This is a genomic window from Desulfitibacter alkalitolerans DSM 16504, assembly GCF_000620305.1.
In the GTDB taxonomy this organism is placed as follows: domain Bacteria; phylum Bacillota; class DSM-16504; order Desulfitibacterales; family Desulfitibacteraceae; genus Desulfitibacter; species Desulfitibacter alkalitolerans.
Genome location: NZ_JHVU01000026.1, coordinates 1 through 57,671 on the forward strand (window position 1 = coordinate 1; position 57,671 = coordinate 57,671).

Annotated in this window: 49 protein-coding genes and 1 pseudogene (1 of these 50 running past the window's edge); 9 read left to right on the forward strand and 41 right to left on the reverse strand. The window is 37.4% G+C overall.

All coding sequences use genetic code 11. The features are described from left to right. From K364_RS0103680 to K364_RS0103755, 16 genes and pseudogenes are all read right to left on the reverse strand, one after another. A pseudogene (locus K364_RS0103680) lies at positions 1-761 on the reverse strand (tyrosine-type recombinase/integrase); the annotation flags it as partial. Between the two features lie 89 nt (positions 762-850). After that, complete coding sequence (locus K364_RS0103685) at positions 851-1,081, reverse strand: DUF6133 family protein (protein ID WP_028306881.1); 231 nt, start codon at positions 1,079-1,081, stop codon at positions 851-853. A gap of 130 nt (positions 1,082-1,211) precedes the next feature. Then, positions 1,212-1,421: a DUF6133 family protein gene (locus K364_RS0103690; RefSeq protein ID WP_242841650.1), complete on the reverse strand. Its 210-nt coding sequence runs from the start codon at positions 1,419-1,421 to the stop codon at positions 1,212-1,214. 80 nt (positions 1,422-1,501) lie between these two features. After that, complete coding sequence (locus K364_RS0103695) at positions 1,502-1,795, reverse strand: Mbov_0395 family pilin-like conjugal transfer protein (protein WP_156946396.1); 294 nt, start codon at positions 1,793-1,795, stop codon at positions 1,502-1,504. Positions 1,796-1,898: 103 nt separating this feature from the next. Continuing rightward, positions 1,899-3,947 (reverse strand): VirD4-like conjugal transfer protein, CD1115 family, encoded by a 2,049-nt coding sequence (locus K364_RS22780; protein ID WP_051533791.1) that lies wholly within the window; start codon positions 3,945-3,947, stop codon positions 1,899-1,901. Between the two features lie 14 nt (positions 3,948-3,961). Continuing rightward, on the reverse strand, positions 3,962-7,378 hold the full coding sequence (locus tag K364_RS0103705) for an S-layer homology domain-containing protein (protein WP_028306884.1): 3,417 nt from the start codon (positions 7,376-7,378) through the stop codon (positions 3,962-3,964). A 52-nt stretch (positions 7,379-7,430) separates the two neighbouring features. Beyond that, positions 7,431-7,601 carry a hypothetical protein gene (locus K364_RS26565; RefSeq protein ID WP_156946393.1) on the reverse strand — a complete coding sequence of 57 codons (171 nt, stop codon included), beginning with the start codon at positions 7,599-7,601 and terminating at the stop codon, positions 7,431-7,433. Between the two features lie 23 nt (positions 7,602-7,624). Further along, positions 7,625-8,578, reverse strand: coding sequence for a relaxase/mobilization nuclease domain-containing protein (locus K364_RS0103715; protein WP_028306885.1), 954 nt, complete (start codon positions 8,576-8,578; stop codon positions 7,625-7,627). After that, positions 8,527-8,871, reverse strand: a complete 345-nt coding sequence (locus tag K364_RS0103720; protein ID WP_242841647.1) for a MobC family plasmid mobilization relaxosome protein — start codon at positions 8,869-8,871, stop codon at positions 8,527-8,529. The genes K364_RS0103715 and K364_RS0103720 overlap by 52 nt, the downstream gene beginning before the upstream one ends. An 8-nt stretch (positions 8,872-8,879) precedes the next feature. Further along, positions 8,880-9,194: a hypothetical protein gene (locus K364_RS25405; protein WP_028306887.1), complete on the reverse strand. Its 315-nt coding sequence runs from the start codon at positions 9,192-9,194 to the stop codon at positions 8,880-8,882. A 67-nt stretch (positions 9,195-9,261) separates the two neighbouring features. Next, positions 9,262-10,245, reverse strand: coding sequence for a DUF3991 and toprim domain-containing protein (locus K364_RS0103730; protein WP_028306888.1), 984 nt, complete (start codon positions 10,243-10,245; stop codon positions 9,262-9,264). Between the two features lie 25 nt (positions 10,246-10,270). Beyond that, on the reverse strand, positions 10,271-11,005 hold the full coding sequence (locus K364_RS0103735) for a JAB domain-containing protein (RefSeq protein ID WP_028306889.1): 735 nt from the start codon (positions 11,003-11,005) through the stop codon (positions 10,271-10,273). After that, the gene (locus K364_RS0103740; protein ID WP_028306890.1) at positions 11,005-11,259 is read right to left on the reverse strand and encodes a hypothetical protein; all 255 of its coding nucleotides are present in this window, start codon (positions 11,257-11,259) and stop codon (positions 11,005-11,007) included. Before K364_RS0103740 ends, K364_RS0103735 begins: the two co-directional genes overlap by 1 nt. 72 nt (positions 11,260-11,331) lie before the next feature. Then, a complete protein-coding gene (locus tag K364_RS0103745) occupies positions 11,332-17,379 on the reverse strand; it encodes a DEAD/DEAH box helicase family protein (RefSeq protein ID WP_028306891.1) in 6,048 nt (2,015 codons plus the stop codon). Beyond that, positions 17,354-18,376 carry a ParB N-terminal domain-containing protein gene (locus K364_RS0103750; protein ID WP_028306892.1) on the reverse strand — a complete coding sequence of 341 codons (1,023 nt, stop codon included), beginning with the start codon at positions 18,374-18,376 and terminating at the stop codon, positions 17,354-17,356. The genes K364_RS0103745 and K364_RS0103750 overlap by 26 nt, the downstream gene beginning before the upstream one ends. Further along, positions 18,373-19,161, reverse strand: a complete 789-nt coding sequence (locus K364_RS0103755) for a ParA family protein (RefSeq protein ID WP_028306893.1) — start codon at positions 19,159-19,161, stop codon at positions 18,373-18,375. Before K364_RS0103755 ends, K364_RS0103750 begins: the two co-directional genes overlap by 4 nt. 158 nt (positions 19,162-19,319) lie before the next feature. Between K364_RS0103755 and K364_RS0103760 the strand changes: the two genes are divergently transcribed. Further along, positions 19,320-19,535, forward strand: a complete 216-nt coding sequence (locus K364_RS0103760; RefSeq protein ID WP_028306894.1) for a helix-turn-helix transcriptional regulator — start codon at positions 19,320-19,322, stop codon at positions 19,533-19,535. 550 nt (positions 19,536-20,085) lie between these two features. Here K364_RS0103760 and K364_RS0103765 read toward each other — a convergent pair. Continuing rightward, positions 20,086-20,667, reverse strand: coding sequence for a hypothetical protein (locus K364_RS0103765; RefSeq protein ID WP_028306895.1), 582 nt, complete (start codon positions 20,665-20,667; stop codon positions 20,086-20,088). 658 nt (positions 20,668-21,325) lie between these two features. Continuing rightward, the gene (locus tag K364_RS0103770) at positions 21,326-22,087 is read right to left on the reverse strand and encodes a hypothetical protein (RefSeq protein WP_242841648.1); all 762 of its coding nucleotides are present in this window, start codon (positions 22,085-22,087) and stop codon (positions 21,326-21,328) included. A 325-nt stretch (positions 22,088-22,412) separates the two neighbouring features. Here K364_RS0103770 and K364_RS0103775 point away from each other — a divergent pair, with 325 nt between their 5' ends. Continuing rightward, positions 22,413-23,459: an IS30 family transposase gene (locus K364_RS0103775; protein WP_028306897.1), complete on the forward strand. Its 1,047-nt coding sequence runs from the start codon at positions 22,413-22,415 to the stop codon at positions 23,457-23,459. 210 nt (positions 23,460-23,669) lie between these two features. Here the strand turns inward: K364_RS0103775 and istB are convergent, their stop codons facing one another. The 5 genes from istB to K364_RS0103805 form a co-directional block, all read right to left on the reverse strand. Then, positions 23,670-24,440, reverse strand: coding sequence for an IS21-like element helper ATPase IstB (gene istB / locus K364_RS0103780; protein WP_028306898.1), 771 nt, complete (start codon positions 24,438-24,440; stop codon positions 23,670-23,672). Then, the gene (istA, locus tag K364_RS0103785) at positions 24,415-25,707 is read right to left on the reverse strand and encodes an IS21 family transposase (RefSeq protein WP_051533792.1); all 1,293 of its coding nucleotides are present in this window, start codon (positions 25,705-25,707) and stop codon (positions 24,415-24,417) included. Before istA ends, istB begins: the two co-directional genes overlap by 26 nt. A gap of 315 nt (positions 25,708-26,022) precedes the next feature. After that, on the reverse strand, positions 26,023-27,369 hold the full coding sequence (gene rlmD, locus K364_RS0103795) for a 23S rRNA (uracil(1939)-C(5))-methyltransferase RlmD (protein WP_035267871.1): 1,347 nt from the start codon (positions 27,367-27,369) through the stop codon (positions 26,023-26,025). A 133-nt stretch (positions 27,370-27,502) separates the two neighbouring features. Further along, on the reverse strand, positions 27,503-28,744 hold the full coding sequence (gene ltrA, locus K364_RS0103800) for a group II intron reverse transcriptase/maturase (protein WP_028306901.1): 1,242 nt from the start codon (positions 28,742-28,744) through the stop codon (positions 27,503-27,505). 265 nt (positions 28,745-29,009) lie between these two features. Next, positions 29,010-29,213 (reverse strand): hypothetical protein, encoded by a 204-nt coding sequence (locus tag K364_RS0103805; RefSeq protein WP_156946394.1) that lies wholly within the window; start codon positions 29,211-29,213, stop codon positions 29,010-29,012. 184 nt (positions 29,214-29,397) lie between these two features. Here K364_RS0103805 and K364_RS0103810 point away from each other — a divergent pair, with 184 nt between their 5' ends. After that, complete coding sequence (locus K364_RS0103810; protein WP_028306903.1) at positions 29,398-30,033, forward strand: hypothetical protein; 636 nt, start codon at positions 29,398-29,400, stop codon at positions 30,031-30,033. 11 nt (positions 30,034-30,044) lie between these two features. After that, on the forward strand, positions 30,045-31,151 hold the full coding sequence (locus tag K364_RS0103815; protein WP_028306904.1) for a hypothetical protein: 1,107 nt from the start codon (positions 30,045-30,047) through the stop codon (positions 31,149-31,151). Here the strand turns inward: K364_RS0103815 and K364_RS0103820 are convergent. Further along, positions 31,138-31,845, reverse strand: a complete 708-nt coding sequence (locus tag K364_RS0103820; RefSeq protein WP_028306905.1) for a CPBP family intramembrane glutamic endopeptidase — start codon at positions 31,843-31,845, stop codon at positions 31,138-31,140. The genes K364_RS0103815 and K364_RS0103820 overlap by 14 nt on opposite strands. Before the next feature lie 293 nt (positions 31,846-32,138). On the opposite strand from K364_RS0103820, the gene K364_RS0103825 reads away from it, so the two are divergent. Together K364_RS0103825 and K364_RS0103830 are read left to right on the forward strand one after the other, a co-directional pair. Continuing rightward, the gene (locus K364_RS0103825) at positions 32,139-32,846 is read left to right on the forward strand and encodes a DUF4912 domain-containing protein (RefSeq protein WP_028306906.1); all 708 of its coding nucleotides are present in this window, start codon (positions 32,139-32,141) and stop codon (positions 32,844-32,846) included. A gap of 1 nt (position 32,847) precedes the next feature. Then, positions 32,848-34,431, forward strand: a complete 1,584-nt coding sequence (locus tag K364_RS0103830) for a glycoside hydrolase family 57 protein (RefSeq protein ID WP_028306907.1) — start codon at positions 32,848-32,850, stop codon at positions 34,429-34,431. Positions 34,432-34,542: 111 nt separating this feature from the next. On the opposite strand, the gene K364_RS0103835 is transcribed toward K364_RS0103830, so the two are convergent. The 7 genes from K364_RS0103835 to gatC form a co-directional block, all read right to left on the reverse strand. Continuing rightward, on the reverse strand, positions 34,543-37,014 hold the full coding sequence (locus K364_RS0103835; protein ID WP_028306908.1) for a sugar phosphate nucleotidyltransferase: 2,472 nt from the start codon (positions 37,012-37,014) through the stop codon (positions 34,543-34,545). Between the two features lie 12 nt (positions 37,015-37,026). After that, the gene (locus tag K364_RS22790) at positions 37,027-38,316 is read right to left on the reverse strand and encodes a glycosyltransferase family 4 protein (RefSeq protein WP_084295475.1); all 1,290 of its coding nucleotides are present in this window, start codon (positions 38,314-38,316) and stop codon (positions 37,027-37,029) included. Positions 38,317-38,443: 127 nt separating this feature from the next. Beyond that, positions 38,444-38,812, reverse strand: coding sequence for a carbohydrate-binding protein (locus tag K364_RS0103845; RefSeq protein WP_028306909.1), 369 nt, complete (start codon positions 38,810-38,812; stop codon positions 38,444-38,446). Positions 38,813-38,939: 127 nt separating this feature from the next. Then, on the reverse strand, positions 38,940-40,388 hold the full coding sequence (gene gatB, locus K364_RS0103850; RefSeq protein WP_028306910.1) for an Asp-tRNA(Asn)/Glu-tRNA(Gln) amidotransferase subunit GatB: 1,449 nt from the start codon (positions 40,386-40,388) through the stop codon (positions 38,940-38,942). Between the two features lie 103 nt (positions 40,389-40,491). Then, a complete protein-coding gene (gene gatB, locus K364_RS0103855; protein WP_028306911.1) occupies positions 40,492-41,934 on the reverse strand; it encodes an Asp-tRNA(Asn)/Glu-tRNA(Gln) amidotransferase subunit GatB in 1,443 nt (480 codons plus the stop codon). A gap of 19 nt (positions 41,935-41,953) precedes the next feature. Then, the gene (gene gatA / locus K364_RS0103860) at positions 41,954-43,411 is read right to left on the reverse strand and encodes an Asp-tRNA(Asn)/Glu-tRNA(Gln) amidotransferase subunit GatA (RefSeq protein WP_028306912.1); all 1,458 of its coding nucleotides are present in this window, start codon (positions 43,409-43,411) and stop codon (positions 41,954-41,956) included. 14 nt (positions 43,412-43,425) lie between these two features. Next, positions 43,426-43,710: an Asp-tRNA(Asn)/Glu-tRNA(Gln) amidotransferase subunit GatC gene (gene gatC / locus K364_RS0103865; protein WP_028306913.1), complete on the reverse strand. Its 285-nt coding sequence runs from the start codon at positions 43,708-43,710 to the stop codon at positions 43,426-43,428. A 336-nt stretch (positions 43,711-44,046) separates the two neighbouring features. Here gatC and K364_RS0103870 point away from each other — a divergent pair, with 336 nt between their 5' ends. From K364_RS0103870 to K364_RS0103880, 3 genes are all read left to right on the forward strand, one after another. Beyond that, positions 44,047-44,730: a rhomboid family intramembrane serine protease gene (locus K364_RS0103870; RefSeq protein WP_028306914.1), complete on the forward strand. Its 684-nt coding sequence runs from the start codon at positions 44,047-44,049 to the stop codon at positions 44,728-44,730. Positions 44,731-44,921: 191 nt separating this feature from the next. Further along, positions 44,922-45,644, forward strand: a complete 723-nt coding sequence (locus K364_RS0103875; protein ID WP_035267875.1) for an AzlC family ABC transporter permease — start codon at positions 44,922-44,924, stop codon at positions 45,642-45,644. Beyond that, complete coding sequence (locus tag K364_RS0103880) at positions 45,644-45,946, forward strand: AzlD domain-containing protein (protein WP_035267878.1); 303 nt, start codon at positions 45,644-45,646, stop codon at positions 45,944-45,946. Before K364_RS0103875 ends, K364_RS0103880 begins: the two co-directional genes overlap by 1 nt. Here K364_RS0103880 and ligA read toward each other — a convergent pair. The 10 genes from ligA to K364_RS0103935 form a co-directional block, all read right to left on the reverse strand. Continuing rightward, a complete protein-coding gene (gene ligA / locus K364_RS0103885) occupies positions 45,914-47,953 on the reverse strand; it encodes an NAD-dependent DNA ligase LigA (RefSeq protein ID WP_028306917.1) in 2,040 nt (679 codons plus the stop codon). The two genes, K364_RS0103880 and ligA, sit on opposite strands and share 33 nt — an antisense overlap. Positions 47,954-48,003: 50 nt before the next feature. Next, positions 48,004-50,163, reverse strand: a complete 2,160-nt coding sequence (gene pcrA / locus K364_RS0103890; protein WP_028306918.1) for a DNA helicase PcrA — start codon at positions 50,161-50,163, stop codon at positions 48,004-48,006. Positions 50,164-50,278: 115 nt separating this feature from the next. Continuing rightward, positions 50,279-51,013 (reverse strand): YwaF family protein, encoded by a 735-nt coding sequence (locus K364_RS0103895; RefSeq protein WP_028306919.1) that lies wholly within the window; start codon positions 51,011-51,013, stop codon positions 50,279-50,281. A 185-nt stretch (positions 51,014-51,198) separates the two neighbouring features. After that, on the reverse strand, positions 51,199-51,384 hold the full coding sequence (locus K364_RS0103900) for a hypothetical protein (protein WP_028306920.1): 186 nt from the start codon (positions 51,382-51,384) through the stop codon (positions 51,199-51,201). 24 nt (positions 51,385-51,408) lie between these two features. Next, the gene (locus K364_RS0103905) at positions 51,409-51,597 is read right to left on the reverse strand and encodes a hypothetical protein (protein ID WP_028306921.1); all 189 of its coding nucleotides are present in this window, start codon (positions 51,595-51,597) and stop codon (positions 51,409-51,411) included. 143 nt (positions 51,598-51,740) lie between these two features. Beyond that, positions 51,741-53,048 (reverse strand): SLC13 family permease, encoded by a 1,308-nt coding sequence (locus tag K364_RS22795; RefSeq protein ID WP_051533793.1) that lies wholly within the window; start codon positions 53,046-53,048, stop codon positions 51,741-51,743. A gap of 351 nt (positions 53,049-53,399) precedes the next feature. Then, positions 53,400-54,605: an FAD-dependent oxidoreductase gene (locus K364_RS0103915; RefSeq protein ID WP_035267881.1), complete on the reverse strand. Its 1,206-nt coding sequence runs from the start codon at positions 54,603-54,605 to the stop codon at positions 53,400-53,402. A gap of 13 nt (positions 54,606-54,618) precedes the next feature. After that, positions 54,619-54,939 (reverse strand): thioredoxin family protein, encoded by a 321-nt coding sequence (locus K364_RS0103920; protein WP_028306923.1) that lies wholly within the window; start codon positions 54,937-54,939, stop codon positions 54,619-54,621. 137 nt (positions 54,940-55,076) lie between these two features. Next, positions 55,077-56,960: an aryl-sulfate sulfotransferase gene (locus tag K364_RS0103925; RefSeq protein ID WP_028306924.1), complete on the reverse strand. Its 1,884-nt coding sequence runs from the start codon at positions 56,958-56,960 to the stop codon at positions 55,077-55,079. 350 nt (positions 56,961-57,310) lie between these two features. Then, positions 57,311-57,671: the 3' portion of a Crp/Fnr family transcriptional regulator gene (locus K364_RS0103935; RefSeq protein ID WP_169734735.1), read on the reverse strand. 383 nt of this gene lie beyond the right edge of the window; 361 of the gene's 744 nt are visible here — the last part of the coding sequence; its start codon lies beyond the right edge, outside the window; its stop codon occupies positions 57,311-57,313.

Below are 57,671 nucleotides of genomic sequence, written 5' to 3' on the forward strand. Positions count from 1 at the left end.
TCTGCGGGCAGCACAACCACTCTAAGGGGATTGTCCCGGCCTGACCGGGCGCTTTGTTTCCCCTTGGAACGTGAGGGCCGGATGGTTTGTTCCACCGGATCATAGTGCTGGAGCCGCATACTCAGCACTTCATCGATCCGGAAGCCCTCCAGCGTAATGCGGAATACCGCCTCATCCCGCAGCGTTTCAAAATGGCTGCACAGCGCATCCTTTTCCGCCTCCGAATACCACTTGATATATTCCCGGCGGGACTTTTGCCGCGGCAGGCTGCTGTCAAGAATATACTGGTAGTCGCAGGAATAAATTTGGCCATACAGGAAGGATTTCCGCGCCCTGTATGTATCTGTTTTGGTTTGAAACGTGATGTTGGTTTCGTAATTGTTGGCAAGCCATTTGTACATCTCGGTAATGGCTGTCAGGTACCTGCCGGCTGTGGCGCAGACAACCTCCGTTTCAAGGAATTTCAGCTTGAGTTCCTCAAGACCTCCATAAAGCAGATAGTGAATAAAGCTTTTCACATGCCTGTTGGTGGCGGTATCGTACTCCACGCCGATACTATGGAGATAATTCAGGTACACCACCAGCTTTTTGGCGTACTCTTTTCCGGTATTGGCATTTTGAAGGCTCCTGCTCTCGATCCATTGATTGATCTCAAACAGAGGAATCTGATAGTCGGTAATCATATGCCTGTAAACCATTCCGCCGGACTGTGTTTCAAAGGCAAAGCGCACAAGCTTGAACCTTTTCTTATCATTTTTCATGACATGACCCCTTTCTGACCAGGCGGATTATTTTTTGCCTGCTCAGAAAAAGTATAGCATGCCCTGTGTTTCACAAGAAAAGGATGCTCTTAACCGCCATAGTTGAACATGTCTTGAATACGGTCGCGTAATTCCGGCATAATCATTTCGCCAAAGAGAGCATAAAGCCCGGCGAGGAGCAAAGCGCCGATGACAACAGCAATTAAAATTTTAATTGCCGTATCCACAAAGCCTTCGCCGCGTTTATCCATTAATATCCGCCTTGTTCTTACTGCCATCTCAAAGGATTTGCCCTTGATAGAGTTGATAAAGTTTTTCATGGATGATCTTCCTTTCATATTTGAATTTTGGTTTGGTTTGCATATGATGAGAGGGAGAGGGAGGAAACCTTATTGAGAAAAGTTTTCCTCCCCCCAAACTCCCCCTCCTTCCAAAAGGAAAGGGGACTGTTTAAGCGTAGCACTTTCTATCGTGTTTATACCGTGAAGAAAACAAAATAGTGTCCTGAAAGAGCATATAAAGTCCAGCGAGAAGCAAAGCACCAATAACTACACTGATAAGAATCTTAACTGCGGTATCAATAAAACCTTCGCCTTTGTTTGATTCAATAGCATTTTTTGCTCTCCCAGCTATTTCCCATGTTTTAAGCTGTGCTTTCATCATTAAGTTTTTCATTGTCTGTACCTCCATTAATTTGATTTTTAAATAAAAAAGACTGCAAATCGGCAGCTTGCAATCTTTTAAGTATAGTAACCAATGATTAAGTTAAGTGTTGCTGAAGCAAGGACTGCTCCAATACATGAAACAATGGCAACAACGATTCTGTTGTTCCACTTCTTCTGATCCATCTCATCAGCTGCTGATCTACGAATAAAGAAATAGATAATAAAAAGAGCTGACACAATTGGTGCCAGGATCATCAGCCAAATGGTTACATCATTGATCAGTGCTTCTGTCCCCTTTGCAAGCTGACTGTTTTTAATATCAGTAGCATAGGCATTGGTTGAAAACATTATAGATGTACCAAAGGTCATCAAAAATATTATTACCTTTTCCTTAACCTTACTCAGATGAACCTTTGTCTTCTTCAAGGTTATCTCCTCCTGTCTGTTCATAGATAAGGTTTTTTCGAAAACCTTATCCCATGTTATAAACTGATGGTCTTTGAATGGATTGGTCTTCACAGATTGCTGCATAATAGGTCCAAATATTCCAAAGATCCATCTCGCTAATTTTGGCAGTTCTTTTTTGCCTTATATTTTCCCTTGCCTCTCGGACTTTCCGGTTATGTTCTTTATCACCTAGTCCGTAGATTCTGTTAAAAGTCCATTCCGATAAATCCGGGGCATACATCATTACTGGATTGTTCCTTGATGTTATAAGGGAAAATGGGCGTGAAATAAGCCTTACTTCATCGACTGTCAGTAAGGCTCTAGCTGTCAAATTAATACTATGTGAACTGGATGGTGTGGTAAACCTTGCATGTGATGCACTTAGGGTATAAGTACTTACTGTGTAATTCCCAAGCTTTTTACTGATCTCATCTAAAGTTTCAAGATCATCAGCTTGAAGATAAATCCAGTTCTCACAGTTACCTTTAATCGTTTTTGAAGTCTCCTTTCCATATTTTTCATCCAGTTGAGCAAAGGATTGGAGATATAGATTAAATCTTATGCCTCGCCCCCCTCCTACAGTCAGCTTTGTTGCAAAGTCAGGAATTTTTGTAAAGTTTCCAAATTCATCACATATAAAATTCACTCGATTAAGTAGTCTCCCACCTCTTTCATCCGCTGCTTTGACCAGCAATTCATAATGCTGTGAAACTAGTAAACTGGCCAGGCTATAGTAAGTTGTTTTTTCATCTGGAAGAGTGATAAAAACAGCCATTTTCTTTTTCCCGATATCCGTCACATCATAATCACTGGCATTGGTCATTGAATTAATCAGCGGATTAGTAAATAGCCTAAGCGTCGTCAGTGCTGCCGTATAAAAACTCCCTCTTGTTTTGCTAGGTGCAACTTCTGAAATAGCTAGGAGAGCCCTTGCCGGATGTGAAGGGCTCAGTTTTTTTACATATTCTAAAATAGGCATTTTACCATTAATAGTTCGACACATTTCTCCAATAAAATAATAGACATTGGTCATATTTTGATATTTTTTATTAGCTTTTTCTTTATTATCATAGACCACTGACATAATGGAACTGGCAATTATACTGGCTTCTCCATCTCGCCAGATCCTTTCTCCATTCGGCTCTCCCACCAAGTGAGATGTTAAATCCCATGTTGCTTCTACAGCCTTTGAAATATCATCTGCATCCACTGCATCAATAACCGGCTGAAGAAAATTATACCGCTGGCTTTTCAAAGGATTTTTAAAGTCGATACACACTACCTCGAAACCCATTCTTTCAAGAAAAGGATAGGTATATTGGTAAAGCTCTCCCTTTGGATCAGTTAATACCATACTCTCTCCAGCTAATGCTAAAGTACCGATAGATTGAAGTACGACAGTCCTTGATTTACCACTTCTTGTAGCACCAATGCAAAGGGTGTGAACATCATCACCTTCAAAGTAGATTTTTTCATTACCCCTTTCTTTCTTTAGTCCTAGTACGACACCACCCTTCGACATATAGGCTTTTTCCTGGGCATTATTTTCTTTGGTTTCATTGGTAGTTTTTGAATCTGCTTTGGACTTAAGTGTTTTTGAAAAAGTTTCTTTTTTCTCATAAGCTCTATCTATACCTCCATTCTTTAAATCCTCATCCCCACTTTTAATGAGATTTTTGATAAGTGAATGATTTTTCTTTAATACATAAGTATTAAAGGCTCTGTCTTTCTCTTTATCAGTAAGCCACTCAGCCGAGCCAAATTGCTTTTGACCGGCTGGCACTGGTGTTGAGATGTTCGGTGTGATTGCTCTCAGGTTGCTCTGATATGGCTTACTGTTCATAGCAATCAAATAAATCGAAGCAAGCGCGACAAACCCTTCGAAGCATAAAAAAAGTGCCAGATGCTGTTGATCTGACACAATGCTTTTCATGCTCTCAGTAAATGGCACAAATTTAATTATCGTCATTTTTTTCAGTAAAAGATAATGTAAATTTGCAGAGAGAACTATATTTATTATTGTTCCTGCTACCAAGGTTATTAAAGAAAGCAATAGACTGATTTTACTATTCAATAAAATCACCTGTCCTATTCAAAATGATATTTAACGGTATAGGTGATATTAGATTTATTATACATGCAAGTATGGTTTGTATAGTAATAGAACTCTAATTTTGAGTACTTCCCTGCTGGGAGCGTTTTAGTCATGTATATTCCGTTTTTTGTTGTTCCATAATCAATCTGATCCCATTGGTTAGTTTGAATATTATATCCTTTAACTCTACCGTAATCGCTGCCGCTGTGACCAGAAACAGGTGGAACATTGAAAGTGTACTCCGTAATGGTTGCTCCTTCTAATCCATTTTCAATAATTGTTGAATTTGGTCCAGTTAATGTCATACCTCCACCATTTTCTGCATCTGCAACGAAGAATACAATGGCAGTCCAAGAAGATGTAGCACCTGCTTCATCGACTGCTTTTACTTTCACCACATTTTTTCCTAATGGATAAGTGGATATTTCTGAAGGTCTTCCTTCCCAAACATAGGTAAACATATCACCGTCAGGGTCACTTGATTGAGCAGTTATTTTTACCTGAGTACCTGGTGAAACACTATTTGTATCTGGAGTTCTTGTAATCACTGGCGTTGACGGCGGATTATTGACAACGTTAAACTGTATACTGCTCCTAACTGAATATGCTCCGTATTGATCCACAGCTCTCACTTCAACTGTATGTATTCCCGGCAAATAATAATTATCTGCTGCCTTACCATTAAACTCATAGGTAATAGCATCCCCATCAGGATCTACGGAATGTACATTTATAGTAACTAGAAATTTCCCATTTTTAATCTGCCTTGTGACATCAGCACTGATAGTTGGTTTTTCTGGAGCTCTATTAAGTATTTCGATGGAAGAAGTATTTACAAATGTTCTTCCTGTCGGGTCAGTAAGATGTACTTCTAATTCATAATGACCGGTGCTGCTAAAACTGATTTCACTTCCATTTTTAAAATCTCCAATAACATATGAAGCCGGCTCAACATATTGTCCCTCTTTTTTAAGTTTCAAGAGCTGACTCATGTTTTCAATTTCACCTGAAACAATGGTAACAGGAATTTTATCGCCTATATGGGCATTAACAGGAAGATCAATTTCAAATGTCGGCAATGGATAGGTTTTAAGGGAATCATCAAAGGTAAATATTCTACCTAAATCATTACTTGCTGATGCCAGTAGCTTAAACTCACCTTTATCTAGAAATCTAACTAATCCACCATCATTTGTAAGCGTTCCTTCAACATATTCAGAAAGCTGGACTGGCTTGCCATCCTTCTCCAAATTCCACGTTATATTTGAATCTTCAAGTTCCTCTGTTGTTATATGAACTTCGATAGAAGTGTCAGTGTGTGCATACTCCGGTAATTCAAAGCTTATAGACATGACTGGATATACTTTGATGTTATCTCTATACTCAAATGTTCTTCCCAGCTCATCTACTGTTTTAGCAATTAAAGTATACTCGCCTTTATCAAGAAATCTAATTGTGCCACCTGAATTTGAAAGGTTACCTTCAAGAGAACTATTGATATTTACTTGCTGCCCATCTTTCTCAAGAATCCACTCAATATTCAAGTTTCCAAGCTCTTTATGATTTACTGTGACTTCACATTCTTCATCTGTATGCGTTGCTGCCGGAAGATCAACTGCAATTCCTACCACTGGATAGACCTTAATACTGTCGCTATATTCAAAAACTCTTCCTAACTCATCAATCACCGTAGCCTTTAAAATATAATCGCCTTTCTCTTTAAATATAACTGCTCCACCATTGTTATCTAAGCTTCCGTCAATATAGTCTGACAGCGAAACCTGTTGCCCATCTTTTACGACTGACCATTGAATATCTAATCTGCCAAGTTCTTTCGCATTCACAGGCACTGTTACTGTTTCATCTGAATGAGCAGTTGATGGTAAATCAAAACTTGTTTCAACCACAGGAAATACTTTAATTGAATCTTGCTTTTTAAATACTCTTCCAGTTTCATCGGTAACATTAGCAGCTAGAACATATTCGCCTTTGTCAATAAATCGAATCCTACCACCATCATTAGTCAATGAACTTTCGATATAATCATTAAAGTTTACTGGTTCTCCTTCTTTTTCAAGAGTCCATTCAATGTTTAGACTTCCTAAGCCAGTTTCATTAACCGTTAGTTCTAATGAATCATCAGTATATGCTGTTCCAGGAATGTCGAATTCCGTCGATATTAAATGGTAAATCTTAATACTGTCTTTATGTTCAAATATTCTTCCTACTTCGTCTGATACACTGGCGATTAGAGTGTAATCTCCTTTTTCAAGGAACCTGATAACACCGCCCTCATTATTCAAACTTCCCTCGATATATTCCTCTAAAGCTACGCTTTGCCCATTCTTCTCAAGGGTCCATTGGATTAATGAATCACCTACTTCGATTGTACTCACGTCAACATGAACTTCAGTATCTATATATGCAATCTTTAATAGACCGAACTGAATATCCATGACTGGATAAACATCTATTGTTTGTGAATAAGCTGACTCTTGATTTCTCGCATTTCTAGCACTAACAACCAGTGAGTATATTCCTTTGTCTTTAAATTGAATTTGTCCAGCATCTCCTTCTGTCATAAGATCTGCATATTGATTCAAATCAACAGGACTCATAACATCATCTTCATTAGATTTTTCCAAAGACCAAGACAAACTTTTAGCGTTTCTTGCTGTCCAATCAAACTCAACCGTCTTATCGGTATGAGTATACTCCGGTAGTTTAAAATCAATCACCGCTTTGGGGGAAGAGGAAGAAGAGTTTTCTTTTTTTATTATATTGACTGCATCATCTCTTTTACTAAGCATTTTGACTGTTTCCGCCCGTGTCGCTGGATTATCAGGTCTGAATGTACCATCTTCATAGCCAGCAATGATTTCATATCTCTTTGCTAATAGCACGTACCCTTTATCCCCATCTTTGATTATATTGTCATCTTTAAATCCAGTACTGCTTTTTAAATTCTTTGCGACAAGGTCTTTTTCAAGGGATCTGATAATCATTTTAGCAATTTCTAATCTTGTTATTGCACCATTGACATCGTATCCGTTTTGATACTCAGATAAATCAATAATCCCATTATCAACGAGTGCTTCTAGAGAGTCTTTAGCCCAGGAGCTTTCGAATTCATTCATAATGATTCTATCTTTGTTATCAGTTGAATTTTTTAGTTTTAGTAACCGAAACATTAAACTTGCAAATTCTGCCCTAGATATATTTCTTTCCGGCTTAAATGTTCCATCCGGATATCCTTTAATAATTTCCTTTGCCGTAAAATCTCTGATATGATCCTCAGCCCAGTGTCCTTTTATATCTGGAAAGTCAAGTTTTATGTTCTGGGCAGCGAATACCTGAGTGCTTAAAGCTACTATAAGTAATATTGCTATGGTCATCCTCATTAATTTCATTAATCATTCATTCCTTTCATTTTTAATATTTTGGTAAAATAAAAAAAGCACTTCAAGTGCCAACAGCATTACGTTCAGTTTTATCTTTTACACAGTCTTTGATCATGCAATAAATCTTGTAATCTACATTTCCGTTTTCATCTCTTCCTTTTTCAAAATAGTGAAGAAGGTAAAGACAACTTAAACATTTAATATTGCTGCTTTTAAATGTCATTCCTGACATATATCCTCCCTCCTCACTAATGGTTAAATTTCAGCTTCATTTTCTTTGTCCCAATCAAGACCTTCTCCTTTCTGCTTTTCAATCAGTTTTTCCTTAAGTGCTTGTCCTTCTAGAGAAGTTAATGGGTATTCGGGTGATTTTGCATCCTGTTTTTCAGAAAGCAGCATGAGTGATGTTAAAAGAAGCTCCATCCTCTCTCTAAGGACCTTTTCATCCTGATATTTTTTGTTCATTTCAAAAGTCCTGAGTAAGTTCTCTTTTGAAAATTGTTCAGGCGGGTAAAGCTTTCTATTCCTGCATTTTTTACCCTCTGGCGTGATGAAGGTAATGTACTTTCGTTCGTCTGTCCAATTGACATCGTAACCAAGCTTTTGCATATTCTCTACGAACATTTCCTTGCCGGTAGAATGTTTCATGCAAGCCTTTACCGACAGATAAAGTTCATATTTCCAACTTCGTCCCTTTGCCCCGCTTCGGTACTCTCCTCTATTCTTGTACTTGCCTTTTTTGCCGTCTACAACAAGTAAACCATGAGCTCTGCATATCTCATCTGAATAATCCTTCATTATTTGCAATTGCTCCCTACTTTGTTTCCATTTCAGACCTGTTTCCGCATTAACAGTGTTGATGATAAAGTGGGTGTGAAGATGTTCTTTATCCGTATGTGTGGCATAAACCACTTGAAAGCCTTTAAACATCTCATGCTCCAGTAATTTTCCTGCAATTTCATTTATCATTTCAGGTGTCGCCTTCTCATATGGAGCAAAAGACTGAACGAAATGTATAAACTGCCTTCCGGTTTCTTTTTGAAAGTGTCTTTTGGTTAGGACAAATTCATGGTAGGCATTTTCTGGATCACAGTTGCTACCAGCAATTAAATATGGCTCAGTCTTCTTAAGATTTAAAATATATGATAAAGCTCTCTTCATCCCCTGGTACGTTTTGTTTTCTGCGTTAATGAAGTCAATGACTGCCATATTTCTGTCACCACCTTTTTAACTGGCAAAATATCCGGGCAGGTTATTTTACCTTGATGACAGAGCATAGCAATCTGATTGAGATTTACCCCTACCTTTGAAAGCTGGTGAGTAAATTTTTTTAGGTCTTCAAAAACAGCAATATCCTTTTCGAGAGCTGAAAAGGATAAATAACGACTGAGATTCATATTGGCTTTCTTGGCTTTTTTTATGATGATTTCATATTCTTCCGGTGTGACTCTGCATTTGATAATTTTTGTTTTATTAGCTATACCACCACCTCCCATAACCATATAATGAATTATTCCATTTCAAGTTCTTCTTCATCTTCTAGCCCATGCTGCCATTTGACCATAGCTTCAAAGGAATCAAATTCCTCAGTCCAGGCATCACCAGAAGAATTATCAATCCCTACATAGATACCTTTATCAATTAGATAAAACTTACCCAGAGGTTTTCTGGTGTCAATAATTTGACTGGCTTCTTTTGAAGTTATTTTTTTAATATCATCCATTGCTTCACCGTCCTTTCTTACTTTTGATAATTTAAAGGGGCATGGGGATTTCCCCATTTTCAAGGGTGCAGGTTCACCTGCCAAGTGCACTTTGTGCCACAAAGTGGAAGCTTGCCCTCCACCAAGCCTACGGCTTCGGTTTTGGTTTTTGGGTTATTGAAACAGAAATTCAAAACATTTCAATAGCAGCTTCATCTTCTCCATACTCATCAGCTTGTGTTTCTCCTACATGTAAAGCTTTTGATTCTTCAAGCAAGGATATCAGGTCCTCATTAAAATCTTTTCCTTTAGGTAGATGCCGCAGGATTTTATACTTATCCCTGTGCTTATCCCGTATCTGCTGACATGAAAAATGCCCTGCTTCGTCATTATCGAGGCAGAGCATTATATTTGATATATTCAGGTGTTCCTGTAGATAATAGTCAAGTGGTTTTATTGCAACACCACCAAGGGAAATACAAGGGTTATTAAAGTCTTTGACTTTATACTTTTTCAGCAATGTTAAGTAGCTCATGAGGTCAATGGGGCTTTCAAAAACGCAAAGGGTATCGCCGTCTCCTTCTACGCAAAAGGGATATGCTTTATCGGAATTTTTGACATCACATCTGAATGATTTTCCTGTTGTATTGGTGCTTCTGATACTGGCATATTTTGCTTCTCCTTTTTTATCATAGCCTACAAATACGCAGCTTTTATATTTGTTCTCATACACCTTCCCTTTTTTTACAAGGTCATATACAATTTCTTTCTCAATACCCCTTGTCTTTATGAGGTAGGCAAATATGTGCTTGTACGTCTTATTTTTCTCAGGAAGTATAAATTCTCCTTTTATCGGCTCATCTTCCGGCATTTTAGCAGCTACATAAGGCAAAGCATCAGGAGCAATTCCTATAAGTTGTTTGATTGCTTCCACCCACGTTTTACCTTCCATCTCCATGACAAATTGGATTGTTCCCCCGCCTTTACCCTGGGAAAACCAGTTCCACTTATGCCCGTCAGAATGAACATATAATCCCCCATACCCCTCAATTTTATATGCTTTTGCTGATACCTGTTTGATTGGATATCCGGCATCTCTGGCATAACTAATAATGTTGACACTATTGGCTTGTTCTATCTGTTCATCGGTAAACCTTAATGTTTCTCTTCCCATCACCTCACCACCTTTTTATTTACAGCTATAATTCCCATTCTTCATCTTCCACTTCGGACTGAGGGTCAAATTGCATTTCTTCTGACTTTTCTTCCACCGTTGATTTCCCATCTAGTAAAATTGGTTCATAATTGGCTCTATCCTTGCAGCTGTTAGGAATATATCCTCGCTCTGCCATTGAAGTATAGGATGCACCGGCTACAATAATATGATCCAGTATACTAATATCAAGGGGATGAAAAATATCAACCAGCCTTTGAGTTAATGCTTTATCCTCCACTGATGGATTAAGTCCCCCACCTGGATGGTTATGTGCTAGAACCATGGATTTACAATCAGAGGCGATAGCCGCTTTTAATATTTCCCTTGGAAAAACCGGCGCCTGCCCGACTGTGCCTTCGGAAATTGTTTTTGTTTCAATAATACTGTTACTGCTGTCCAAAAAAGCAATTATAAATCTCTCCTTATCTTTCATTCCGCTTAAAAGGGATGAAAAATACTGTCCTGAATGAGATGATGAAGTAAGTTTAATTTTATTCTCATTTTCATGCATTTTCAGCAGGTTATATGAAGAAATAAATTCATTAAGAAGCCCTATCTTTTCAAGCTGTTTCTCATTTGGCTCCATAACCTGTGGATGCTCTAAAATATTAAAGGGATTGTTTTCCTTTGCATACTGTTGAATCTTTTTAAGTGGTAATCCGGTCAACTTTGTAAGTCCCTTTAAAAAATTGGAGGTGTAACGCAGATCCTTGCTCATTACGCATCGCCTCCCTCTCCATCAAGATCCAGATCAGCTATATCTCCATCAAAAGCTTCAATAACTGCTCTTAAATCCTGAAGTTTACTTAGAACATCAACCGGTAAATCAAAGGATTCCAAATTGAGAAAAAAGGTTTTAATACCCACGCTTTGCATATAAGTGCTGACTTTTCTCTCAGTTTCAGTATCCAAATCAAGGAGCCACGTCATTACTTCTACTGTTTTTTGATATTCCATAGCTTTTTGATTCATTTGCCATTCCACCTTTCATCCAAAAATTAAAGAGCTCCTCTTTAGAAGCTCCATTGATAACACAAATTGGAATTAAACTGCTATTTCTTCCTCTTCTATTTCCATAACTTCTGCATCAATTTCCTCGTCGCTTGCTTCTCCCATACTATTTTCATCTACTATAATTTCACCTTTATCCTTGTCCATATCAAGCAGGGCATTTAATTCAAATTGCCTTGCAAGCTTGGCATTTAGTACATCTTCATATTCAAAGGGTTTTTCGTATTGGACTTGGGATTGCTCCATGTTTCTTTGGTATTCTTCAATCTTGTTTTCTAGCTTTGTCATGGAGGATTCGAGATTATTCAGGGCATTTTCAATTCTTATCATGTTCCCATGGGGACTGTCTCCAAGCTCTATGGAATACCTGCTGTTGCCATGAATAATAATGTCAAACTTATTAAAAAAGGCATATCGCTTTAAAAGTAGGTCAAAGCCTCTGTAGATGCCAATGTGCTGCTCCTTTTCTTTATCTGCCCTGGAGCAAAGAAGCGTAAGCATTGTGCCAGCTTTTTCCCTTTCATCAAAGAGTTTGCCGTTAATTATAATTTTAAAATCCTCTGTTTTGTTCATATCCCTTCTTTCAATATCCTTGATAATACATTCAAGCTTTTCTTCTGTTTCTTTAATCAACCTTGGATACCGGAAAGTAAAATTATCCTGCATTTTATAGCGTTGATTGTTATATTCGGACTTTAGCATCTTTAATCTGCTTACTTCATTGTCAATATCCATTTTTTCCTTAATCAACGGATTACCTGTTGCAAGTGCCTTAACCTCGGCAAAGGACAGGACAGTTTCATCAATATCCTCACAATTTCTTGCAATAGATTTTGAAGTCATAACCTGGGATATAAAACGCTGCTTCTGTTCAACAATCTGCCATAAATACGGATCAAAGGTATTCTTGGTAACATACCTGTAGATATTAACTTCGGCATTCATGTTGCCCTGCCGGAGTATCCTTCCTTCTCGCTGCTCGATATCGCTTGGACGGTATGGGCAGTCCAAGTGATGAAGTGCTACCAGCCTGTCTTGGATATTGGTTCCTGTACCCATTTTAGGCGTACTTCCTATAATAACCCTTTTTGTTCCTGCTCTTAAATCTGAAAACATCTGCTCTCTTTGTGCTTCATTACTCACATCATGGATAAAACATATTTCATCTGCCGGAACACCTTTTTTAATGAGCTCTTCTTTAACGTAGTCATAAATAGAAAAACGCCCATCTGTATTAGGCGTTCCTACATCACAAAACACAATCTGAGTTCCTTTTGTCCCTTCAGTGCTGATGTAATTTTCATAAATATTTTCTATACACTTATTCACTTTAGAGTCAGGATCATTTGGTGCATTAATATTAATTAACCTGGGGTCAGTACCCAGCAGTCTTGCTTCATTGGTAATTTTGAGCATATTATCTACACTTGGGTCTACCATGCCGTTTCGTATCCTTTCGGCACGTTCTACATAGCTTGCCATTTCCATCCTTGTAAACTCTGACGGCTCGGAAGATACAAGAGCATATTGATTGTCCTTGAGTTTGGGAACGGGAAGTTTAAGCATATCCGCTGTTTGCACATCTGCAATGTTTTTAAAAAGGGTCATCAATTCCGGCAGGTTGGAGAATTTTGCAAATCGGCTTCTAAACCTATAACCTGTACCTTCGGGGGCAAGTTCAAGAGACGATATTACCTCGCCAAACATGGCTGCCCAACTGTCAAAATGATGTATCCCTCGTCTTTCAAGTTCATGGTTTTGCAGATAACGCTGCATGACATACATTTCCGTCATACTGTTGGAGATTGGCGTTCCCGTTGCAAATATAACACCTCTGCCTTCATTGACTTCATGAATATATTGGGTTTTCATTAACATATCACTTGCTTTTTTGGCTCTTGTGTTGGAGATACCTGCTACATTGCGCATTTTGGAAAACACTGCACAGTTTTTATAATAATGGGCTTCATCCACAAACATGGTATCAATACCTAGTTCTTCAAAGTTAATAACATCATCCTTTTTTGACTCGTCCAGCAGTCGTTTAAGTTCACTCTCCAGGTTCTTTTTAAATTTTTCCATTTGTTTGATTGACCAATTCTCTCCCCGCTCTCTTTTCGTTTGTTCAATAGCATAAGTCATTTGGTCTATTTGTTCATTCAGCATCCGCTCTCTTCGCTCTTTTGAGATCGGTATTTTTTCAAACTGGGAATGACCGATAATAATCGCATCATAGGCCCCGGTAGCTATTCTTGAAACAAATCTCTGGCGGTTTTTCCTTTCAAAATCTTTCTTGGTGGTAACAAGGATATTGGCAGAGGGATATAACCGTAAAAACTCACTGCCCATCTGCTCGGTTAAATGATTAGGCACTACAAAAATACTTTTCTTGGCAAGGCCCAGCCTTTTAAGTTCCATGCTGCTGGATATCATCTCAAAACTTTTACCTGCACCAACACAGTGAGCAAGCAAGGTTGAACCGCCATATATAATTCGCGCAATGGCATCTATTTGGTGTTCTCTCAAAGTTATATCCGGATTCATTCCGGGGAATGTCAGGTGGCTTCCATCATATTCACGCAGCCGTATGTTGTTAAAGTTTTCATTATAAAAGTCAACATGTTTCTTGCGCCGGTCAGGGTCACGGAATATCCAGTTTTTAAATTCTTCTTTTAATCGGTTCTGCTTTTCTCTGGCCAGCATAGTTTCCTTTTGGTTGACCACGTACCTTATACTGTCACCATCTTCAATTCTATCTTTAACAGTAGATGTTCTTAAATTCAGACTGTCTTCAATAAGATAGTAGGCATTCATTCTGCTTGTACCAAAGGTTTCCCTTGCCATGACGGAATCTCCGTCTGCCCCTTTATTTTGAATATTCCATGAAGCATTGTAATTATTAAAGTGGACTTTTATTTCACTGTTTTCATATCTTGAACCGGAATTCTGATAATACCTTGGTGTATCTAAAGTTTCATAAATAAACTGCTCAATGTCGGCAGGCTCAATCCATGTAGCACCTAGCCTTACGTCTATTTCACTGGCTTCAAGATCTATGGGTTGTACCTTTTCTAATGCTTTGACATTTTGACTGAAAAGTTCAGGATTACTTTCTGCATAAACTTTAGCTATCTTTAGTTTCCTACGTACATTGCCGGATAGATATTCATCCTGGGTTTCCCAACCTTTTAGGTTATCTTGTTCATCATAATTTTCAGGATTTAAGAAAATCTGTCCGGTTAGTTCTTTTATAATATTTTCAGCAGTATTATCATAAAGCTCTGCCATAAAAGCAATATCCACTTTACCACGCTCATTCAATGATACGGTCAATGCCTCATTGGCAGTATCCACTTCAGTTATTTTTTCAAGGGGTCTTATGGTCTGTTTGGTAAACATATCTGCTTTGCTAACATTATTATTTTCATCAACAACTTCCAGAGAACATAAAAGAGGATAGTCATTATCATCCCGAAAAGCGGTATTGTTTCCTCTCGAGGTAATATAACCATACTTTCTTACAAAATGGTCATACTTCTCATTTAATATGGCCTGCTGCTCTTTTAATTGCTGCTGGGTACAACCTGCCGTCTGTATATCAATGATATTTCTTGTTATCTCTCTGATACTGCTAAGACCTTTGATGCGCTCCAGCGTTTTTCCGATTATATCAATTTTACGCATGACAGCATTTTCTCTGTAGTACAGTTCATCATTAATAAAGGTATAGGTATAGTTTCTGACATTAGAGTCAGCAGGAATTGTACTATTCTCTACTTCCATATCCATTTCATAATCAGTGATATTTGCCTTAAGCCGTGATACTGCATTATCCAGTGCATCTGGAAGGTCAAAGTTTTCCTCTTCATTTATAAGTGCTGTATATTTACTGCCCTCGCCAAACATTCTTTGGTCAAATATCATTTTGCCTAACATCATTTCAGGATGATTGAGAAAGTATTCGTTAACGGGAATTCCGTCTTCTGTTTGAGCCACATGTATCCAGTCCGGTTCATTAACAGATATCCATTCTCTTTTTTGCAGGAAAAGAATATCGGTGGTTACATCGGTATTGGCAATTTGTTTAAAAGCTGTATTGGGAAGTCTTATTGCACCAATTAAATCTGCTCTCTCCGCAATGTATTTGCGGACAGAATTATCAGTTTTATCCATTGTGCCTTTGCTGGTTACAAAGGCAACGATACCACCGGGTCGCACTTTATCAATTGCTTTGGCAATGAAATAATCGTGGATTAAAAAATTATATTTATTGAAACGTGGGTCATACAGTTTATAATCCCCAAAGGGTACATTACCAATGGCAACATCAAAAAAATTATCAGAGAAACTAGTATTCTCAAAGCCCTGTATTTTTATATCTGCTTTTTGATAAAGTTGTTTTGCAATACGACCTGAAATATCATCAAGCTCAATACCATAGAGTTTTGAAGAATTCATACTCTCTGGCAGCATGGAGAAAAAGTTCCCGATTCCCATGGATGGTTCAAGAATATTACCACCTTTAAAGCCAAATCTATCAAGTGCTTTATAGATGCTTTCAATAACTACATGGGAAGTATAATGAGCGTTGGGGGTAGATGCTCTTGCACTGTTATATTCCTCCGGTGTCAAAAGTGCTTTTAGTTCTGCATACTCGTTATTCCAACCGCCAGCATTGATATCAAAAGCCTGGGACATCCCACCCCAACCGACATACTTGGCGAGAATCTTCTGTTCCTCTGCTGTTGCCAGCCTATTTTCTACTTCAATAACCTTTAATGTGTGAATAGCTTCCACATTATTTCTAAATTTGGTTTTAAGCCCACCAATACCGATTTCATCTTTAACGGAATATTTGTAATTGATTAGTTCTTTTATAGGTGATTTCTTTCTGTCTTTTGTATCATTATCAGGCATTAAAAAAGAGCCACTAAATAGTGACTCCTGGGAGGTAATCTCTATATCGGTTTGTAAATTATCTCGTGTAGTATGATTTCCTCCGCTGTCTGTTTTATCTGCTCCCTGTGCCGGAAGCTCTCCATGGTATCCTTCGGATTGGGGATCGGATTGGTCTTTAGCATCTGCTCCGTGATTACTTCCAGTCTCTGATAAGCTTCCTCGTTCACCTGATGCATCTTCGGCATTAGCTCTCCCTTCGCCAAAAGTAAGCTGTACCGATTTGGATGGTTTTCTTTCAGATAGTTGAGTTTCATCTGACCGTATTTTCCTAATGGTTTCTTGTCCGCTTTCAGATCTGTCGATATTTCGATTTCTGGATAAAACCTCCCGTCCACTTCCTTGTAGCTCAAGTTCACTGCCTCTTTCATTTTTTTTCACGCTCCTTTGCTCTCGAATAATATGCTTAACTTCACTTTCAATCTCCCTGAGTATTTCCTGTGAGATATTACAAACAGTACTTCCCAATCTGAAAATCAGCGGCATGGTATTAAAATGACTTATTGTCTGAAATGCGTTTTCATCTTCATTATCAATACCACATCTTTGAAGTACCATGTACTTAACACTGTCGGTAGCCATCTGTTTAAACTGATTGATTACACCATCTATTGGTACATCTGCAAGCCATGTATTTTCAAAATCCAGCTCAAAGTCAATCAAGTTCTCTTCAAAACTGTCATTTATCGTCTGTGCTGTCATTTCAGAAATAAGCTCCTGAATATTTTCAAACTGCATCCCGTATTTTTCATTAAACTTATCAACTAATAGTGATGATAGTGTGTCATTCAGCTTCCACAATCTTGGGATAGTATGGGTAGCTCCGTTGGTGTCTTTTACATCAAATAGGTATTCAAGCTTTAGTTCCGGTTTAGTTGTATCAAAAACCGCAATACTGCGTGTTCCCCTATTAACATACCGTCCTATTTTTCTGTTCCAAATCTCCATATTGGCAACCATTGTAGCATCGGGTCTTTGGGCATAAATAAGGACTGCATTATCAAAAGTGTATTTATATATTCCTGCTGCAAATTTTAAAAAGTCTTTCCATTCTTGTTTACTGCTTGTAATAGTCTCGGTTATTGATTCATAGATTTCTTTAACTTGTTTCAGCCGTCTGCTCATGGATTGCCTCCTTTCCCGGCATCAGGGTTTCAAAATATAATGCTAATGCCTTGTCAATCACCTCCTCAATTTCTGCCTGATTTTGTTCCGGTTTAAAGTATTTAGATACGATTTTAGGCTTTAGCTTAAATACTGCAGGCTTTTTTGCTTTTTTCTTTTTATCTATTTCACCTGAAAGAATAGCTGTTATATTTTCCTCATCCAGCTTACCGTTTTTAGAATAAGTCCTTAATAGCTTCGCCTTATTCCAATCCACTTTATAATCTCCAGCTAAAATTGCTTCTTCGATCATATTCTGTTCTTTTACTTTTAAATAAGAAAGCTCAACTGCTGCTTTTATGATTATTTCATGTTCATCGACCATTTTCAGCAAAGGTGTTGTAAGATAATTTAATCTTCTATACTGCCTTACCATCTCACGTGAAATATTATTTCTTTCTCCTACCGCTTCGTCACTTCTCCACTTCGACAACTCAGTTGTCGAAGTGCTTTCATCCCTGTATTCATGCTGGTTTTCGCTATCATTTTCATCAAAAAACCAGCTTGTTTTTTTACCTTGACGCTTTAGTGCCTGCATTTCCATTTCAAAAGCTTTTGCTTTTTCGCTGGGTAGCATTTCATCAAGAGAACGCTGCATGAAGTTTGTTTCTGTAACTATCAATATTGCATCATCATCTGACAGATTATCATGGATAACAGCAGGTATTGTTGTAAGTCCCGCCAGCTTGGCTGCATTCACTCGATTGTGTCCAGATAGGATTTCATATACACCGCTCTCTTTTGTCCTAACTATAATGGGAATCATCACACCAAACTCTTTGATGCTTTCCACCATGTTATCCAATTGTTGGTCTTGGTAGAGTCTGAACGGATGATTCTCAAAAGGAACAAGTTTTGATAAATCTATCTCAGTTACACCTTTTTCTTGCTCTTTATACTCTTCCGGGTCATATCCCCCCAGCATATCTGCAAAAGTCTCCAGTTTCTTTTTACTCATAATGCAACAAACTCCTTTGCAAAGTCATTATAGGCAAGGGCTACTTTATTATCAGGCTTATATTCGATAATGCTCTTGCTGTTAAAATTAGCCTCCCCCACTTTTACCGACGAAGGAATTTTGCTATCAAATACTTTCAGGCTTTTCCCATATGCATCCTCAATAAGGGACAATATCTCTCTTGATATAATAGTTCGTTCCTTAAACATCGTGATAAGAATACCATCTATGACAATCTTAGGATTGAGCTTCTTTTTAACTCTGATAATTGTTCTTAACAGCAATTCCAGTCCTTTGGCTGAAAGATACTCAGGTGTTGCAGTAATTAAAACACTGTCACTCGCCGTAAGAGCATTAATAGTGAGCATTCCCAGGCTGGGCATGCAATCAATAATTACATAATCATAATCTTGTTTAACACTTTCAAGAACACTGCGAAGGATATTTTCTCTGCTCATAGTGTTTACCAAGTTGACTTCAACAGCAGATAGTTCAATAGAACAAGGAATTAAATCAATGCTGCCGTTAGAAATAATGTATTCTGATTTACCCGGCAGATTTTCTTCTTCAATAGCCGCCATCATTAAATGATAAATTGTCGTTTTCAGCTCATCCGGCTTGTCAACTCCAAAACACATAGTTAGATTGCTTTGTGGGTCAAAGTCGACCAGCAAAACTTTTTTCCCATTTTCCGCTAAAGAATAACTTAAATTTTGTGCCGTTGTGGTTTTCCCTACGCCCCCTTTTTGGTTGGCAATTGCTATGATTTTACAACTACTACTCATGTTTTTGCTCCTTTCTGTATTTCACATTATTTAGTTTGATTATACACTTATGAATTTATAATTTCAAGCACTTTTTACACTTGTACGTTTTATATTCTGAGTTGAATTGATACTTTACACTAAATAGTGTATATTATTGTGTAGGACGGTGATTAAAAATGAATCTAACTATGGGTGAAAAAATCCGTATTTTGATAAAAAGAAAAAAAGTAACGATATCGGAACTCGCTACTTTAATAGGTACTTCAAATCAGAATTTATCCAATAAGCTCTCAAGAGATAATTTCTCAGAACAAGAATTACATCAAATTGCTGAAGCTCTTGGGTGCAAATTTGAAGGATATTTTGTTTTTGAAGATGGGGAAAAGATTTAATTTTTTCTTTTTTGCTCAATTTTATTCTGTAAAGTTATTAATATGTCAAACTTCCTTTATTAAGATAGGTTAATTCCTCAAAGCTTGTATTTGCTAATGAAAGTTTGAACCACTTTATCAGCAAATGCTATTTATAAAATGAGCAATGTATTAAGTATTACTTCTGCATAAATATAACTGGGATATTTTTTCTAACAAAGTTCAATACGACGCTTATTCGTTGGAATACGCAACAAGAGTGTAGTAATTCACCCTTGTATAAAGTCTGAATTTAAGTGAATAATTTAGACACAAAAAGTTAAACAAAACTAAATATTCCAGCCAAGTTTGCTATTGACATTGAGCCTCTGTGTTATGATTTTTAGCCCTTGAGGCATCCTGATGAGAAGGGCATAGCAGTTTATCATGCCAGCCCTCAATGCAAATAGTTAGCTTCGCCAAACTCTACTACATTGCTTAAGCTGGTCTTCAAATTCTTGAGGAGTCATGCAATTTACGAAACTGTGTATTATTAAAAAGCTGACCTTAGTTTTGGATATCAGGTTAGAGATTAATCGGCGACACTAACATGAATCAGCAGAGAAATTATTAGTAAATATGTACAAAACCTATGAATTACTAACCATTTTCTAATTCTCAGACTTTTGCCAATTAAGGGGGTGAGTATAATCAGAGCAAGTGTTGTACATACCAACACACATGCAAAAGAACTCTCGTCAATTAGAAAATAACCGTGAACTAAACCTATGGCAGCCATTAAGAAGCCCAGATAGGGATGGATTTTGCTTAAGGGTCTTCTGATTTTTCTTAAGAAGTTTGATTTATTTTGAAAAATATATTGGTTGGCTAGTCTTAGACCCAGAATTGAGATAGTGAAGCCGCCTAAAATTAGGCTTGGCGCGCCTAAATCCTCGGCGAATTCAGAACCGAGATTTTCTCCGGTGTTTTCTTCATTTTCTTCCTCGTTTTCACTTTCTCTCTGCCAACTGCGCTCATCTTCTATTTCATAATTACTGTTTCTTCGTTGTTCATGTCTTTCTTCTTGGTCGTTATCTGCTAAAACAGCTGTATTAAGCATGAATAGAAAAGCAACTAAAATTAAAAATATTATTACATTGACTTTGTTATTCATAACAACTCTCCTTTTTAACAAGAAACTATATAAACTAAACAATGTTTTACTTTACTTTCAACTTTGCCCATTGTTCTACAAAAGAAATTAAATACCTTTAGACATTTTGACTAATCTTGTCGAATTAATACTTTTTTGTATCTAAAAACTTCTTTTTATGACATATCTTGTATGTCGCAGTTTTTACATTGTAAGTAGCAGCTAAAATAAGAAACATTATCAACAAATATGTATTTAAATACATAACGGTCAATATCATTCATTTTAGTAATGGCTCATTTTATAATTAGCAGACTGACTCAAAATTTGACTAGCAAACACAAAAGCTTGATCGATCTTATAACCAAACTTCTGAAGCCGCTGCTTACACATATCTCATTCAGCACTGTGTCCCAATTGTATAAATCATACGTAACGTCAATGGTATTTTCATGAACCTCTTTCGCCTTTCCATTTTCAATAACAAAATATCGATGAAAAAGTTCACTGTTTGCAGAGCGATTTTTATCTTTGTATAAGCCCAATTCACTCGGTTTATATATAAGTTCTAATCACCTTCCGTGCCCACAACTGAGAATATACAATAATCAATATAAGTCCCTAAACCATAAAAAACCGGTCTCAGTTATTAAAACCACCAACCGGTATATAACCAGCCTCATCCTAATTCTTTATTTAAAACAGGTAAAACTTTTTCTAAATATTCCTGCCAGTAGCCTTCGTTGTCTCCTTCCAAACTATTTAGCCAGAAATACATCATTAATACTTCCAACTCCTGCTTTCGGCCTTTTGTGAAAGATTTCTTTGGCATCTTTCTATATAGTGAATTAAGGTTAAATAGATTGCTCTTTTGCTTAATATCGTAATCATACTTTCTCCAAGTATATTGGCTCTTTTTTCTATGAGTGGCGGGCCATAGATCTTCATGATCATAAAAATAGTTGACCCAATTATCTGCAAAGGCTGCTACATTCACTTGATGCTTAGACCATGTATCTTCAATCCAATTATTAATGCCTTCAGAAATAAAAGGAATGTTAAACAACCAACTGCGTTGACTCTGTATTCGATGGTAATCTTTAATAAATAGGAATAGCAGTTCCGTCTGATCTTTAAGAAAAGGGTGTTTCTTTATTAGTTGTGAATAACAGTCATAGGATATACTTCTAAATTCTTTGTCTGTATTATATATTAAAAAGAACTCGTCCTGTTTTAAAATACTACCAATGCTTTTATTTAAGTGTTTGCCATGCTCTGCATATATTTTTACTAGCCAATCCCTTACCTCAGGCTCATACTCTTGTAATTGCTTACTATATTTTTCTAACTTCTCATTTTGTAAAACTGTTTTTTCTTCGGCCTCAGTTATATTTAAGTAATTATTAAAATACTCAAAAACATAGTTAACACATATTCTCATATTTTCAGCACGAGTATCTATGTCAAATTCATCAAGTCGATCTTCTTTTTTTCTACGGGCTATATATTCACTCTAGCCTTAGCAAACCTACCACCTCACTTTTGAAAAACTCCTTAACCACTATCCTTTTATTTATATTATCCCAATTATATTATGTTTAAATTATAAACGTCAATATATTTTTGAACAAAAGTGCAAATATTTTTATGTGGTTCATTGTAAAATTAAATGCAACAGGTAAAATGTATGTAAAAAAATAAACAACCATAGTGAGAAATCATGTATGATTTAGGTGTCTACTCCAAACATACAGGAGGTCTCTACTATGGCTGTTCAATCCAAGTCTACCACAACTGTACGTTCTTTTAAACACCTAAGTGTCTTTGAAAGAGGTCAGATTGCCGCTCTCTTAAAAGAAGGAAAAACTCAACGTTATATTGCAAACAAGCTAGGTCGCTCACCAAGTACAATTAGTCGTGAAATTAAAAGAGGAACCACAATTCAAAGGCGAACAGATTTATCAACTTATGAAGAATATTTCCCCGAAACTGGACAGGCGGTGTATGAAAAAAATCGCATGAATTGTGGAGCAAAATGCAAGCTGGCTCAAGTTGAAGATTTTCTAAAATTTGCAGAAGATAAAATACTGCACGAAAAATGGTCGCCAGATGCAGTTGTCGGTTCATGCAAAAAAGATCCTAAGTGGCAGGATGCTGCCGTTGTCTGTACCAAAACTTTATATAGTTATATAGACCAAGGGTTACTAAGAGTACGAAATATCGATTTAAACCTTAAGCTTCGATTAAAGCCTAAAAGTAAAAGGGTTCGTCAGAACAAACGTATCATGGGAACAAGCATTGAACAAAGACCAGAAGAAGTACAACAACGCCAAACTTTTGGCCATTGGGAAATTGATACGATAATAGGTAAAAAATCTAATGATTCAGTTATTTTAACCCTAACTGAACGAAAAACCCGCCATGAGCTGTTATTTCTCTTGGATGCAAAAGATAGTAATGCTGTTAACAAGGCACTTTTAGAGCTTAAGAACTGCTACGGTGAGCAAGTTTCTAGGGTATTTCGTACTATTACAGCAGACAACGGTTCAGAATTTAGTGAGCTATCCGAAACCCTACAACAGTTGGGAATTAAAGCTTACTTCTCTCATCCTTATTCCTCCTGGGAACGAGGAACTAATGAACGTCATAATGGACTTATTCGCCGTTTTGTACCTAAAGGAAAAGCCATTAAGAATTTTTCAGCAGCAACGATTCAACGCATACAACACTGGCTAAATAAGCTTCCACGTAAGATATTAGGTTATAAAACGCCTGAAGAATGTTTCTACGAAGAACTATCCAAAATAGCCTAAGCCCATCCTTCTTGGTAATTATAGAGCTCATTTGAGGATAGTCAAGGGTAAAGACTTCGTCTTGCCTAGCGGCAACCCTTGACTACCCTCTGCACTCGCTCAACTTAATATCTAAGAAGGGCTTAAGAAGGGTATTGTGCTTTAAAATCCTAATCATGATGTTTTTTCACTAGGGGTGTTGCATTTAATATTGCAATTTAGAAAATATTTTTATGTACAACTAACTTCCTTTTTCTGGTTAACCTTAGATAGTGCCTCGGCAGTCCTATATGAACTGCCAAGAATATTCACAATACTAGAATGATGCACTAATCTATCTAGGATAGCACTAGCTAACATATTATCTGTAAAAATATCTGTCCAATCAGATAAGCTGATATTGCTAGTAATGATGGTGCTTTTTTTCTCATATCTTCTATCTATAAGTTGGAAAAACATCTTCGCTTCCTGCTCACCTATTGGTAAATAGCCAATTTCATCTATAATCAAAAGTCTATATTTAGCAAAGTGTTTAAGCCTATTTTCTAGCTTATTTTCTAGATGGGCCCTTTTTAGTTGCTCTATTAAATCATGGCATTTTATAAAATAAGTACTTATTCTTTTTTTAGCTGCTGCAATACCAATGGAAGTGGCAAGATGCGACTTCCCAACTCCGGAATTTCCAATTAATAGAATATTGCTATTAGTTTCTAGAAACCTTAAGCTTTCAAAATCTAAAAACTGTTGCTTATTTATTTTAGGTTGAAAGTCAAAATCAAAATCCTTAAGTTCCTTTTGGTGTGGAAAACCAGCTACTTTAACCATTGCATTTCTGGCATTAAAGTTTTTAACTTCTATTTCTTTAGTAGTAAGTTCATATAATGCGTCTACGACACTTATTTTGCCTTCATTTATTTGATCTAAATACTGTCCTAGCATTATACTCATTTGATTTAATCTAAGCTCTTTTAGGTTGTCATACAATATCTGATAATTGCTCATTAAACTTCTCCAATTCTTTTAAATGTTTTAATGCATAATCTTCAATTCCATCATGCTTTCTAAATGTCTGTTTTAGAATCTCTAAATGATGATGTTCGTTATAAATTATTTTCTTGTTTTCAACTATTTCATGGACTGTTATAAGTTTTTTGTTATAATATACATGCAAGTTGTTTTCAATAACTTGTATCGTGACTTTCTTACCAATTAAGGCTGAAGGAACTGAATACATTTTCTTTTTGTAGGGGATTAATGCATTCGTATTTACATTCACCTTAATTGAAGAAAGCTTGTAGGAAGAACATATTTTTTCTTGTGGTAGAGGAGAAAGATGTTCTTTCTCTTTTTTATACACAAGAATTGGTGCTATACCAGTATTTTGACAAATCCTAATATTAGCTTCATTTGTTATCTTCTCTAGTTTTTCATGTAACTCTTCAAGTGTATTTAATACACCGTTATACGCCATTATTTCATCTATAACCTTCATAGGACTTTCTACTTTTGCTTTGGTATTTGGCCTGCCTGCTATACAAGGAAATACTTTAAAACCATAATCATCTGCAAATTGTTGAAACTTTGGATTAACTGTCCCATCTGAAGTTTCAGTCCTGGCTTTTATCATCATTGTAGTTGCATTGTCTATAACTAATTCTTGTGGTACACCCCCTATTGTTTCAAATGCATTTGCTAGAAAATCTAATATACAATCTAAGCTAACTGATAGATAAATAACCCAGACTTTAAGCCTTGATGCTGATAATACCAAGCTTCCTACATTTAATACGACTTCTTCTCCATTATTAAATTGAAATTTTATCTTCTCCTTCCAATCAAATTGTGCTTGTTGTCCAAGTGGTGTTTCTGATTTAACTGAGTTAGGATTCCCCTTTGGTTTAAAATACTTTGCAAACTCTTCATTTTTTAGTATGTAATAGTTGAAGTTGTTTCTTGTACATTTTAAACCATGCTCTCTTTGTAAATATCTAAAGAGATGATCTTTGTAATAAAAAACTTGGGATGACCCCTCAGAGAGTAAATATTTTATGATTTCATAGTAGTCATCAATAATGGATTTTTTCTTTTTTCTTTCCTTCTTATCAGCTCCCTCATAATATTTTTTTACTGTCCGTCTATCAACTCCTAAGTTCCTTGCTATTTCACTAAAATTTGGTTTATCCAAGTTATTTGCCTCCACAAATATTCTTAACTTCGATAGATCTTTTACTGAGTTAATTTCTATATCAGTTACTATGTTAAATTTCATTCTCATCACCCAGTAAAACTATAGACACTTAAGTGATATTTGTACATGCTTATTTTTGCACTTTAGGACATTTTAATTTTAGCATTTATATAAATAAATCCATTGCTCATAAGCAAAAAGGCCAGTCAGGGTTCTTATAACCCCAACCGGCAACATACTTTCCACCACAATCGTTATTACGTCAAAAACCGTATCTCCGCAGACGAGGTCATATCCCGATTTTCACTTTTAGGCTGTCCATTAGTTGTTTATTCTCAAAATTCTGCTCATCTTTACTAAAAGTATAAAACCCGCAAAACAGCTTGAATACTAGGATTACAAGCATTTTTTGCGTTGTATTTGAACCACACACTCCACATGCCCCGTATGTGGAAACATGTCAACAGGCTGTACTTCTTTTACTGTGTAGAACTCTGTGAGAACCTTTAAATCACGTGCCAATGTAGCCGGGTTGCAGGATACATAAATAACCGTTTCAGGTTTAACAGTTATAATGGTATCCAGTAATGCATGATGACAGCCCTGCCTGGGGGGATCAACCACAATAATATCTGGCTTGATGCCCATGTCAACAAGCTTTTTTGCTTCTGTTTCAGCTTTGCCTAGAATAAATTCCACATTTTTTATATTATTTAGGTGGGCATTTTCTCTTGCGTTTCCTACTGCTTCTTCCAGGGACTCAATCCCATACACCTGCTTTGCTATTTCGCCAAGCAAAATGGTGATGGTACCCGTTCCGCTGTATAAATCAAAAATAATACCAGCATCATCAGATTTTGCAAAGTTAATAACACACTCATAGAGTTTTTCCGTTTGCAATGAATTTACCTGAAAAAAGGAGTTTGCCGATACTATAAATCTCTTTTCACTTATCTCCTCCAAAAAGTAATCTCTACCATATAGGATATTGCTTTTCCCCTCCCAGGGCACTTTAGGATTTGGAACCACAGATTCTATAATAGATACTACTTTAGGAAAAAGATTTTTAATTTCCTCAACAAGTTTGTTAACCTGAAGATTATCATGAGAATAGTCTGCAAATATAAGGCCTAACAAAAACTCATTTTTAAAAGCAGACTCCCTTATCAGAACTCTTTTCAGTTTATCCAGGCCATAAGCATTAATCAGCCTCTCTAATTCATTAGCTAATACTTTCAAGTCAGATGAAACTAGTAAGCAATCTTTTCCTGGTACAAATTCATTACTACTGTCTTCAAAAAAGCCTAATTTTAAGAGAGCATTATTACCTCTAAGGTTTTCTCGTCCCACCTGAAAAATAATCTTATTCCTATATCCCCAGGGGTTGGTCATACCAATACATTGGTTAACCTTCACATTAGTAAGACCCCCAATCCTTTCCAGTGCATTAGCTACAATTTTTGTTTTTTCTGTAAGCTGTTCCTCGTACTCTAAATGCAGCAGCTGACAGCCGCCGCACCTTGTATAACTAGTGCATGAAGGTCCTATCCTGTGAGGAGAAGCCGCAATAATCTCTTTCAAGGTTCCTTCAGCATAGCTCTTTTTAATTTTATCTATTCTGACCTTAACCAATTCACCTGGAAGAGCACCTTTCACAAAGACAGCTAATCCCTGGTGTCTTCCCACTCCCTTGCCCTCGTGGGTTAGGCCTGTTATTTTCAATTCGATAACGGAGTTTTCCATTAGTTTCACCCCTATGAAGCAATAAATTTAAATTTATCAAATGAGCCAAGAGGGTGAGTAGCCCATGGGAGTCTCACCCACAGGCTCTCCCAGAACCGGACGTGAACCTCTCAGCTCATCCGGCTCCCATTATTCAGTCGTTAATTATACCAAGTTTCCAATGCACAAAAAGTTGAGGAACTGCCTCTGCTACTTTGATGAGCCATCTCCTAGCTCTAGCTTTGCTTCCATTGATATTCTTATACTTTCTTCGTACCCATTTTTGCAAGGTTTTGTTGATATATTTAAGCACAGGGGTTAATTCCGATTTGCAAAAACTACCATAGTAGTTTATCCATCCCCTTATCTTGGGATTTAGAAGGTCTGCCAAATCATTGATTTCTCGATTTGTTCGAAATTGAAGGTTCATATTTCTCACATTTTGTTTTATTGCCTTGCTTGCTTTGTTACTTATTGCTGGCGAGAATGTTATGAAGTACTCTCCTCGTCTGTTCTTGGCAAGCCTTGACCTAAAAGTATATCCTAGAAAGTCAAATTTCTCTTGAGTGTGACTTCCTTTTCTATTGTCATCTTTGCAATATACTATTCGGGTCTTGTCTGGATGCAATTCTAGCCCTATGTTCTTAAATCTTGCTGTTAGCGTTTCTAGTATGTTTTCTGTTTCTTCTAAGGTTGAGCAATGTACTACTCCATCATCTGCATATCTTGCCCATGGGTTATTGGGATAATTTATTTTCATCCATTTATCAAATGCATAGTGCATGAATAGATTTGCAAGTATCGGACTAATGACACCACCTTGCGGTGTTCCAGAGTCTCTTTTTATCTCTGTTCCATCTGCTTTTTGAAAAGGTGCCTTTAACCATCTCTCAATGTACAATATTTCCCATTTCTCCTTTGTGTGTTTGTGTACTGCCTTCATCAGGAGTTCATGGTCTATATTGTCAAATAGTCCTTTAATATCGAACTCTAGTACCCAGTCATATTCCCAGCACCTCTGTCTGGTAATGCCTACTGCTTCTATTGCTGACTTATTCGGACGGTACCCATAGGAGTCTTCCAGAAAGTAGGGTTCTACTTTTGGTTCAAAATGGATTTTTACTACCATTTGTGCTATTCTGTCTGCTACTGTCGGTATTCCTAGTACTCTTATCCCACCATTTTTCTTTGGTATATCAACTGCTTTTACTGCTGGGGGAAAGTATGTTCCAGACGACATCCTGTTCCATATTTTGTACAGATTGTTTTTAAGGTCTTTTTCAAATTCTTTTAGACTTACTTCGTCGATACCTGCAGAGCCTTTATTCGCTTTCACTTTCTCATAGGCTTCTTGTACTATTTGTTTTGGTATTCTAAACGGCTTTGTTTTGTTCATTAGCTCCTCCCATTTCTGGTTGACTGATACTCAAAACTGAATAATATAGTTCGCTTTCGCTACCCTTCACTCCACTTCCATTACAGAAGCTTCATCATTACTACGGTCTATTCCGCCCCTATACTCTGCATCCGTATTTCACCCTTATGGGGGTTTCCCATTTGTGGTTTTTCCGTTAGCATCAGAGTCGTAGGTTCCCACGTTCCCTATAAAAGCCTAAATCATGTTCATGTCACCTCTATGCCGGTCACCATATAGTCGGTAATCAGGTCTCCTCTATACTTATCCTAGAATGACGGTTAGATCCTAGTTTTGATGACTTCTTTTCCATGTTTCGACACTTGAACGGTGATTCGCTTGTACTCATCTCCATGATTCTCACCTGACAAAGTCTTAGCTTTGCCTTTTCCTTAACGCTCACCACCATGGCTTTTGACCACAGCAGCTTAAGGTGGTTTGGAGCCCACACCTGAATGTTGACTCCGAAGGGCCTTCCTTCATCTTTCATAGAGCCTAAACTCTTAAGTTATCTTTCTATGAGTCTGTTTTTCGTGGCACACAACCGTCCCCCTGGTTTTTGAATTAAGATTGGTATGATATCGCATAATAAGACAGAAGGACCCGTCCCTTTGTTTTTTCTTGGAGGTGGTTAGATGGCTGTCAATAGTCTTGCAGAATTTCTTGGGAAGCTAAAAATGTGTTTAGATCTTATGCAGGTTCCACCTGATTCTGATAATGTTGACAAGGATAATATATTTAAAGATTATTTAGACCTGGCTGAGCATTATAGGATTTTAGATGAACATTTGCAGACAGTTGATAAACTGTCCTTTGATCCCCTGTCAGAAGCTTTTTGCCTTATCATCAATGAACTAAATAGAAACAAACTGGATAAGGGCAAAATGGGAATTAATGAGCTTTTAAAATTCTATCTGCGAAAGGTTCAAAAGGATAACCAGGTAGGTTGTACACATCTTTTCATGACAAGAATAAAGTACATATTCCTTTATAGCTTATTGGATTCTTTCCCTTTTACAGAGCTGTTATGGCGATATATGTGTAAGTGTATCCAACCAGTTGGTTTTTATTTATTAGAAAAACAGTTAAACGAGGCTTGCCTGATTTATTCCGATTATATATCTATAATAGGCAAAACCGCTGCCCGTCACGGCCTTCCAACTGATAAGCTTCAGCATTTTCTTAGAATGACAGAGGTAAAAGCTCTGGAAGTAGGTCTTGATAAGCTTGCCGGCCATGTAAAAAACCATAGACATAATATTGAATCCTAGGGGAGATTTAATTGTTTGAAACAAATTTCTATATATTAATCCTTTTAAGTATTAGCAGCACCCTTGTTGGGTTATTAGGTTCTACGAGTATTTTCGTATCATTAATTGTGCAAAGAAGGGTTGAAAGGCTTCAGGAAATTTTTGAAGACCTGATAAACCTATCTTTTAATGAGGAAAAAAACTTAACATCGGAAATATATGAGTTAATAAACCGCTATCAGATGCATTATATCCTGCCCCATGGGCCCAGCAATACTATAACCTGGTATATTGACTTTTCCATAATGCTGACAATTTCAATGTGGATATTAGCAATAACATTGGCTATTAAAGGTTCTATAGCACCTTTGACCATATTTCTACTACTGCCCCTGGTAATTTGTTTTCCCATCTTACTGTTTTTTAGAAAGCTATTAATAAATGCAATAAACCCTTTAGATAACAAAATGTTTAACTCAATACTGCCATCTCCGGTAAAGCTTCGAAGCATATCCTATCTAAGCAATTACGTAAATATATCTGTCAAAGCATTGCTCAAGCAATCCAGATTAAATGTGAGCATCGAAAGAAAGGTCTCGGAAAAGAAACATCCTAGTATCAAGGGTAAGGTTGTCCTAAAACAGGAGCTTTCTTTTGATGATTATTATTATTATATTAGTATATATGATGATAAAAGGGCGTACTTTATTGGGTTCGGATACCTGGATTTAAGCTTTCCTCCAGACAGTATTACAAAAAAACCTGTGCCAATCCTGCGAAATATAAATGTTAACCTAGGGTATCTTCTTTGGAACAACTTAAATGATTATCTGACTGTTTCACTGCTGGTCTTTCCTCTAGGGGACAAAAATCCCATTCAGTTTGACTACAGTATGTTAAGGGACGGAAGTTTTTTTGTTCCCCATAAAGATACCAGGTGCTTCATTAATCAAAACATAATTTACAAAATAGATAATGGTAATTTAAAGCTAATAAGGCATGAGAGCAATCTGCCCTATCTGGCAAAGGTGTTTAATTTTTATAGCAAAAACAATGAGCGTTGTTTTGTTCAGGAACCATATAGAGACTTTAATAAACAAAGGATTCAGATATGTTCTGAACCTTCTAAAGTCCAGTAGACTGACCAGTTGAAAAATATAATAAAAGAATCATTACACCATTCCAAAGTCCATGAGCCAACATACAAGCAAACAGGGAACCTGACTTTTCATAGATATAAGCCAGGCCTATTCCTCCTAATAAAAGTGGAAAAAACCTGAGTATATCAAAGTGCAGCAACGCAAAGAATATTCCTGAAACAATCATTCCAGCTGCCAGGCCCCACTTTTTCTTAAATACAGGATATACCATTCCTCTAAAGTATATTTCTTCTCCTATGGGTGCCAGAATTGCGCCAATGATTAATAGTATAATTAAGTCATTATAGCCTTGTGCTTCTAACACAAGCTTTGCAAATGGCTGTAAAGATGGCTTCACTGGAAGGATAAGCTCCATGATTAATCCTGCAAATACCACTAACCCAAATAAAATTATGCCGCCAAAGATACCATGGGTTAGTATCCTGGTCAGGTTCCCGGCTCTAATACCAATTTCCTTCCAGGTGACTCCTTTTATAATATTAAAATACACTAAAGCCAAAATAACAGCTGTTGTTTGAAACATGGTACTGATGAGATATTTTTGAGTTATTACTAAACCTTCTATCAAGCCAGCTGTAAGCCATGTAAAAACGTTAGTTAATATAAAAATAAAGCCTAAAACCAATAGAACATCTAAAATACCCCATTTACCTTTGCTTTCACTAGTATGCACCCATCTGCCACCTTTCTATCTGCAAATAACTACGTTATAGTATATAGTATTTATTTCATTTATAAAAGATACATTAATTGTTTACTCTTGTTTGTTAAATGCAGCTTACTTAGTATTATAGTAATTACGTAATGCAAAAAATTACAGCATACTTTACTTGCGAAAAGCAAATAAACTAAGACCATCAGGGAATACTAAGTTATAGATTTTCGCCCTTTTTCCTTTTATTCTATTAATATGTTTACCAACAATCCTATTAACCAAAAAATTTAACAAAGGAGCTGCTTTAAAAAATGGAAACAATATTGACAATACTTACTATAATGGTGATCCTGATAATAGCCATCTTTGTGGCACTCAGGGCAAGCAATTTTATGGGTAGGAGGTTTGGCGATAATGGTAAAAAAAAACAAAATATTAAAGCCAGTTCAGAAATGATCAACCGGGTTTCTCCCTTTAATGCTCAATTTGATTTTGAGGCTTCAAAGGAGCTCTCAACCAGGACAGACACTATAGAATATTTTAACCCTGTTGAGCTCCACATAGATGATGAGACACATATTACCCTTCTTGCAAGAAACCCCTATTGGCTTTATGCCTACTGGCATATTCGTGAAGATACCATTAGAAATTTTGAAAATAGATTTGGAGATGGGAGTTGGGAGAATTATCATCTTTTCTTAAAGCTTGTTAATTTGTCAGCACATAAAGACTATTTGCTGCCAATAAATAATTATGCAGATAGTTGGTACATTAAAGTAGGAGATACTCACTGTGAGTGGAAGGTGTATTTAGGAAAGATGGTTCCGGAAGAAGGACTTATAATATTAGCTGAATCTAATACAGCAATAACTCCCCCTGCTAGTCCATCTTCTGTCATTGACCCTGAATGGGAACCCTTGGATGAAATTTGGAAGGAACTCCTGGCCAGGGGCTTTGTTACTAATCTTACAACAGACATTAACTCAGAAGGATTAATAAAAAGGAGAAAGGATGATTAATTTGTCAAAGGGCTATTTAGCTTTCATACTTCATGCCCATCTTCCTTATGTCCATCATCCATTACAGGAAAACCTGCTGGAAGAGAGATGGCTTTTTGAAGCTATTACAGAAACATACATTCCGCTTATCTCAGTATTTAAGAGGTTAAATGAAGAAGGGGTTAAATATAGACTTACCCTATCTTTAAGTCCCCCACTACTTTCCATGCTGGACACCCCTTTACTGCAGGAACGTTATCTTACACACTTGACAAAATTAAGGGAATTAGCAGTTCAAGAATTAGATAGGACATCAAATCAACCAGACTTTCATTACGTGGCACAGATGTATAAAAGAAATCTTGATGAAGCCTATAATATTTTTCATGAAACCTATCAGGGTAATCTAATAAAAGCATTTAAGGAATTAGAAGACGAGGGTGGGTTAGAATTAATAACCTGTGCCGCCACACATGGGTTTTTGCCACTATTACATGTGAACAATTCTGCTATAAAGGCACAGCTAAAGGTGGGGGTTGAAGCCTTTGCCCAGCATTTTGGCCACTATCCAAAGGGAATGTGGATTCCAGAATGTGGTTATTATTATGGTTTGGAAAAAGAGCTGTCCCAGGTTGGAATTAAATACTTTATTGTTGACAGTCATGGGATCATGTTTGCTGCTCCGCGTCCCAAATACGGCACATTAGCTCCCATAAGAACCCAAACCGGGGTTGCTGCTTTTGCCAGGGACCATGAATCTTCCAAGCAGGTATGGAGCTCAACGGAAGGTTATCCTGGAGATTGCGACTATAGAGAATACTATCGTGATATTGGGTATGACCTGGACTATGAGTATATAAAAGACTATATACATCCTGAGGGAATAAGGGTAAATACTGGCTTTAAATATCATAGAATTACAGGCAAGACAGATTGGAAGGAATGCTATCAACCTGATTGGGCAAGGGAAAAGGCTGCCATCCATGCTGGCAATTTCATGTTTAATAGGATCGAACAGGTAAAGCACCATGCGCAGCATATGAGTAATCCACCCATTATAGTAAGCCCATATGATGCTGAATTATTTGGGCACTGGTGGTATGAGGGTCCACTATGGCTTGAACTGCTGCTTAAAAAATTGCATTATGATCAGAATGTAGTTGAGACACTTACCCCCGGTGATTACCTTGATAGACATAGTAAAATTCAAGTCAGTACTCCCTGTCCGTCAAGTTGGGGTAATGCAGGCTATAACGATGTATGGCTTGAGGGAAGTAATGATTGGATCTATCGTCGACTTCATAGAGCAGCAAGGCAAATGGAACGTATTGCGGCAGTGGTAAAAGATACAAAGGGGATAAGGCGGCGAATTCTCAATCAAATGGCCAGAGAATTATTGTTAGCACAAAGCTCAGACTGGGCCTTTATCATGAAAACAGGCACCATGGTGGAATATGCAAAAATGAGAACAGTTTCCCATTTGGAAAATTTCAACGGTCTGGTACATGCCTTAAAGGATGGAAAAATTGATACAAAGTGGCTGGAAGAAATTGAAAGGGAAGATAATATATTTCCTGATATTAATTACGAGGTATATTGCAGTTAATGCAGCCTTGGCTTGCAGTACAGTTGCTAGCCTGTATTATGTGTAAAATAAAGCTATGGAGACAGGGGACCCGGACTATCCCTTTACTCCATAGCTTGTTTTTTTGCGTTTTTATGTCTGCAGCATTTTTTGGATTTTATTCCTGTAAAAAACCCCTAGCTCTTCTGCTGCCTCCTGGGATAATCCCTCTGTATATATATTATATTGGGGCTCTTCACTATGAGGCAGTACTAGTGCCCAACCTTTTTCATGTCTAATCTTAACTCCGTCAATTAGTTCAACTGGAAGCTCCTTGACCTCACTTATTAAAGCTCTCATTATTCTACCCTTTTGCTCCCACGGACAAGGGGCTGTATTGACCTGAAGATGGATATCAGGAATTTCGTCTACTAAATCCCCAAGACTTATATTTTCCTCAACCAAAAAGTCCATGAGCATCACAACTGCATATAATGAGTCATTTTGCATAAAGAACTGGGAATAGGGCTTTTGTAAGCTTGCAGTTTCCTCTCTTACAAGTTCTCCCATAAGAGCCCAGGGCGCTGTTTTTGTTCTAACGACCCGACCGTTATATTTTTCACCAAGCTTTTCAATGGTTTCCGAGGCTGTTACAGGAACCACCACAATACCCCCATTATTTGCTTTAAAAAGCACCAATGCCATAAGAACTGTAAACATATGCTCATCAATTTGGCGACCCCGATTATCAACAAGTATTACTCTTTCACCATTAGCATCAAGGATAATGCCAAAGTCTAGTCCCTCATTGACAATCTTTTTAGACATTTCATCTGCCAATTGGATTTGCTTTTTAAAGCTTTTTTCCTCTAGGTCATGATGTTTAAAGTATTGGAGATCACATTTCAAGCGACCTGATAATTCCTTAAAAAGGCTCTCCATTACCTTACCTCTAGTGTTAATTAGTATCCTAAAGTTCCTTAGGTTAATTTTCTCTACAGCAATGTTACTCATTATATTGTCTAGATATGAAGATAGGGAATGCTGTATTAATACATTCTCTCCAATCTCTCCCTCCTGAACCCTTCTGAAATCCTCCCTGTTGTAGATTCCTTCTATTTTTCTCTCCATATCCCTGTTAATATTGATTCCTTTACCATCAACAAACTGCAGCCAGCATTTATCAAGATTATTGTGGTCAGTCTTGATATGCACCCCACCCTGGGCACCTATACCCCTCACAGCAAATCTATGTATTGGCATGGTTTGCTCCCCTAAGTCTGACACCTTGACACCTGTAGACATTAGACCAGATATAAAGGACCCTTTTAGCATTTTAGTTACCAGTTTTCCATCACAGCTGACTGCCACCTTGTCATCCTTTTTTAAGACACTGCCATAGGATGCACCAAGCTTTGCTGCCAGCTCAGGGGTTATGTCCCAGTTGGTCAAGCCTGGAATACCCTCAATGCCAAACAAGCTTTTGTTTGCTTTTTCCCCCCAAACAAGACTATTTGATACAAGAGCTCCAGTATTGACAGATTTATAGGGCCATATTTTTACCTGGGGCTTGATTATACTTCTTGATTCTATATGCGTTCCATCCCCAATGGCAGCATCCTGGAGAATTGTAACGTTATCTTTAATGGTAACCTTATTCCCAATTAATGCCCCACTTAGAGAGGATTTTTTACCAATATAGACGTTATTCCAGATTACTGTTCTTTTTATAGCAGCTTCATCTTCAATTACAACATTGTCTCCCAGTACTGTGTAGGGTTCAAGTCTTACTCCTGCTCCTATCCTACAGTTTTCTCCAATAAGTACAGGACCTTTAACACTTGCGCCATTTGCATTGGTACCAAATACTTCTCCCTTAATGGTTCCCTTGATTAAAGTACCTTTAGGGTTAACTTGTACCTTGCCTCCCAAAATGTCTTTATGGGATTGCAGATACTGCTCTAAATTTCCTATATCACACCAATAGCCCTCCAGCAAGCACCCAAACATTGGCTCCTTGTTTTTTAACAATAATGGAAATAAATCCTTACTAAAATCAAACTTTTGTCCCATGTCAAAATAATCAAGAGCTTCAGGCTCCAGGACATAAATACCAGTATTAACCCAGTCACTAAAAACCTCACCCCAACCAGGTTTTTCAAGAAAGCGTTCTATACTACCATCAGGATTTGTGATTACAACACCATATTCCAGAGGATTGGAAACGGATGTAAGCACAAGAGTAGCTAGTGAATTATTAAGTTTATGAAAATCTACTGCATCCTGGAGATTTAGATCTGTAAGGGCATCTCCACTTACTACTAAAAAAGTTTCATCCAAAAATGAACCGGCATTTTTTACACTACCTGCTGTACCAAGGGGAACGTCTTCAATAAAATAATGTAAATTCACACCCCACTGGCTGCCATCTCCAAAATAATCTGTAATATGCTGTGGTAAATACTGTAGTGTTACTCCAATTTCAGTTATATCCAGCCTTTTAAGCAGCTCCACTGCATATTCCATTACCGGCCTATTTCCTACTGGTACCATTGGTTTGGGTCTGTCACAGGTTAAAGGCCTTAGCCTGGAACCTTCGCCACCGGCCATAATTATTGCTTTCAAAATGGTAACCTCCTAATTTAGTATATTTCTTGATGGATTTCGCATTGTATTTAATGCTGTATTTGGGGATACAATTAGCTTCTTTGGCAGGTTTTTTTCCATATACCAATCACTCTTTTCATATTCTTCTTTTATACTCTCATAAACTGTATGAGTCTTTTTGGCAATTGATGACCAGTCGTACTCACTTATTACATTTTCACTTGCAGTAGCTGCTAAACTTTGGGCAAACTTTTCATCTCTTAAAATTGCTTTTACCTGATCAGCAAGTGAATTTGGGTTGCCTGGAATAAATTTTAAGCCGTTCTTACCATGACTTACAATTTCACTTAAGCCTCCTGTATCGGATACAATTACTGGTGTTGCAGAGGCCATGGCCTCAAGTGCCACAATGCCAAACGGTTCATAAAGGCTGGGGAAAACAGCAATATCAGCCCTTTTGAAAAGCTGCTTTAATAATGTGTCATCAATGTATCCTGTAAAATGCACCTTATGCTCAAGGCCCATTCGTTTTACCTGATGCTTTAATTGACCCTCCATTGGCCCTGTACCTGCAACTATCAACTTTATTTCTGGAAACTCCTGCAAAAGCAGGGGAAGGGAATCAATTAAAATATGTACCCCCTTTTCTCTCACAAGCCTTCCAACAAAGAAAAGGACCTTTTCATTATCCCTTACCACAGAAGCTAATGAGTCTATACTCCAGTTATGATTAAACTTATCTAATTCAGCAAACTGCTTTACATAAACACCATTAGGAATTCTTACAATTTTGTCTTGTGGCAAACCAAATAGTCCCTTAACTTCCCCCTCCATATGCTTGCTGCATACTATCACCTTCCATGATTCATAACCAAGAAACCACTCAATACTATGAATAAAGTTTTGAAGCGGCGAATGCAGCCCATGATTCCTTCCGGCTTCAGTTGCATGAATGGTAGCAACCAGGGGCAGCTTGTAAGAATGCTTTAACACTCGGGCGGCATAGGCCACAAGCCAATCATGCCCATGGATAATGTCAAATTCATTATTCTGTAAAATCTCTATACCCTTTTCTATCAAGGCAAAATTCAACTGACTAACCCAATGCATAAAATCTGGAGTCTGCAAGGGAAGTGAATACACTCGATGAATATGTATACCTTGGTTTTCCTCATAAAAGGAAGCCTCCTCGGCTCCTCTTGTTAATATATGTACCTCATTAACTAATTCGCCAAGTGCCAACGATAAATCTTTAACATGTCGTGCAAGTCCACCAACACTTTGAGGTGGATATTCCCAAGAGAGCATTAAAATTTTCACAATCCAATTACCTCCGGATATATTGTTTTATGAATTATTAGGTTTATTGTTTGAAATATTAGGTTTTTTTATCCGGTGAAACCAGGTTTTTGGTCAAATAAAAAACAAAAAAGCGAGTTTCCTCGCTTTAGCCATTGTGAATTTCAAAGGTCCAGTTTATTCCATTGTTATTGTCCCAGTTATTGGCACTATCTTTAAAACAGAAATTAAACCTACCCTTATCCTCAATTGGTAGGGTTTTTGCCCAACCTCTAGCTGTTTTTTCCATGCGGATATCCTGTATTTGTTCCCAGTTTTTAGGGTTGCCATACCCGCAATGCATATAGACCTGATCTGCTCCATCATTGGCCAGTAAGCCATAGTATAAAAAAGTAACTTCTTCATCAGATGTAACTGGCATGGGATCTACAACTACACCGCCATAATAGTCAGCTTCACGCATGCCCCTTAACCTTTCATCAGTAGCTGCAAATCTGCTTTTTCGATGGTCTACCATTTTTTAAATTCACCTCTTCTACAATTTTTTATCTTCTCTTTAATAGTATTTTGTTTTTTATTGTAATTATAAGAGGTAAATATCCTTAAATTAGTATAAATTAGTTTTAAATTTAGTTTTAAATCTTTTACTTCTGTTTTAGGAATTCTTTTAATATTGAATTTACCAGCTGGGGGTTTGCCTGGCCTTTGGTTTCTTTCATGATTTGTCCCACTAAAAAACCAAAAGCCTTTTCCTTTCCAGAGCGAAAATCTTCAACAGATTTTGAATTATTCCTAACTACTTCTTTTACAATCTCCCTTAACTTGCCTTCATCACTAATTTGCCCTAGATTCCTTTCTAAGATTATCTGCTGGGGTTTTTCCCCAGTTTTGAACATGTCTTCAAATACTTCCTTGGCAATCTTTCCACTAATAATCCCTTCTTCAACTAGATTTAACAGCTCCGCCATCTCCTTGGGCTTTACCAGGCTTTCACTAACAGATATTTGCTCTGCATTAAGCAGGCGTAAAAATTCTGCCATGATCCAGTTGCTAAGCTTCTTGGGGTCATTGTAGCTGGGGAGAGCCTCCTCAAAATATTGAGCCAGTTCTTTATCCTTTGTAAGAACTTCAGCATCATAAACAGGCAGACCAAAATCTTCCACAAATCTAACTTTTTTAGCCTGGGGTAATTCTGGTAAAGCTGCTTTTATTGAATTCAACCACTTACTGTCAACTTTTATTGGTACAAGGTCAGGCTCAGGAAAGTATCTATAGTCATGAGCTTCCTCTTTACTTCTTAATGGAAGTGTTATACCCCTGCTTTCGTCCCATGTTCTTGTTTCCTGGATTACTTTTTCTCCAGATTGTAAAATACTCTTCTGCCTTTCTATTTCATACTCAAGGGCTTTTTGTAATGCCTTAAAAGAGTTTATGTTTTTGATCTCAGTTCTGATCCCAAATTCTTTAGCGCCAACTGGCCTGATGGAAATATTTCCATCACAGCGCAGAGAACCCTCCTCCATTTTACAATCTGAGATATCTATATACTGAAGAATTGCCTTGAGATTAGCCAGGTATTCAACGGCTTCCTGCGGTGAGCTTAAATCAGGTTCAGATACAATTTCAATTAGGGGAACACCTCCCCTGTTGAAATCCACCAGGGAAGCCTCGGCCTGGGAAATGGTATCTCCCTCATGGGTTAGCTTGCTGGCATCCTCTTCAATGTGTATTCTAGTTATGCCAATTCTTTTTAATATATGGCCAGCTTCAATTTCCAAATATCCATTTTTGCAAAGGGGCAGGTCGTATTGGCTGATCTGATAAGCCTTGGGTAAATCAGGGTAAAAGTAATTCTTTCTATCTAGTTTGCTAAATTCTGCAATTTGACAGTTGAGACTCAAGCCAGCTAAAATAGCATATTCTACCACCTTTTTATTTAGTACTGGCAATACTCCTGGCATACCAAGGCAAACAGGACATACCTGGGTATTAGCCTTGGCACCAAATTCTGTACTGCAGCCGCAGAATATCTTGCTTTTAGTTTTTAATTCAACATGGACCTCCAGACCTATTACTGCTTCATACATATTCATCTCTCCCAATGACTAAACTCTCTTTAATAAGTTAGTTTTTCCTTTTATTTACCCTAAGAATACAAAAAAAGGCCAAGAATCAGCATCCTGACCTTTAATTTGACTACTTCGCCAAATGTTCTTTAATTAAATCGTTAACAAGCTGGGGATTGGCCTGACCTTTCGTTTCCTTCATGATTTGACCAACCAGAAATCCTAACGCTTTTTCTTTTCCATTATAATAGTCTTCCACTGACTTAGGATTACCTGCCACAACCTTTTCAACAATGGCCTGCAGCTGCCCCTGATCACTTATTTGAGCATATCCCTTTTCTTTAATAATCTCTTCAGGTTTTTTACCTGTGGAGAACATCTCATCAAATACTGACTTGGCAATTTTATGGCTTATTTCACCTTTATCAATATTTTTCAAAAGACTGGCCAAATCCTCCGGCTTTACCAGACTTTGTGAAGGAGTACTCTGGCTTGCATTTAACAATTTCATGAATTCAGCCATTATCCAGTTGCTGAGCTTTTTAGCATCCAGATAATATTTCAATGTTTCTTCAAAAAATCCTGCAAGTTCTTTATCTTTTGTGAGAATTTCTGCATCATAGGCCGGCAGACCTAGCTTCTCAATAAATCTTTGCCTTTTTGCCCTTGGCAGCTCAGGCACCCTGGCCTTTACAGCCTCTAACCAGGCATCATCTATCTCAATATATCCCAGCTCAGGATCAGCAAAAACCCTGTAGTCGGGGAATTCTTTGTTTCTAAGGGACAGGGTTATTTCCTTGTTTTCATCCCATGTCCTTGTTTCCTGGACTACCTTCTCGCCCTTTTGCAGGGTCTTGATCTGCCTGTTTATTTCGTACTCCAATGACTTTTGTAATGACTTAAAGGAATTAAGGTTCTTTATCTCAGCCTTTGGGCCAAATTCAGTACTGCCCTTTGGCCTAACTGAAATGTTTCCATCACATCTTAAAGAGCCCTCTTCCATTTTACAATCTGATACCCCTATATATTGAAGTACTGCTTTCAAGCTGTCAAGATACGCAACAGCTTCTTCAGGGGTTCTAATGTCTGGATCTGATACTATCTCAATAAGGGGAACTCCTGTCCTGTTTAAATCCACCAGTGATCCCTGGGCAACTGATATGGTTTCCCCCTCATGAACCAGCTTTCCGGCATCCTCTTCTAAATGTATTTGTCTAATGCCTATTTTTTTAGTACCTTCTTCTGTTTCTATTTCAACATGGCCTCTTAACCCTATAGGGGAGTGAACCTGGCTGACCTGATAGCCCTTGGGCATATCAGCATAATAGTAGTTTTTCCTGTCTAGTCTGCCATGTCTGGTTATGTCACAATTAAGGCTAAGACAAGCCAGCATTGCATGTTCTACTGCCTGTTTATTTAACCTTGGAAGAATACCAGGCATACCCAAACAAATAGGACAAACCTGGCTATTTGCCTGAGCACCAAACCTGGTGCTGCAGCCGCAAAATATTTTACTTTCTGTTTTCAGCTCCACATGGACCTCTAGGCCTATAACAGCTTCATACATTATCATCTCTCCTAACCCTGTTTAGTTATATGCCTGGCTTGCTTTTATGCCAGTCAGTACTCTGCTCATATGCAAAAGCAGCCTTGAGAATTGTCTTTTCATCAAAGGCTTTACCCATTAGCTGCAAGCCAACTGGCAAGCCTTCACTAAAACCACAGGGAATAGAAATAGCCGGGATGCCTGCCATATTTGCAGGTATTGTAAATAAATCAGCTAAATACATTGATAATGGGTCGTCCACCTTTTCTCCCAGGTTAAAGGCATTTATTGGAGATATGGGTGTTAATAAACAGTCATATTGATCAAATGCTTTGTCAAAATCATTTTTAACAAGGGTTCTTACCTTCTGGGCACGTAAGTAGTATGCATCATAATAGCCTGAACTTAAAACATATGTACCCAGCATAATCCTTCTTTTAACTTCTGGCCCAAAGCCCTCCTGACGTGTTCTCCTGTACATGCTTAGCAAGTCTTCTGCATCTGGACTTCTGTAGCCATATCGAACCCCATCAAATCTAGCCAGATTTGAACTTGCTTCCGCCGGAGCTATTATATAATAGGAAGTTAGAGCATGCTCAGTATGTGGTAAGCTGCATTCCTCTACTATAGCACCCATATCCTCAAGCTGTGCTGCTGCTTTTAATACAGCTTCTTTAATCTGGGGATTAAGTTCTTCAGGAAAGTATTCCCTGGGAATGCCTATTTTTAAACCCTTAACATCCTGACCTAGGTGCTTCTGATAGTTGTCAACTGGTACATCTGCCGAGGTAGAATCAAAAAAGTCTTGTCCCGAAATTGCTTCTAATACTATAGCTGCATCCTCGACTGTTTTTGTTACTGGTCCTATTTGGTCCAAGGATGATGCAAAAGCAACTAATCCATATCTGGATACTCTACCGTAGGTTGGCTTAAGACCTACAACACCGCAGAACGCAGCAGGCTGACGAATACTACCTCCTGTATCTGAGCCGAGGGTAAAGAATGCCTCATCAGCTGCAACACTAGCTGCCGAGCCTCCACTAGAGCCCCCTGGAACCTTGTTTAAATCCCAAGGATTGGCTGTTTTAAAAAAGCCTGAGTTTTCTGTAGAAGAACCCATTGCAAATTCGTCCATATTAAGCTTGCCTAAAAGAATTGTTTTCTGACTCCTTAGCTTTTGTATAACTGTAGCGCTATAGGGAGCTATAAAGTTTTCAAGGATTTTAGATGCACAGGTGGTTTTTATACCATCTATACAAATGTTATCTTTTACAGCCATGGGAATTCCAGCTAGCGGCGGCAGCTGGCTGCCCTTATGTAATTCGTCATCTACTCTTTTGGCCTCCTGGAGGGCCTCATCTGCTGTAACTGTAATAAATGCTTTTATTTTATTATCAAGCTGCTCAATTCTTTCCAAAACTGCCTGGGTAACTTCTGTAACACTTACTTCCCTGTTTTTTATTTTATCTTGTATTCCTGTAATGGTATAATTATATAACTCCATACCTTACCTCCTCTTTACACAATCTTGGGAACCCTGAAAAAGGAATCCTTGGCATCAGGGGCATTGGCCAGGGCTTTTTCCATGGTGAATGATGTAGTTACTTTATCTTCTCTAAAAACATTTGACATGGGAAGTACATGGGCTGTAGGTTCAATCTCAGAAACATCCAGTTGATTCAGCTTTTCAACCCATCCCAGTATGGAGTTTAATTGTTCTGTATAGCTATTTGCTTCCTCTTCTGACAATTGAAGTCTGGCTAATAATGCAACATGTTCAACCTCTTTTTTGCTTATGGACATAATTTCACCCTCTCTTAAAGCAATGCTATTTTCTGACAAAATACCTATTCAATTATAGCAAAACAAACCTTCTGGTGCAACTTAAGGAAGTAAGGATAAAAACATTAACCTAATGCTTTTGGGAATACTATTATAGTACTACAGCGAAATTTAGCAATTGGCGGAGCCATGGGGACGGTTCGAGCGTCACCGTAGTGCAACGAAGGTCCGAAGGGAAGACGATGGAACCGTCCCCATGGCGTTGTCCCCATGTAACGAAACGAATAACCTTTCGCTGTAGTAATAGTGTTATAATGCGTATATAATTTAAAGCAATAGATTGGACGTGGTTTTTTTATGATACCTTTAAGAGATAGTACCAAGGCTAAGAACTTTCCAATAGTTACTGTTACCTTGGTTTTGGTAAACATATTAATTTTTGTTTATCAATTAAGTTTGCCCCAGGAAGGTTTGAATCGTTTAATTCATACCTTTGGAGTTATACCCAAGGTCTATACAACCAACTTTTTGCCTGCACTTTTTTTAAGCGAACCTTTTTGGATAATTCCCCTATTTTCTTCAATGTTTTTACATGGCAGCTTTTTGCATATCATAGGAAATATGCTTTATCTGTGGGTTTTTGGTGATAATATTGAAGATAAGCTGGGTAAACTAAACTTCATCTTTTTCTACCTGGCAGCAGGACTCCTGGGAAACCTGGCTCACATTGCAACAAATCCCGTATCAACCATTCCAACAATTGGTGCCAGTGGTGCCATAGCAGGAGTATTGGGAGCATATTTTATAGCCTTTCCAAAGGCAAAGGTTCTCGCCCTGGTACCCCTTGGGATTTTTGTTACAATTGTTACTGTTCCTGCACTCTTATTCCTGGTTCTATGGTTTGTTCTCCAACTGGTTAGTGGGTTGACTGCCTTTGGAGCCGGACAAATGGTTGCCTGGTGGGCTCATATTGGTGGTTTTGTAGGAGGAGCAGTTTTGTGGTTTATTCTAAGGCCGCAAAATTTTAAAAATACCATTTAAGGAAATATGACATTTTTAGGCTTTATTTGTTCTTATTTTTGCCATGGAAAAAAATCTTCCAATGTGAATAAATGTCTAAAATAATTAAGTTTAAAACTACTACCCCATGGTAGTAGTTTTGTTGTATTATATACTTTAAGTGGAAAAGTAATATATATTCAGTAATGTGTATATAACTGGAGGTTTGCAAATTGACTGTAAAAAGCATTAGCCAGGACAATTTAAATATTTCTTATGAGAAGAAGGGACTAAAGGATGGAATCATTGCCTCGTTACCTATTGCAGTAGGCTATATACCCATTGCTGTTACCTTTGGGGTTATTGCCCAGGCTGCGGGTCTGACCCTTGTACAGGCCCTGTCAATGTCCCTATTTGTGTTTGCTGGGGCCAGTCAGTTTGTTGGAGTAAATCTTATTGCCATGGGAGTTCCCTTTGCTGAGATAGTGGTAACCACCTTTATTTTAAATTTTAGACATTTTTTAATGAGCTCTTCCCTGGTGACTAAATTTGCCCCCATGAGAAAAGGGCTGCTGGCTGCAATAGGCTTTGGCATAACTGATGAGACCTTCTCCCTGGCATCACTGCAGCCAGGAAAGCTTGGTGCTGCCTTTTTGCTGGGTCTTAACTTTACAGCCTATACTGCCTGGGCATTTGGCACAGGCCTTGGAGTGATCCTTGCTGCAGGCATGCCTCCCATGCTCCAGTCCAGTATGGGTATTGGCCTCTACGCAATGTTTATAGGGCTTCTAGTTCCAAGCATGAAAAAATCTATAAAAGTAGCTGTAATTGCTATTGCTGCAGGAATAACTAATTTAATTTTATATAATTATCTTTCTGTAGGATGGAGCATAATCCTGGCAACAATCACTGGAGCACTTATAGGGACATTCTGTTTTAAAGGAGGCAAAAAATAATGGACAATTACTTTCTGTTAATTCTAGCAATGGCAGCAGTAACCCTTCTGCCCAGGATATTTCCATTAATTTTTTTACATGAGCTTAAGCTTTCTCCTAAAATACAGCAGTTTTTAGGAAACATCCCCTATGCAGCCCTTGGTGCTTTAATTATACCTGGAATATTTTATTCTACAGGTAACTTCACCTACAGTATAGTTGGTGCCTCTGCTGCAGTGCTGCTGGCCTACTTTAATTTTAATCTATTGCTTGTGGTCCTTGGTTCCATATTATCTATATTTCTTTTCCAAATTTGGTTTTAAAAGCTGTTTAAACTCACTTTCGTTGATAATCTTCAGGGTGGGAGCTTTCCCTTCTTCAATTAACTGCGCTGCTTTTTGGGCCTTGGAACCGGCATCTTCACCAACAACTACATAGTCAACAGCCCTGCTCACTGAACTTACAACTGTTCCCCCAGCCTTTTCTATGAGCTCCGCCGCTTCATTTCTAGTAAAGTCCTCTAGTTTGCCAGTTAACACAATTTTTTTGCCTGCCAATGCTAGATCGCCTTCTGCATCATCAGCCGGGCTTTCAAGATTTTGCGGTCTGATGCCCTTGTCAAGGAGATTCTGGATGCTTTGACGGATTCTTTTATCTTTAAAGAAATTAATAATACTTTGTGCAACTACATCACCAATATCCTGTATCTCTCTTAATTCTTCGCAGCTTGCGTTCATGATGCCATCTAGTGACTTAAACCTATCAGCCAGGGTCCTGGCAGTATTTTTTCCTACATGGTCAATACCAAGGGCATAAATAAATGCTGAAAGGGCTGGTTTTTTGCTGTTTTCAATGGCGTCTAGAAGGTTCTGGGTCTTTTTTTCTTTAAAACCTTCCAGTCCATAAAGCTTTTCATACTCAAGGGCATATAAATCTGATATGTCTCTTAAATCAAGGGCATCAAACAAGAGCCCAGCAGTTTTTTTACTAAACCCTTCTATATTCATTGCGTCCCTGCTGGTAAAATGAACAATTCTTGAAACCAGCTGGGGTCTGCATGATAGAGAGTTTTCACAATAGAGATTGGGTCCTTTTTCAACTAGTGTGCTCCCACAAGCTGGACATTCAGATGGTTTTTCTATGGGCACCTCATGCTCGCCAGGGTTATCCTCTACACGCCCCATGATTTCAGGAATAACGTCATTTGACCTTCTAAGCCATACCCTTGAGCCTATAGCAACATTTTTTCTTAAAATATCTTCCCAGTTATTTAATGTTGCCCTTTGCACGGTAACCCCACCAATATCCACTGATTCAAATAAGGCTATTGGAGTTACCTTGCCGGTTCTTCCCACGTTCCAGATGACCTGTTTTAACACTGTGGTTACTTCTAGAGCTTCGAATTTATAAGCAATGGCCCAGCGGGGAAATTTACCCGTGCTGCCCAGCCTGTCTCTTAATTCAAGCTGATTAACCTTGATAACAACTCCGTCTATTAGAAAGTCCAGATTATCTCTGCTTCTTTCCAGATAGGTCAAATATTCAATAACTTCTTCCATATTTGAACATTTCTTTATGTAGGGGCTCACAGGTATTCTATTATCCTTGAGGAATTCAATGGTTTCCATGTGGGTGGAAAAGCTAATCCCTTCATAATAGCCAAGGTTATAAAAAAAAGCACTTAAGTTTCTTTTGGCAGTTACTTTGGGGTCAAGGTTTCTCACAGCACCGGCAGCTGCATTCCTGGCATTTTTTAGAGGCTCATCTGCAGTTTTATTATATTCTTCTAAAACAGACAACCGCATCAAGGCTTCTCCCTGAACCTCAAATTTGCCCTTAAAATCTATTGTTAATGGGATAGATTTGATTGTCTTTACTTGTTCAAGTATTACTTCTCCCACCTCACCATTGCCCCTTGTGGCTGCCTGGACAAGATTGCCTTTGTCATAGGTCAGGTTTATGGTTAATCCATCAAATTTCAACTCAACTACATATTCTACTTCTTCTTCCTCCATTGGATGCTGGATTAATTTTTTTACCCTTGCTTCCCAACTGGTTAAGTCCTCTTTACATTTAACCTTATCCAGACTTAGCAGGGGAGTAATATGTTTATGGTCAGCAAAACCTTTTAAAACATCTCCACCTACCCGTTGAGCAGGGGAATCTGGCAGAATTATTCCGGTTTTCTTTTCTAGCAAGACAAGCTTGTCATAAAGCTCGTCATATTCCCTATCACTCACCAGGGGTGCGTCTAAAGTATAATAATAATAGTTGTATTCCCTTAGTTTTCTAATTAGTTCCTTCATTTCTTTTAATTCTTGTGTCTCCATGGTAACCACACCACCTTCTTTAAAATGACAAAGGTTGACCTTTACTGCAATTATTTTTTTGATATTACCTCTAAGGGAGCAAAGCTTACATCAAGGCTTTTAATACCCTGATTGGGAAAGGCTACCTTAATAACAGTGTCCCCAGGTTTTACTTCTACAACAACTCCCTCGCCCCATTTTTTATGAGAAACCTTGTCACCTAGCAGGTAGTCATTTCTTGGTGCTGCTTTAGCTGGTCTGCTTGAAAAGAAGCTGCTAGCTGAAATGGTTTCTTTTTTAGGCGGGTTGTCAATATATTCCTCGGGGATTTCCTCCAGGAATCGTGATGGGATCTTTGAATAAGTCTCACCATACATAAACCTTCTATTTGCATAGGATAAAAAGAGTTTTTCCTCTGCCCTTGTCATTCCTACATAACAGAGTCTTCTTTCCTCCTCCATTTCATGATCACTTTCTAATGAACGAAAGTGAGGAAAGGTGCCCTCTTCCATACCAAGGATAAAAACTACAGGAAACTCGAGGCCTTTAGCAGTGTGAAGGGTCATGAGGACCAGCTTGTCCACGTCATCAACATAGTTATCAATATCTGTAACCAAAGATACCTCAGCCAGAAACTCCTCCAGGGATCCCTTGGGATTATTCCTGTCATAATTTGCAGTAACATTGAGAAATTCTTTTAAGTTATCACGTCTGGTTTCGGCCTCTATCGTATCTTCCTGAATGAGAGCCTCCAGATACCCCGTTTCATTTAAGATCTGAGAGGTTAGCTCCTTTACAGATAATGCCTCCATTTGTTTACGGAACTGAGCCATTAGCTCTCTAAATTCCTGCAGCTGTTTGCTTGCCCTGCCAGAAAGGCCAGGTATGCGGTTAATGTGGAATAATGCATCAAACGTGGATATTTTCATATCCAGGGCATAATCTTCAACCCTTGCCCAGGTAGCTGCCCCTATACCCCTTTTAGGAACATTTATAATTCGTGCCAGGCTTAAATCATCATCCCTATTCACAAGTATCCTTAAATAGGCTAAAATATCCTTTATCTCTTTTCTGTCATAGAATTTGGTTCCCCCAAAAATCTGATAGCTGATATTATTCCTCACCAGTTCTTCTTCTATAGCCCTGGACTGGGCATGGGCTCTATATAAGACTGCCATATCTCCATAAAGTAAATTACAGGAGGTTTTTAGTTCTATTATTTGGGATACAACCTTAAAGGCTTCATCCTGTTCATCCTCTGCATGTATAAGAAATACCTTGTCCCCATTGGGTTTATTGGTCCATAGATTTTTGTCCTTGCGTCCAGCATTGTTTTTTATCACAGAATTTGCAGCATTAAGGATGCACGCAGTAGATCGGTAATTTTGCTCCAGCTTTACAACCTTGGCCTCGGGATAATCCCTTTCAAAGCTAAGTATATTATTTATGTCAGCTCCTCGCCAGCGATAAATAGACTGGTCCGGATCTCCCACAACACAAAGATTTTTATGCTTTTTAGCCAGCAGATTAACAAAGATGTATTGGGCACGGTTAGTATCCTGATATTCATCTATTAAAATATAACTAAATTTGTTCTGGTAAAATTCCAAAACTTGTTCATTAAACTGCAGCAGCTCAACAGTTTTCATTAAAAGGTCATCAAAATCAAAGGCATTATTGGCTTCCAGCTTTTCCTCATATACCTTGTAAACTCTAGCAACAACCTCCGTATAGTAATCGTTAGCACCCTTGTAAAACTTCTGGGCATTTTTTAATTCATTTTTTGCATTACTGATTGTTGCTGAAATAGCCTTGGGAGAAAACTGCTTGGGATCTATGTCCAGCTGCTTAAGACACTGCTTTATTAATGTTTCCTTATCAGACGTATCGTAAATAACAAAACTACTGTTAAAACCGATTTCTTTAGCATGTCTTCTTAAAATACGTACACAGGCTGAGTGAAAGGTGCTGACCCACATATCATTAGCAGTTGGCCCAATAAGCTTTTCCAGCCTTTGTTTCATTTCACTTGCTGCTTTATTAGTAAAGGTAATAGCCAAAATCTGCCATGGTTGGACATTTTGGATTTCTAAAAGATAGGCAATTCTATGAGTAAGAACCCTGGTCTTGCCAGAACCTGCACCTGCAATAATTAAAAGCGGGCCATGAGTAGTGGTTACAGCCTCATGCTGGGCTTCATTTAAGCCTTCAAAAATACTAGTATTGTTCAAAAAAAATCCTCCCTTCTTCGGAGGTATTATAACATATTAAAGTTAATTAAGAATAGAGCAAGCAAAATAAAAAACTGCTGCAACTCATATAACAACCGCTGTAATCCAATTTTATTTAAAAACTATTCGAGCTGCTCTTATTCCTTTTATCAGCTATCATAAATGGTAAATAGCACAGAAAACATACTATCAGGGCAATTATCTCTAACTGGACAAGATACCAGGGCCAGGGCTGTAAAAAGTCTAAAACAGTTGGTTTGTCGGGTTTATGTAATAAGTATAGATAATTACTGCCTATCAAGATGTTTACTACCAAAACAAAAGCTGCATACAAATTGGTGAATAAAAATGCCCTCACAACTGATTTAAGAGTGGGACGAAAACCTTCAACAAATGTCATCCACAGACAGGAAAATACTATCAGGCTATGGGCAATAAAATATTGGAAGAAAATAAAATGAGGAAACCCGTACCACAAATCGGGCGTTAAAATTGCCTGGGTAGTACCTCCTATCCCCCAAAAAAAGAGCACCTCATAGAGGTAATACTTTCGAGTTATTAACATAACTGGACCTAAAAGTATTGCCATACTACACAAGTGAAGCGGCAGGGAATATTGCAAAGACCAAATCCCATTGGTTATATACCAAATCTGCAGAATAACTTCCAATAGTATTAATAATACAGCCAGAATAATACGAATACTATTTTTATAAGAGCTTTCCTGAAAGTGAATTCGAAAATAATATAATCCCCAGCTGATAGCAGCAATGATAAATAAAACAACCACATGGGAGGTTGAAAGCATTTCAAAGCCTTCAACTGGATAGGCACCAAAATAGTCTTTCATGGCCGTCCTCCTCGTCTTACCTTGAAAGGCTTGCTCACACCTAAGTTCAGATATTCCTCCCAAAGGACAAAACTGAGCCTTTTATCTAATAATAACAAAAAAGCTCTTCTGTTACATCTTTATAATTAAAAAAACAAAGGACAACTGGAGCTCAGAAGTCCTTTGTTTGCACTAAACAAGGAAAACTAGGATAGATAAGAACTGGCACTTTGACATTGTTTAATACAATTATCTATAGTTAAAAAGGCCATATTCAACTCATCCTTTACTCTCTGGTTATGAGTAGTATCTGCTAAGATGCGTATGGTATTCTGAGTGTTCTGGCACATATCAATACACGATAGGATTGCCTGAGTTTGGTTTAATGGCATCAGCTTAACTCCTTTCTTTTAGTTTTAATAGTTATTTGCATTTTGTAAAGCAGCTTCACATTGTTTAATACATACATCCATAGAATATAGAGCTTTATTTAGTTCATCCTTAGCTCTTTGGTCATGTGCAGCTTGTGCTAATTGCTGAATATCACTAAGGGTTCCTCTACAATGAGATACACATGAGTTTATCGAATGCTTTTCGTTAATCAAAATTCCACCTCCTTTCCTTCTATTTAGTAGTTTAAAGCTCTAGGTTAAACATTATACACTAATATTAATGTTAATTTCTTGAATAAAAAAACGGGCAACTTTAATGCCCGTTCCCTTATATTATATCCAAATTTAATAGTTTTTTAGAGTAATCCTATCAACTTCCAATAAGGTATTAAAATAACCAGTAAAAATATTAAGTTTAATACCATTTTTATGCCAAATATTTTCATAAAATCTGTCAGACGAATAAGACCAAAAGTAAAAAAGATTAAATATAATACATACTCATAGGGAAGTATTATCTGGTCTACTCCATGGAAAATGGTATAATAAATCACAACTGGATTGATGCCTAAATCCAAAGCCACTTGTGTAAGGGGAGCAGTCAAGCTTGCCATAATTGCAAGGGGAGTTAAAAGGAAATTTGCTATTACACACAATAGCCATACCAATATAACTGAACCTGTATCTCCTGAAGCAATCATTATAGGTAAAACAGCTTCTGAAATCAGTTTTCCTACTCCCAAAACATTTGCTACCTGACCTATGGCCATACAGGCCGTAACAAAAAATACCATTGGAAAATTGCAGGTCTTAATATCTTGCTCTGTCCCAACGCCTATTCCAGGAAAGTATATTAGGCAAGCTGCAAGAGCAAAGCCCCATCCAATTTCAATTTTATGGATGCTGCCCGTCATTAAAAATGCTAATAATGCCAGACAAACGAAAGTTCCCTTCTTCTCAGCAGAAGTCATTTTTCCAAGTTTCTTGTATTCCTCAGTAATATAGTCCTTGGCGTCAATTGGTTTTTCTGGCCTGAAAACTTTACTTGTTACAAATACCATGAAAAAACACCAAAAGACAGCCGGAATGTTATGAAATAGGTATTGTCCCCATGAAACAGTTGCTTCAGGTGCTACTGTTGCTCCCATACCAAAAATTATGGCCACATTCGGATTATAGATAAAAAACAGGGGCAGTAATGCAGCCATAGCACCAGTCAGCATGATACCGGCGGCTTCCTTTGATTTTCCTATATTCAGAGCAATACATAATCCATAGGTAAGTGCAGCCAGGGGAATAATCATATTTGCAGGTAAAAGTAAGTTTAATACAATACCGGCAACCATTAAACCATACAAAATTCCATTGTACGAACCCCCTGTTTTAATAATACACCAGTATGCTACTCTTTTTAACAAACCAATACTTTGGAGGACATTAGCTAAAATCATTCCACCCATAAACATCCAGGGAATAAATGTTGACCATGGAGAATATACTGCTTGGCTTGGAGCAAGTTTCGTTAAAACATATGCCAATGGCAATAGAATTGATGGCACCATTAACGGTAGGTTTTCAAATGCTACAACTAGTATTACTGCTAATGTTATAGCCAAAAACAACCTTATGGAATCTGTGAAGGCATCACTTGTAGGTATAAACATTACAGCTAAAGGTAGAATAATGGTTTATAATCCAGGTTATTATTTTTCTCTTATCAAATTCTTTAGGATTATTCGCTAGGCCAGCTTGCATTATCTAACACTCCTCATTGAATATTCTTGTTCTTATTTTCTTTGTAAAAATTGTTAGTCTTATAAATCTAATTGTACCACCTCCTTCTTCACTTCCTATCAGCACTTCATGCAATTATTAAAAAATATTATCCTATGCATTAAATTATATTATCAATAAGCGTGACAAAACTGTAACGTAAGTTACAATTAGCACAAAAATAAATACTCATGGAAAGTCTGTAAGTATTTTGAGTGAATACTTTTAAGAGAGCATTTCACTTATATAGCTATCTGGGATTTTAGTTCTTCTTTATTTAACGAGCAATCTAGTCGTCCTATATATTTACCCTTATTTATAACCACAGCAGCAGGAGCTTCTTTTATGCCATATCTTTCTGCTAGTATCTTCTTCCTGGATATATCCACTTTAAATATTTTATGGCTTCCAGATACAACTTTTTCTAAAACACTATTAAAAGCCAAGCTTTCTTCTATTAATGGATTAAAAAATGATAATATAACAGGCCGTTGGTTTTCCAATACGTTCTTTCTAAAGTCATTCAGCTCTTCTATATATCTTTCAGCTGCTACAGCTGCTGCAGCACCATCCCCTGCAGCTGAAACTATTTGTCTTAAGTATTTGACCCTGTTGTCACCAACAGCATAAACACCTTCAATGTTAGTTTCCATGAGCTCATTAACTGGTATATATCCTCTTTGATCCATTATTAATCCACTATTCTTCAAAAAATCTGTAGCCGGGATCATACCTACAAAAAAGAATACACCTTGACAATTCAGTTGAGTGATTTCTCCTGTTTTCAGGTTTTTTATATTAACACCCTCAACATTAGTATCACCAAGCACTTCTTGAATTGTTGAATTCCAGATAAATTTCATTTTTTTATTTGCAAAGGCTTTTTCGGCACTAAGCTTGTTGCAGTCTAGCTTTCCTTCATCATGCAAAACTATAACAGTAACTGTTTTTGCAAATTTAGTAACATACAAACCTTCTTCAATGGCCTGATCGCTGCTGCCTATTACAACCACATCTTCACCTTCAAAGAATTCCGCGTCACATGTAGCGCAATATGCTACACCGCTACCCCTAAGCCTTTTTTCACCAGGAATATTTAAAAGCCTTGGATTAGTACCACAAGCTATAATAACTGCTTTTGCAAAAAATTCTTTTCCCTTTTTGGTTTTAATTACTTTCTCCTCTTGAGAAAGATTCAGTCCAACAACTTCATCTCTGATAAACTCTGCACCGAGATTTTCTGCATGGTTTTTAAAGTCCTTCATTAATTGAGGGCCTGTAGTATTTTCATAACCTGGATAATTTACTATCTCCCTTGTAGTATGAGCCAGACCACCTACAGTTCCCTTATTAATAACCAGGGTTTTTAATCTTGCTCTAGCTCCGTAAATAGCAGCAGTTAATCCAGCTGGACCTCCCCCAATGACAATAATGTCATATTTACTCATGCTAATTCACCTCTTATAACAATTCAGTTATTTTTTCTTCAATATCTTCTTCCTCAACATTCCCTGCCATTTTCCCATAAAACTCTCCATCTTTAAAAAATAATATCTGAGGCACACCTTTAAGGGCATATTTTTTTAATATATCCTTGTTGTCTTCCACGTCTATATAGTAAAAAAGTAATTTACCCACAAACTTTTCTGCAAGCTCTTCAACCCTTGGTACAACCTCTTGACACACATGACAGTTTTCTCTTGAAAACACAATCAGACAGGGCTCATTTTTATTATTAATAACTTCGTCAACAGCTTCAGCATCAATTCTTGTTAATGGCATTTATCATTCCTCCTAATTAATCTCTCACAAGTATTTCTACAAATCTCTATAAAGGGTTTCTCCCCATTGAACCAGAGAAACCCTTTTGACAAAAAGTAAATTTTATGAAAAGTATATAAGGTTAGGTTTTCAATTTTTTATAGCTTTACTGATGTCTTAGTATTATATCTTAGGTTATCAATATTTAGATAAATATGAAATTCACCAGACAATTCTTCCCTGCTTACGTAAAATTGTACATCATTTTCTTTTTGCTCTTCAAAAGATACACAAGCCGCAGTAATGTCATGAACATCCGTTGGGACTGAATAAAATTTGGCTTCCTTTTCGCCCTTTAATTCAAGAAGAACCTGGGAGCCTTCTACAAATGTCCCGCGAAGTGCTAATCTGTCTTCTTCAAGAACTAAGGATAGATTATACTTTTCAGGTACCGCCTCATCAACATCTTTAAATTTAACCTTCATCCCAAACTCTGGGGTTACTCCAAATCCACCTAAAAATTTACCCTTACCCAGTGCAAGGTCTGTAGTTTCATCATATAAAGCAAGTCTTCTTGCCCTGTAGTAGTTGCCACCTTTAACATTTAATTCATATTTAACTTCATGGTTTAATAACTCAACAGTAGTTGACTCCAGGGTTAGGTGGATGTGTTCATCTTTGTATTTATTTATTTGAAGTGCTCCTAATTCATCTGTATGTTTTCCCCTGTATGTTGAAATTCCTCCAGAATGAATCATGTAATGCCCATCTTTATAATAATCTACATTGCAGATATATGGTGAATAAAACTCTGCTCCCCTTTCTTTGCCATACTGCCAGACCTGCTCTATTTCCATTTTGTCAGTATCTATTCTATAGATAACCCCTCTGGAAAAATTCTTTTCTGGCGGAACCCTGTTTTCTTTGGTTTTGGATCTATAGGTGCCATTGTCAAAGAGGAATACATCTCCATTAGGCAAGATCATTGCAGCATGTTGTTCATACTGCCAATCAAAATCTCCCTTGGTTACATTTTTAAATAAGTATTTTTGCCACTCTTCCCCCCAGCCTTCGGGATCTCCAATAATCCAGTTTAATTCACCTGTATCATAATTAAAGTTAATAACTGCATCCTGATGTCTGCCTGACATTGTAATTGAATTTGTAGGCTTGTCATACCATACAGAGTTGTTATGGAACCAGTCATGATAATTCCAGTCTCCTGCTTTGCCTTCTTCTCTTGGCAGAATCTTTAGCAAATCCCAGGCTTTAACAATCTCTCCAGTTTTCCTGTCAATTTCAACAACATAATCTTCAACTGATTCTGCAAAGTCGTTGTCAGAAGCAGCAAGCAGGTTGCCATTTTCTAACTCAATTGCATCATGATGATATCCCCCTGGCAGTCTATATTCAGCATAGATTTTCCCACAAAAATCCATTTCCATAAGTCCAACAGTATAATATGGTTTTTGCATTGATCTGTAAGAAGTCACTAATAGTCTACCATTAGCTAATTTCTTAATATCCCAGCTTGCCTTTTCTGTTATTACCCACCTTAAATCCCCTGCATAGTCAAAACCACAGGTTCTAGCTGAATTAATTAAAGGAGTTGCAGTTGAAATGGTCATGATGTCTTTTCCAAAATATTCATAGGTGGTATTGCAGTAATGCGGTTTATTGACATCTAACTCTTCCACTTCAATCTTGACCTGAGCTGTTTTACCATTAGCAAGCTTTAATACAACTATATTTTCATAATTGTCATATAAACCATAGATAGGTAATATGTGTTCTGTTGCAGGGCCAAAAACATGGTTTAAATCTCCTTCTACAGCTTTGCCCTTTACCGTAACTTCAACTGAAGTTTCTTCATCGGTTTTAAAGCAGATAACAGCTGCCAGTGGATTGATAAGATATGGATTTTTTACTACAAGAGGATTTACCAGGTTGTATTTTCCCGATTTAAATTCAGCCAAGAACTTTTCTTCAGCTTCATGCTGTAGTGTAATTAAATGTTTTTGAACTTCTAATTCTTTTACCATAGCCTTCACTCTCCCATATTTAAATATTAATTTTCACAATATTTTTCGCAGTATTTTTTGCAAAGGTCAAATAGTATTTGTTTACGCCGCCATTTATTCACCCTTTCATAAATTAAAAATATAAGGTTTATAACAAAAGATTATCATATTATTTTTGGTGCATATGTAACCGATATTACATTTGCTTCAATTTTTGCTCATAAATATTAAGCCTTGTTTAAATCCATTGGTTAAAATTACCCAGTAATTTAAAACTCCCAGTAATGCAGTAAATGCAGTAAATATAAAAGAGAGGGCATCCATGGGGCCCTCTCCTTAAACATTTGCTTATGCAAATCTTTATTTTTTTGCTACCTTTCACTGCAGCTTGAATCAAAGGCAATTTCTTTAAGCCTTTCCTTATATTTACTTTTGATAATAATATTTTCGTATTTATAATCTAAAACGCCTATTTTTTTTAAGTATGACAAACTTTTAGTAACAGTAACACGATGAGATGATAAAATATCGGCAAGTTCTTGATGAGTTAGTTGAATTTGTATATCCTGCTTGAAACCACTATTTTTTTCTTCATAACAATAAATGCTATATAGTATTCTGCAAACGCTTTGCAGGATATTGCGCATACATTTATCTTCGAGTTGAACTGCCAGCATCCTTGCTTTGATTGCAAGGGACTTTATCAGAAATAGATTAACTTCAAAATCCCTT

Coding starts and splice junctions, on each gene's coding strand:
- K364_RS0103685 (WP_028306881.1), bottom strand. CDS start 1,081: ATGAAAAACTTTATCAACTCTATCAAGGGCAAATCCTTTGAGATGGCA.
- K364_RS0103690 (WP_242841650.1), bottom strand. CDS start 1,421: ATGAAAGCACAGCTTAAAACATGGGAAATAGCTGGGAGAGCAAAAAAT.
- K364_RS0103695 (WP_156946396.1), bottom strand. CDS start 1,795: ATGACCTTTGGTACATCTATAATGTTTTCAACCAATGCCTATGCTACT.
- K364_RS0103705 (WP_028306884.1), bottom strand. CDS start 7,378: ATGAAATTAATGAGGATGACCATAGCAATATTACTTATAGTAGCTTTA.
- K364_RS26565 (WP_156946393.1), bottom strand. CDS start 7,601: ATGTCAGGAATGACATTTAAAAGCAGCAATATTAAATGTTTAAGTTGT.
- K364_RS0103715 (WP_028306885.1), bottom strand. CDS start 8,578: ATGGCAGTCATTGACTTCATTAACGCAGAAAACAAAACGTACCAGGGG.
- K364_RS0103720 (WP_242841647.1), bottom strand. CDS start 8,871: ATGGTTATGGGAGGTGGTGGTATAGCTAATAAAACAAAAATTATCAAA.
- K364_RS0103730 (WP_028306888.1), bottom strand. CDS start 10,245: ATGGGAAGAGAAACATTAAGGTTTACCGATGAACAGATAGAACAAGCC.
- K364_RS0103735 (WP_028306889.1), bottom strand. CDS start 11,005: ATGAGCAAGGATCTGCGTTACACCTCCAATTTTTTAAAGGGACTTACA.
- K364_RS0103740 (WP_028306890.1), bottom strand. CDS start 11,259: ATGAATCAAAAAGCTATGGAATATCAAAAAACAGTAGAAGTAATGACG.
- K364_RS0103745 (WP_028306891.1), bottom strand. CDS start 17,379: ATGAGCAGACGGCTGAAACAAGTTAAAGAAATCTATGAATCAATAACC.
- K364_RS0103750 (WP_028306892.1), bottom strand. CDS start 18,376: ATGAGTAAAAAGAAACTGGAGACTTTTGCAGATATGCTGGGGGGATAT.
- K364_RS0103755 (WP_028306893.1), bottom strand. CDS start 19,161: ATGAGTAGTAGTTGTAAAATCATAGCAATTGCCAACCAAAAAGGGGGC.
- K364_RS0103760 (WP_028306894.1), top strand. CDS start 19,320: ATGAATCTAACTATGGGTGAAAAAATCCGTATTTTGATAAAAAGAAAA.
- K364_RS0103765 (WP_028306895.1), bottom strand. CDS start 20,667: ATGAATAACAAAGTCAATGTAATAATATTTTTAATTTTAGTTGCTTTT.
- K364_RS0103770 (WP_242841648.1), bottom strand. CDS start 22,087: ATGAGAATATGTGTTAACTATGTTTTTGAGTATTTTAATAATTACTTA.
- K364_RS0103775 (WP_028306897.1), top strand. CDS start 22,413: ATGGCTGTTCAATCCAAGTCTACCACAACTGTACGTTCTTTTAAACAC.
- istB (WP_028306898.1), bottom strand. CDS start 24,440: ATGAGCAATTATCAGATATTGTATGACAACCTAAAAGAGCTTAGATTA.
- istA (WP_051533792.1), bottom strand. CDS start 25,707: ATGAAATTTAACATAGTAACTGATATAGAAATTAACTCAGTAAAAGAT.
- rlmD (WP_035267871.1), bottom strand. CDS start 27,369: ATGGAAAACTCCGTTATCGAATTGAAAATAACAGGCCTAACCCACGAG.
- ltrA (WP_028306901.1), bottom strand. CDS start 28,744: ATGAACAAAACAAAGCCGTTTAGAATACCAAAACAAATAGTACAAGAA.
- K364_RS0103810 (WP_028306903.1), top strand. CDS start 29,398: ATGGCTGTCAATAGTCTTGCAGAATTTCTTGGGAAGCTAAAAATGTGT.
- K364_RS0103825 (WP_028306906.1), top strand. CDS start 32,139: ATGGAAACAATATTGACAATACTTACTATAATGGTGATCCTGATAATA.
- K364_RS0103845 (WP_028306909.1), bottom strand. CDS start 38,812: ATGGTAGACCATCGAAAAAGCAGATTTGCAGCTACTGATGAAAGGTTA.
- gatB (WP_028306910.1), bottom strand. CDS start 40,388: ATGAATATGTATGAAGCAGTAATAGGTCTGGAGGTCCATGTTGAATTA.
- gatB (WP_028306911.1), bottom strand. CDS start 41,934: ATGATAATGTATGAAGCTGTTATAGGCCTAGAGGTCCATGTGGAGCTG.
- gatA (WP_028306912.1), bottom strand. CDS start 43,411: ATGGAGTTATATAATTATACCATTACAGGAATACAAGATAAAATAAAA.
- gatC (WP_028306913.1), bottom strand. CDS start 43,710: ATGTCCATAAGCAAAAAAGAGGTTGAACATGTTGCATTATTAGCCAGA.
- K364_RS0103870 (WP_028306914.1), top strand. CDS start 44,047: ATGATACCTTTAAGAGATAGTACCAAGGCTAAGAACTTTCCAATAGTT.
- K364_RS0103880 (WP_035267878.1), top strand. CDS start 45,644: ATGGACAATTACTTTCTGTTAATTCTAGCAATGGCAGCAGTAACCCTT.
- ligA (WP_028306917.1), bottom strand. CDS start 47,953: ATGGAGACACAAGAATTAAAAGAAATGAAGGAACTAATTAGAAAACTA.
- K364_RS0103895 (WP_028306919.1), bottom strand. CDS start 51,013: ATGAAAGACTATTTTGGTGCCTATCCAGTTGAAGGCTTTGAAATGCTT.
- K364_RS0103900 (WP_028306920.1), bottom strand. CDS start 51,384: ATGCCATTAAACCAAACTCAGGCAATCCTATCGTGTATTGATATGTGC.
- K364_RS22795 (WP_051533793.1), bottom strand. CDS start 53,048: ATGTTTATACCTACAAGTGATGCCTTCACAGATTCCATAAGGTTGTTT.
- K364_RS0103915 (WP_035267881.1), bottom strand. CDS start 54,605: ATGAGTAAATATGACATTATTGTCATTGGGGGAGGTCCAGCTGGATTA.
- K364_RS0103920 (WP_028306923.1), bottom strand. CDS start 54,939: ATGCCATTAACAAGAATTGATGCTGAAGCTGTTGACGAAGTTATTAAT.
- K364_RS0103925 (WP_028306924.1), bottom strand. CDS start 56,960: ATGGTAAAAGAATTAGAAGTTCAAAAACATTTAATTACACTACAGCAT.